57 protein-coding genes and 4 pseudogenes (1 of these 61 running past the window's edge) are annotated in these 55,752 nt (G+C 60.8%); 39 read left to right on the top strand and 22 right to left on the bottom strand.

Features of this window, described 5'->3' with window-relative positions:
* Together addA and trxA are read left to right on the top strand one after the other, a co-directional pair.
* On the top strand, positions 1 to 1,128 hold the 3' end of the coding sequence (gene addA / locus GKR99_17775) for a double-strand break repair helicase AddA (GenBank protein NKB29298.1). 2,235 nt of this gene lie to the left of the window's left edge; 1,128 of the gene's 3,363 nt are visible here — the last part of the coding sequence; its start codon lies off the left edge, out of view; the stop codon is at positions 1,126 to 1,128.
* Between the two features lie 66 nt (positions 1,129 to 1,194).
* Complete coding sequence (gene trxA / locus GKR99_17770) at positions 1,195 to 1,515, top strand: thioredoxin (GenBank protein ID NKB29297.1); 321 nt, start codon at positions 1,195 to 1,197, stop codon at positions 1,513 to 1,515.
* Between the two features lie 48 nt (positions 1,516 to 1,563).
* On the opposite strand, the gene GKR99_17765 is transcribed toward trxA, so the two are convergent.
* Positions 1,564 to 2,532 carry a phosphotransferase gene (locus tag GKR99_17765; protein ID NKB29296.1) on the bottom strand — a complete coding sequence of 323 codons (969 nt, stop codon included), beginning with the start codon at positions 2,530 to 2,532 and terminating at the stop codon, positions 1,564 to 1,566.
* 82 nt (positions 2,533 to 2,614) lie between these two features.
* Here GKR99_17765 and hslV point away from each other — a divergent pair, with 82 nt between their 5' ends.
* From hslV to GKR99_17750, 3 genes and pseudogenes are all read left to right on the top strand, one after another.
* Positions 2,615 to 3,172: an ATP-dependent protease subunit HslV gene (gene hslV / locus GKR99_17760; GenBank protein NKB29295.1), complete on the top strand. Its 558-nt coding sequence runs from the start codon at positions 2,615 to 2,617 to the stop codon at positions 3,170 to 3,172.
* Positions 3,169 to 4,469, top strand: a pseudogene (hslU, locus tag GKR99_17755) (ATP-dependent protease ATPase subunit HslU). Before hslV ends, hslU begins: the two are co-directional and overlap by 4 nt.
* A 205-nt stretch (positions 4,470 to 4,674) precedes the next feature.
* Positions 4,675 to 5,919: an MFS transporter gene (locus GKR99_17750; GenBank protein ID NKB29294.1), complete on the top strand. Its 1,245-nt coding sequence runs from the start codon at positions 4,675 to 4,677 to the stop codon at positions 5,917 to 5,919.
* Here GKR99_17750 and GKR99_17745 read toward each other — a convergent pair.
* The 3 genes from GKR99_17745 to GKR99_17735 are packed head-to-tail and all read right to left on the bottom strand — an operon-like array spanning position 5,887 to position 8,183.
* Positions 5,887 to 6,480, bottom strand: coding sequence for a DNA mismatch repair protein MutS (locus tag GKR99_17745; GenBank protein ID NKB29293.1), 594 nt, complete (start codon positions 6,478 to 6,480; stop codon positions 5,887 to 5,889). The genes GKR99_17750 and GKR99_17745 overlap by 33 nt on opposite strands.
* 6 nt (positions 6,481 to 6,486) lie before the next feature.
* Positions 6,487 to 7,515 carry a murein transglycosylase gene (locus GKR99_17740; GenBank protein ID NKB29292.1) on the bottom strand — a complete coding sequence of 343 codons (1,029 nt, stop codon included), beginning with the start codon at positions 7,513 to 7,515 and terminating at the stop codon, positions 6,487 to 6,489.
* Positions 7,515 to 8,183, bottom strand: coding sequence for a Tim44/TimA family putative adaptor protein (locus tag GKR99_17735; protein NKB29291.1), 669 nt, complete (start codon positions 8,181 to 8,183; stop codon positions 7,515 to 7,517). The genes GKR99_17740 and GKR99_17735 overlap by 1 nt, the downstream gene beginning before the upstream one ends.
* Before the next feature lie 106 nt (positions 8,184 to 8,289).
* Here GKR99_17735 and GKR99_17730 point away from each other — a divergent pair, with 106 nt between their 5' ends.
* Complete coding sequence (locus GKR99_17730) at positions 8,290 to 8,784, top strand: FxsA family protein (protein NKB29290.1); 495 nt, start codon at positions 8,290 to 8,292, stop codon at positions 8,782 to 8,784.
* A 61-nt stretch (positions 8,785 to 8,845) separates the two neighbouring features.
* The gene (gene secB, locus GKR99_17725; GenBank protein ID NKB29289.1) at positions 8,846 to 9,358 is read left to right on the top strand and encodes a protein-export chaperone SecB; all 513 of its coding nucleotides are present in this window, start codon (positions 8,846 to 8,848) and stop codon (positions 9,356 to 9,358) included.
* Here the strand turns inward: secB and dnaQ are convergent.
* The 4 genes from dnaQ to maf are packed head-to-tail and all read right to left on the bottom strand — an operon-like array spanning position 9,351 to position 12,067.
* Positions 9,351 to 10,040: a DNA polymerase III subunit epsilon gene (gene dnaQ, locus GKR99_17720; GenBank protein ID NKB29288.1), complete on the bottom strand. Its 690-nt coding sequence runs from the start codon at positions 10,038 to 10,040 to the stop codon at positions 9,351 to 9,353. The two genes, secB and dnaQ, sit on opposite strands and share 8 nt — an antisense overlap.
* Positions 10,033 to 10,647, bottom strand: coding sequence for a dephospho-CoA kinase (gene coaE, locus GKR99_17715; GenBank protein NKB29287.1), 615 nt, complete (start codon positions 10,645 to 10,647; stop codon positions 10,033 to 10,035). The genes dnaQ and coaE overlap by 8 nt, the downstream gene beginning before the upstream one ends.
* The gene (locus GKR99_17710) at positions 10,644 to 11,477 is read right to left on the bottom strand and encodes a shikimate dehydrogenase (protein NKB29286.1); all 834 of its coding nucleotides are present in this window, start codon (positions 11,475 to 11,477) and stop codon (positions 10,644 to 10,646) included. The genes coaE and GKR99_17710 overlap by 4 nt, the downstream gene beginning before the upstream one ends.
* Positions 11,474 to 12,067 (bottom strand): septum formation protein Maf, encoded by a 594-nt coding sequence (gene maf / locus GKR99_17705; protein ID NKB29285.1) that lies wholly within the window; start codon positions 12,065 to 12,067, stop codon positions 11,474 to 11,476. Before maf ends, GKR99_17710 begins: the two co-directional genes overlap by 4 nt.
* Before the next feature lie 408 nt (positions 12,068 to 12,475).
* On the opposite strand from maf, the gene GKR99_17700 reads away from it, so the two are divergent.
* From GKR99_17700 to GKR99_17670, 7 genes are all read left to right on the top strand, one after another.
* On the top strand, positions 12,476 to 12,922 hold the full coding sequence (locus tag GKR99_17700; GenBank protein NKB29284.1) for a hypothetical protein: 447 nt from the start codon (positions 12,476 to 12,478) through the stop codon (positions 12,920 to 12,922).
* Positions 12,923 to 13,055: 133 nt separating this feature from the next.
* Positions 13,056 to 14,327 (top strand): transcription termination factor Rho, encoded by a 1,272-nt coding sequence (locus GKR99_17695; protein ID NKB29283.1) that lies wholly within the window; start codon positions 13,056 to 13,058, stop codon positions 14,325 to 14,327.
* Between the two features lie 28 nt (positions 14,328 to 14,355).
* Entirely contained in the window at positions 14,356 to 15,648 is a 1,293-nt protein-coding gene (gene mnmE / locus GKR99_17690) for a tRNA uridine-5-carboxymethylaminomethyl(34) synthesis GTPase MnmE (protein ID NKB29282.1), read from the top strand.
* Positions 15,649 to 15,651: 3 nt separating this feature from the next.
* Positions 15,652 to 17,526: a tRNA uridine-5-carboxymethylaminomethyl(34) synthesis enzyme MnmG gene (gene mnmG / locus GKR99_17685; protein ID NKB29281.1), complete on the top strand. Its 1,875-nt coding sequence runs from the start codon at positions 15,652 to 15,654 to the stop codon at positions 17,524 to 17,526.
* Positions 17,501 to 18,118 carry a 16S rRNA (guanine(527)-N(7))-methyltransferase RsmG gene (gene rsmG, locus GKR99_17680; protein ID NKB29280.1) on the top strand — a complete coding sequence of 206 codons (618 nt, stop codon included), beginning with the start codon at positions 17,501 to 17,503 and terminating at the stop codon, positions 18,116 to 18,118. The genes mnmG and rsmG overlap by 26 nt, the downstream gene beginning before the upstream one ends.
* Complete coding sequence (locus tag GKR99_17675) at positions 18,021 to 18,908, top strand: AAA family ATPase (GenBank protein ID NKB29279.1); 888 nt, start codon at positions 18,021 to 18,023, stop codon at positions 18,906 to 18,908. The genes rsmG and GKR99_17675 overlap by 98 nt, the downstream gene beginning before the upstream one ends.
* The gene (locus tag GKR99_17670) at positions 18,905 to 19,774 is read left to right on the top strand and encodes a ParB/RepB/Spo0J family partition protein (protein NKB29278.1); all 870 of its coding nucleotides are present in this window, start codon (positions 18,905 to 18,907) and stop codon (positions 19,772 to 19,774) included. The genes GKR99_17675 and GKR99_17670 overlap by 4 nt, the downstream gene beginning before the upstream one ends.
* A 201-nt stretch (positions 19,775 to 19,975) precedes the next feature.
* Here GKR99_17670 and GKR99_17665 read toward each other — a convergent pair whose 3' ends face one another.
* Genes GKR99_17665 through GKR99_17655 form a run of 3 tightly spaced genes read right to left on the bottom strand, consistent with a single transcriptional unit; the run spans position 19,976 to position 22,438 of the window.
* A complete protein-coding gene (locus tag GKR99_17665) occupies positions 19,976 to 21,136 on the bottom strand; it encodes a coproporphyrinogen III oxidase (GenBank protein ID NKB29277.1) in 1,161 nt (386 codons plus the stop codon).
* Positions 21,120 to 21,728: an RdgB/HAM1 family non-canonical purine NTP pyrophosphatase gene (rdgB, locus tag GKR99_17660; protein NKB29276.1), complete on the bottom strand. Its 609-nt coding sequence runs from the start codon at positions 21,726 to 21,728 to the stop codon at positions 21,120 to 21,122. The genes GKR99_17665 and rdgB overlap by 17 nt, the downstream gene beginning before the upstream one ends.
* Positions 21,728 to 22,438, bottom strand: coding sequence for a ribonuclease PH (locus GKR99_17655; GenBank protein NKB29275.1), 711 nt, complete (start codon positions 22,436 to 22,438; stop codon positions 21,728 to 21,730). Before GKR99_17655 ends, rdgB begins: the two co-directional genes overlap by 1 nt.
* Positions 22,439 to 22,560: 122 nt before the next feature.
* Between GKR99_17655 and hrcA the strand changes: the two are divergent.
* Positions 22,561 to 23,588: pseudogene (gene hrcA / locus GKR99_17650) on the top strand (heat-inducible transcriptional repressor HrcA).
* Positions 23,589 to 23,686: 98 nt separating this feature from the next.
* On the top strand, positions 23,687 to 24,334 hold the full coding sequence (gene grpE, locus GKR99_17645) for a nucleotide exchange factor GrpE (protein NKB29274.1): 648 nt from the start codon (positions 23,687 to 23,689) through the stop codon (positions 24,332 to 24,334).
* 195 nt (positions 24,335 to 24,529) lie between these two features.
* Here grpE and mutS read toward each other — a convergent pair whose 3' ends face one another.
* On the bottom strand, positions 24,530 to 27,154 hold the full coding sequence (gene mutS, locus GKR99_17640; GenBank protein NKB29273.1) for a DNA mismatch repair protein MutS: 2,625 nt from the start codon (positions 27,152 to 27,154) through the stop codon (positions 24,530 to 24,532).
* A gap of 109 nt (positions 27,155 to 27,263) precedes the next feature.
* Here mutS and GKR99_17635 point away from each other — a divergent pair, with 109 nt between their 5' ends.
* Positions 27,264 to 27,881 carry a hypothetical protein gene (locus GKR99_17635; GenBank protein ID NKB29272.1) on the top strand — a complete coding sequence of 206 codons (618 nt, stop codon included), beginning with the start codon at positions 27,264 to 27,266 and terminating at the stop codon, positions 27,879 to 27,881.
* 15 nt (positions 27,882 to 27,896) lie between these two features.
* Here GKR99_17635 and msrA read toward each other — a convergent pair whose 3' ends face one another.
* Complete coding sequence (gene msrA / locus GKR99_17630; protein ID NKB29271.1) at positions 27,897 to 28,550, bottom strand: peptide-methionine (S)-S-oxide reductase MsrA; 654 nt, start codon at positions 28,548 to 28,550, stop codon at positions 27,897 to 27,899.
* 189 nt (positions 28,551 to 28,739) lie between these two features.
* On the opposite strand from msrA, the gene GKR99_17625 reads away from it, so the two are divergent.
* Positions 28,740 to 29,162: a hypothetical protein gene (locus tag GKR99_17625; GenBank protein NKB29270.1), complete on the top strand. Its 423-nt coding sequence runs from the start codon at positions 28,740 to 28,742 to the stop codon at positions 29,160 to 29,162.
* Between the two features lie 89 nt (positions 29,163 to 29,251).
* Here GKR99_17625 and GKR99_17620 read toward each other — a convergent pair whose 3' ends face one another.
* On the bottom strand, positions 29,252 to 30,472 hold the full coding sequence (locus tag GKR99_17620; GenBank protein NKB29269.1) for an argininosuccinate synthase: 1,221 nt from the start codon (positions 30,470 to 30,472) through the stop codon (positions 29,252 to 29,254).
* Between the two features lie 67 nt (positions 30,473 to 30,539).
* Complete coding sequence (locus GKR99_17615; protein ID NKB29268.1) at positions 30,540 to 30,983, bottom strand: NUDIX domain-containing protein; 444 nt, start codon at positions 30,981 to 30,983, stop codon at positions 30,540 to 30,542.
* An 84-nt stretch (positions 30,984 to 31,067) separates the two neighbouring features.
* Here GKR99_17615 and GKR99_17610 point away from each other — a divergent pair, with 84 nt between their 5' ends.
* The 9 genes and pseudogenes from GKR99_17610 to GKR99_17570 all read left to right on the top strand — a co-directional run bounded on the left by GKR99_17610 (position 31,068) and on the right by GKR99_17570 (position 40,198).
* On the top strand, positions 31,068 to 32,063 hold the full coding sequence (locus tag GKR99_17610; GenBank protein ID NKB29267.1) for an Hsp33 family molecular chaperone HslO: 996 nt from the start codon (positions 31,068 to 31,070) through the stop codon (positions 32,061 to 32,063).
* A complete protein-coding gene (locus GKR99_17605; protein NKB29266.1) occupies positions 32,005 to 32,631 on the top strand; it encodes an NUDIX domain-containing protein in 627 nt (208 codons plus the stop codon). Before GKR99_17610 ends, GKR99_17605 begins: the two co-directional genes overlap by 59 nt.
* Entirely contained in the window at positions 32,628 to 33,776 is a 1,149-nt protein-coding gene (locus tag GKR99_17600) for a CCA tRNA nucleotidyltransferase (GenBank protein NKB29265.1), read from the top strand. Before GKR99_17605 ends, GKR99_17600 begins: the two co-directional genes overlap by 4 nt.
* Before the next feature lie 55 nt (positions 33,777 to 33,831).
* Positions 33,832 to 34,428 carry a LysE family translocator gene (locus GKR99_17595; protein NKB29264.1) on the top strand — a complete coding sequence of 199 codons (597 nt, stop codon included), beginning with the start codon at positions 33,832 to 33,834 and terminating at the stop codon, positions 34,426 to 34,428.
* Between the two features lies 1 nt (position 34,429).
* The gene (locus GKR99_17590) at positions 34,430 to 35,008 is read left to right on the top strand and encodes a LysE family translocator (GenBank protein ID NKB29263.1); all 579 of its coding nucleotides are present in this window, start codon (positions 34,430 to 34,432) and stop codon (positions 35,006 to 35,008) included.
* 44 nt (positions 35,009 to 35,052) lie between these two features.
* Complete coding sequence (locus tag GKR99_17585) at positions 35,053 to 36,897, top strand: ATP-binding cassette domain-containing protein (protein NKB29262.1); 1,845 nt, start codon at positions 35,053 to 35,055, stop codon at positions 36,895 to 36,897.
* A gap of 71 nt (positions 36,898 to 36,968) precedes the next feature.
* Positions 36,969 to 38,722, top strand: a pseudogene (locus GKR99_17580) (ATP-binding cassette domain-containing protein).
* Positions 38,719 to 39,222 (top strand): annotated as a pseudogene (locus GKR99_17575) (DNA topology modulation protein FlaR). The pseudogenes GKR99_17580 and GKR99_17575 overlap by 4 nt, the downstream one beginning before the upstream one ends.
* Positions 39,215 to 40,198, top strand: coding sequence for a class I SAM-dependent RNA methyltransferase (locus GKR99_17570; GenBank protein NKB29261.1), 984 nt, complete (start codon positions 39,215 to 39,217; stop codon positions 40,196 to 40,198). The pseudogene GKR99_17575 and the gene GKR99_17570 overlap by 8 nt, the downstream one beginning before the upstream one ends.
* 65 nt (positions 40,199 to 40,263) lie before the next feature.
* Here GKR99_17570 and GKR99_17565 read toward each other — a convergent pair whose 3' ends face one another.
* A complete protein-coding gene (locus tag GKR99_17565) occupies positions 40,264 to 40,455 on the bottom strand; it encodes a hypothetical protein (protein NKB29260.1) in 192 nt (63 codons plus the stop codon).
* Between GKR99_17565 and GKR99_17560 the strand changes: the two genes are divergently transcribed.
* Entirely contained in the window at positions 40,391 to 40,669 is a 279-nt protein-coding gene (locus tag GKR99_17560; GenBank protein ID NKB29259.1) for a hypothetical protein, read from the top strand. The genes GKR99_17565 and GKR99_17560 overlap by 65 nt on opposite strands.
* Before the next feature lie 125 nt (positions 40,670 to 40,794).
* Positions 40,795 to 41,304 carry a L,D-transpeptidase family protein gene (locus GKR99_17555; GenBank protein ID NKB29258.1) on the top strand — a complete coding sequence of 170 codons (510 nt, stop codon included), beginning with the start codon at positions 40,795 to 40,797 and terminating at the stop codon, positions 41,302 to 41,304.
* A 3-nt stretch (positions 41,305 to 41,307) separates the two neighbouring features.
* Here GKR99_17555 and GKR99_17550 read toward each other — a convergent pair whose 3' ends face one another.
* Positions 41,308 to 41,934, bottom strand: coding sequence for a CAP domain-containing protein (locus GKR99_17550; GenBank protein ID NKB29257.1), 627 nt, complete (start codon positions 41,932 to 41,934; stop codon positions 41,308 to 41,310).
* A gap of 179 nt (positions 41,935 to 42,113) precedes the next feature.
* Here GKR99_17550 and GKR99_17545 point away from each other — a divergent pair, with 179 nt between their 5' ends.
* Positions 42,114 to 42,716: a L,D-transpeptidase family protein gene (locus GKR99_17545; protein NKB29256.1), complete on the top strand. Its 603-nt coding sequence runs from the start codon at positions 42,114 to 42,116 to the stop codon at positions 42,714 to 42,716.
* A gap of 39 nt (positions 42,717 to 42,755) precedes the next feature.
* Here the strand turns inward: GKR99_17545 and GKR99_17540 are convergent, their stop codons facing one another.
* Both GKR99_17540 and GKR99_17535 read right to left on the bottom strand, forming a co-directional pair.
* On the bottom strand, positions 42,756 to 43,808 hold the full coding sequence (locus tag GKR99_17540) for a ferrochelatase (protein NKB29255.1): 1,053 nt from the start codon (positions 43,806 to 43,808) through the stop codon (positions 42,756 to 42,758).
* A gap of 51 nt (positions 43,809 to 43,859) precedes the next feature.
* The gene (locus GKR99_17535) at positions 43,860 to 44,675 is read right to left on the bottom strand and encodes a methyltransferase domain-containing protein (protein ID NKB29254.1); all 816 of its coding nucleotides are present in this window, start codon (positions 44,673 to 44,675) and stop codon (positions 43,860 to 43,862) included.
* A 30-nt stretch (positions 44,676 to 44,705) separates the two neighbouring features.
* Between GKR99_17535 and GKR99_17530 the strand changes: the two genes are divergently transcribed.
* The 4 genes from GKR99_17530 to GKR99_17515 are packed head-to-tail and all read left to right on the top strand — an operon-like array spanning position 44,706 to position 46,980.
* Entirely contained in the window at positions 44,706 to 45,419 is a 714-nt protein-coding gene (locus GKR99_17530) for a ComF family protein (protein ID NKB29253.1), read from the top strand.
* Between the two features lie 36 nt (positions 45,420 to 45,455).
* Complete coding sequence (grxC, locus tag GKR99_17525; GenBank protein ID NKB29252.1) at positions 45,456 to 45,713, top strand: glutaredoxin 3; 258 nt, start codon at positions 45,456 to 45,458, stop codon at positions 45,711 to 45,713.
* Positions 45,713 to 46,540 (top strand): carbon-nitrogen hydrolase family protein, encoded by an 828-nt coding sequence (locus GKR99_17520; GenBank protein NKB29251.1) that lies wholly within the window; start codon positions 45,713 to 45,715, stop codon positions 46,538 to 46,540. The genes grxC and GKR99_17520 overlap by 1 nt, the downstream gene beginning before the upstream one ends.
* Positions 46,537 to 46,980, top strand: coding sequence for a MarR family transcriptional regulator (locus GKR99_17515; protein NKB29250.1), 444 nt, complete (start codon positions 46,537 to 46,539; stop codon positions 46,978 to 46,980). The genes GKR99_17520 and GKR99_17515 overlap by 4 nt, the downstream gene beginning before the upstream one ends.
* Positions 46,981 to 47,092: 112 nt before the next feature.
* On the opposite strand, the gene ubiG is transcribed toward GKR99_17515, so the two are convergent.
* Entirely contained in the window at positions 47,093 to 47,830 is a 738-nt protein-coding gene (gene ubiG / locus GKR99_17510) for a bifunctional 2-polyprenyl-6-hydroxyphenol methylase/3-demethylubiquinol 3-O-methyltransferase UbiG (GenBank protein ID NKB29249.1), read from the bottom strand.
* Between the two features lie 68 nt (positions 47,831 to 47,898).
* Here ubiG and pip point away from each other — a divergent pair, with 68 nt between their 5' ends.
* From pip to GKR99_17485, 5 genes are all read left to right on the top strand, one after another.
* Positions 47,899 to 48,867, top strand: a complete 969-nt coding sequence (gene pip / locus GKR99_17505) for a prolyl aminopeptidase (protein ID NKB29248.1) — start codon at positions 47,899 to 47,901, stop codon at positions 48,865 to 48,867.
* Between the two features lie 89 nt (positions 48,868 to 48,956).
* On the top strand, positions 48,957 to 49,955 hold the full coding sequence (locus GKR99_17500; protein NKB29247.1) for an ABC transporter permease subunit: 999 nt from the start codon (positions 48,957 to 48,959) through the stop codon (positions 49,953 to 49,955).
* A complete protein-coding gene (locus GKR99_17495; protein ID NKB29246.1) occupies positions 49,952 to 51,277 on the top strand; it encodes an ABC transporter permease subunit in 1,326 nt (441 codons plus the stop codon). Before GKR99_17500 ends, GKR99_17495 begins: the two co-directional genes overlap by 4 nt.
* A gap of 12 nt (positions 51,278 to 51,289) precedes the next feature.
* Entirely contained in the window at positions 51,290 to 52,945 is a 1,656-nt protein-coding gene (locus GKR99_17490) for an ATP-binding cassette domain-containing protein (protein NKB29245.1), read from the top strand.
* 74 nt (positions 52,946 to 53,019) lie between these two features.
* Positions 53,020 to 54,564, top strand: a complete 1,545-nt coding sequence (locus GKR99_17485; protein ID NKB29244.1) for a peptide ABC transporter substrate-binding protein — start codon at positions 53,020 to 53,022, stop codon at positions 54,562 to 54,564.
* Positions 54,565 to 54,637: 73 nt separating this feature from the next.
* Here the strand turns inward: GKR99_17485 and GKR99_17480 are convergent, their stop codons facing one another.
* Complete coding sequence (locus tag GKR99_17480; protein NKB29243.1) at positions 54,638 to 55,372, bottom strand: RES domain-containing protein; 735 nt, start codon at positions 55,370 to 55,372, stop codon at positions 54,638 to 54,640.
* On the bottom strand, positions 55,350 to 55,724 hold the full coding sequence (locus GKR99_17475; GenBank protein NKB29242.1) for a DUF2384 domain-containing protein: 375 nt from the start codon (positions 55,722 to 55,724) through the stop codon (positions 55,350 to 55,352). The genes GKR99_17480 and GKR99_17475 overlap by 23 nt, the downstream gene beginning before the upstream one ends.
* Between the last annotated feature and the right edge of the window lie 28 nt (positions 55,725 to 55,752).

Below are 55,752 nucleotides of genomic sequence, written 5' to 3'. Positions count from 1 at the left end.
GGCGATGTCGAGGTGAAACGCGAACTGGCGGGAAAAGGGCGTGCCATTCGGGTGATGACGGTTCATGGCGCGAAGGGGCTGGAAGCGCCGGTTGTCATTTTGCCGGACACCCTGCGGGATCAGCGCGCCGGCGCGGATGAGCTGTTGGTTCCGCCGGGAGAAGCCCCCCTGTGGAAGCAGCCAAGGGACGAAAGGCCCCCCATACTTGCTCGTGCGGTGGATGCGCAGACGGCGGCGGACGCAGCTGAACGCCGCCGGTTGCTTTATGTTGCGATGACCCGCGCGGAAAACTGGCTGATCGTCTGTGGCGCAGGCCAACGCCCGGCAGGGTCGACAAGCTGGTACGATCTGGTCGAAACCGGAATGACGGCGGTCGCACCCGCTGAACTCGGAACCCCGGCAGGCGCTGGCCAACGGTTTGAGACGGGCCTCTGGGCCGATCCGATTGCCGAGATGGGTGATGAACCGGCGTCAGATCCTGCCGGATTGCCGACATGGATCGGTGAACCGGCACCCAGGCCGGATAGTTCGCTGCCGACGCTGTCGCCCTCGGACCTCGGCGGTGCCAAGGCGCTGGCTGGGGAGCATTCCGGTGAAGCAGATGAAGCGGCCAGCCTGCGGCGCGGTCGTCTGATCCATCTGGCGCTGGAGCATCTGCCAGAACTGGCGAGGTTGGCGTGGGAAACCGATGGGGCCGCGATCCTGCGGCAAAGCCCCGACCGGCCCGACGCCGATGAAATTGCTGAATGTCTGGCCCATGCCATTGCCGCATTGGACAGCCCAGCAATGGCCGATGCACTTTTGCCCGGCGCGCTGGCCGAGGTTGGGGTGACGGCGACGCTTGAGGAACTGGGCGGGCAACGCATTCACGGCACAATCGACCGGCTGATCGTGTCAGACGACCGCGTTCTGGCCATCGACTACAAATCGAACCGGATTATTCCTGCGAACCCTGATGCGGTGCCCGACGGGCTGTTGCGTCAGATGGGCGCATATGCCGCCGCGTTGGCGCAGATCTATCCGGATCGCCGGAACGACACCGCGATTCTGTGGACCGGCGGGCCGGTTCTGATGCCACTTCCGCACGACATCGTGAGGATGGCACTGCGCCGCACCACACTCCCTTGACCCGGGCGTGCTGCATTCCTAGGTTCGATCCCTGACACGAATTCACACCTTGCAGGAGATTCCGCCATGGCCACCGTTGCCGTAACCGATGATACTTTTGATGCCGAAGTGCGCCAGTCCGACGTGCCGGTCGTCGTCGATTTCTGGGCTGAATGGTGCGGCCCCTGCAAGCAGATCGGCCCGGCCCTGGAAGAACTGTCGGACGAATACGACGGCAAGGTGAAGATCGTCAAAGTCAACGTTGACGAGAATCCGAATTCGCCCGGTCAGCTTGGCGTTCGCGGCATTCCCGCGCTGTTCATGTTCAAGGGCGGCGAGGTTGTATCCAACAAGGTCGGCGCCGCGCCAAAGGCGGCGCTGCAAAGCTGGATCGACGAAGTCGTCTGATCCGCTGTCTGTCCGGTAAGAATCAAGGCGCCCCGCGGGCGCCTTTTTTCATCCGAAGGCAACCTCGGCCAGTTTGCGGATCCGCTGAAACCGGATGTGGTGAAGCATTGACGACCCCTTGTCTTCTGGCGGCACCCGCACCCAGTCAATCAACAATTGAAGTTTCAACATGAAGGCCACCGATGCGTCGGCCGGGCCAACAATGTCATAGCCTTCAAAGAATGCTGCCAGCGCGGCCGGTGCAACGGCGCTTCCCGTTTTCAGATGATCGAGGTCACCATAAACCTCGGCATGGTTCAGCAGGAACCTTGCGATATCAAAGCCCACAGGTGTCGGACCCTGCCCCGAAAAATCTATGCCGGTCGCACAGCCGTGATCATCCAGCAGGATGTTTCGCATGTTCATGTCGCCATGTTTGACGGCGCTGACTGTAGGGCCCTGATCAAAAGACCGCGCCCAACCGGGCACATGCCGCGCATGCGACAGGAACACCGCCGGGGCGCGAATTTTCAAGGTGCCATCCCCGACCTGTCGACCCAGATCTGCGATGTGATCAACCATGTATCCGGGCTGGAATCGACGCTGTTCCTGCGCAGCACTTTTGTGAAATGCGGCCAACCAGGCACCCGCCCGGCGCAATGCCGGCATCGGATCGGATGTATCCGCACAGAGTGCGTCAACCGTTTCGCCCGGCGCGCAGTCCATAAGACAGATACAGGCCTCCGGATCCGTTGCCAGAATGCGCGGCGCATTGGCTGTCGGGTGTCCGCGCAACGCCGCCTCGGCCCGGCGCTGGGCAGACGTTGCGGCGCGAAACCTGTCCTGATCAACCGGTGCGAATATGCGTTTCACAATGACCGAGCGTTGCGGGCCGTCCAGCCGCAGCACAAGATGCGCACGCCGGGCGTCCCTGCGATGCCAGCTGTCATTGGGTTGAAAGGCATCAGGCGTCAGCCCCGCCCGCAGCGCAAGCGGCACCCAGTCGTCAAGCAGCTGACTGATCCATTTGTCGCGCATTCGTCTTTGGCCTTCTGCCTTTCAGGCGGGGTTGCAACCCCGGACTCTGCCACTCATATAGCCCAGGAACAAAGGGGGCGAGATGCAGGACGATAGTTTTCCCGGCTGGCACGGAACGACCATCATCGGTGTACGCAAGGGTGGCAAAGCGGTTGTTGCCGGCGACGGCCAGGTCAGCCTGGGCCAGACCGTCATCAAGGGCACGGCGCGCAAGGTGCGGCGCCTGTCGCCCGGCGGTCAGGACGTAGTCGCCGGATTTGCCGGGTCGACGGCAGATGCGTTTACCCTGCTGGAACGACTGGAAACCAAGCTGGAGGCAACCCCCGGCCAGCTTCAGCGCGCCGCGGTCGAATTGGCGAAAGACTGGCGCACCGACAAATACCTGCAAAAGCTTGAGGCGATGCTGATCGTCACCGACGGGTCCGCTCTTTATGTGATCACAGGCGCCGGGGACGTTCTTGAACCCGAACATGACGTGGCCGCGATCGGGTCTGGCGGCAACTATGCGCTGGCCGCGGCACGGGCGCTGATGGATGGTGATCTTGACGCTGAAACCGTGGCCCGCAAGGCGATGGCGATTGCATCGGATATCTGCGTCTACACAAACGGATCGCTGACTGTTGAGGTGATTGATCAATGACCGACCTGACCCCGCGCGAAATCGTCAGCGAACTTGACCGGTTCATCATCGGCCAGAAGGATGCAAAACGCGCCGTGGCCGTTGCCTTGCGCAATCGCTGGCGTCGCAAACAGCTCGCCGATGATCTTCGTGATGAGGTTTATCCAAAGAACATCCTGATGATCGGCCCGACCGGCGTCGGCAAAACCGAAATCTCGCGCCGTTTGGCAAAGCTAGCGCATGCGCCATTCCTGAAGATCGAAGCAACAAAGTTTACCGAAGTTGGCTATGTCGGGCGCGATGTCGAACAGATCGTGCGCGATCTGGTCGAAGCAGCAATCACCATGACCCGCGACCGGATGCGCGAAGACGTGACCGCGCGCGCCAGGCTGCCGAAGACCGGGTGATCGACGCGCTGACCGGGGAAGGGGCGCGCGACCGCACCCGCGAAATGTTCCGCGAAAAGCTGAAACGCGGAGAGCTGGACGAGACCGAGATCACGCTGGAACTGGCCGATACCTCGAACCCGATGGGAAATATTGACCTTGGCGGGCAGGGCGGCCAGATGGGCATGATGAATATCAGCGATCTGTTCGGAAAGGCGTTTCCGGGCAGAACAGTGACGAAAACCATGACAGTCTCGCAGTCTTATGACGCGCTGATCGGGGAAGAGGCTGACAAGCTGCTGGATGATGAAACGGTGACGAAAACCGCACTGGACGCGGTCGAGCAGAACGGCATCGTTTTCCTGGACGAGATTGACAAGGTCTGCGCCCGCGCCGATGCGCGGGGCGCGGACGTCAGCCGCGAAGGCGTGCAGCGCGATCTGCTGCCGCTAATCGAAGGCACAACCGTTTCGACCAAACACGGACCAGTCAAAACCGACCATATCCTGTTCATTGCCTCGGGTGCGTTCCACATCGCCAAACCCTCGGATCTACTGCCCGAACTTCAGGGCCGCCTGCCGATCCGGGTCGAGTTGCGCGCCCTGACTGAACAGGACTTCGTGCGGATACTGACCGAAACCGACAACGCGCTGACCCTGCAATACACCGCGCTGATGGGGACCGAACAGGTCACCGTTGATTTCACCGAAGACGGCATCAAGGCCCTGGCCCATATCGCGTCCGAGGTGAACCAATCAGTGGAAAACATCGGCGCGCGCCGCCTCTACACGGTGATGGAGCGGGTATTCGAAGATCTGTCCTTCAACGCCCCCGATCGCGGTGGAGACAGCGTCACGGTCAATGCCGCTTTTGTTGAAGAGCATCTGGGCGAGTTGATGAAATCCGCCGACCTGGGCCGTTACGTGCTGTAATCTGAAAGACCGGCCATTCGCCCACAACGCGAAAGTCTGCCCTGCCCGCACCCGTCTTTTCGCCAAAAATACTCCGGGGAGGTCTGGAGGGGCTGGCCCCTCCAGCCATCGCCAAGTTGCTGAGATTACGGAATAATCTTTCTCTGCACCCTGCAAGCAAATCTATTCACTTCCCTTTTCGGCCAAAGCGGCACAGATGTTGCCCATGGGTTTCCTGACATTTCTGCGCGCAAACGCGCCATTCCTTGGTGCAGGGGCGCTTCTGGCGTTTACGTCAAGCTATGGGCAGACATATTTCATCTCGCTCTTTGCAGGTGAAATTCGGGGCGCGTTCGGGCTGAGCCACGGCGCCTGGGGCGGGATCTATACGGTTGGAACGATGATATCGGCGGTGGTCATGATCTGGGCCGGGGTGCTGACCGACCGTTTTCGCGTCCGCCATCTTGGGGCGATTGTCGCGGTTGTTCTGGCGCTGGCCTGCCTGCTGATGGCCGGGGCGCAGAATGGCGCGATGTTGATCCTGGCGGTGTTTCTTCTGCGCTTTGCGGGGCAGGGCATGATGAGCCACCTCAGCGTCGTTGCCATGGCCCGTTGGTTTGTCGCCACGCGGGGGCGGGCACTATCGATTGCAGCTATGGGGTTTTCGTTCGGGCAGGCGATACTGCCGATTCTGTTCGTCGCACTTCTGGTCCGGTTTGACTGGCGTTGGCTTTGGCTGCTTGCCGCTGTGATGGTGCTTTTGACCATGCCGGTTCTGGCGCGGTTGCCGCGTGCGGAACGCACACCGCAATCCATCGCCAGGCAAACCCAGTCCGTTGGGATGCAGGGTCGTCACTGGACCCGCCGCGATGTTCTGCATCATTGGCTGTTCTGGATGATGGTGCCGGTGCTGCTGGGCCCGCCTGCCTGGGGCACGGCGCTGTTCTTTCAACAGGTGCATCTGACCGAGGTGAAAGGCTGGGCGCTGGTTGACTATGTGGCCCTGATGCCGCTGTTCACCGCTGCCGCTCTGGGCGCAACACTTGTCGCCGGAGCATTGATTGACCGCTTCGGGTCTGCGGTGCTGGCGATGGCCTATATGGTCCCTTATGTTGTGTCCTTCGTTATCATGGCCGCCGCCGAAACCCTGTTCGGCGCAGCGATCAGCCTGGTGGTATTTGCCCTTGGTTCAGGCATCCAGGCGACCGTGCCAGCAGCCCTCTGGGCCGAATTCTTTGGCACCAGACATCTGGGATCCATCAAGGCGCTGTCCGCGGCGCTGATGGTCTTCGGCTCCGCCATTGGCCCGGGCATCAGCGGTGTCCTGATCGACTGGGGCCTTAGTTTTCCACAGCAGATGTGGGGCTATGCGGTCTATTTCGCGGTGGCCGGAGTCATCATCACGCTGGGATTGCTGCCGGCGCGGAAATTGTTGCCATCAGCGCCTGAGGTAGACATACAACGCACCTGAGCCTCCATGGCGCGGATGCGCTGGCGTGACTTGCTGGACCATCGCAGCCAGCGCAGGCCCATTCAACCAGCGCGGCACTTGATGACGCAACACACCCATGCGTTCGGGAATCGGGCCGCCACCGTCGCGGTTGCGCCCTTTACCAGTGATGACCAGCACAAGGCGGCAACCGCGTGCGCGGGTCGAAGGGATGAAACCGAACAGCGCGCCCTGAGCCTGGTCCAGGGTCATCCCATGCAGGTCAAGTCGCGCTTCGGGCCGGGATTTGCCGCGCTTCAACCGCGCGAAGGTCTTCTTGTCCATGCGCAACGGGACGGCGTCCAATTGCTCGGCCACGCTTGGTGCCAGATCGTGTCGCGGCGCTTCGGATGCCTGGCTGCCCAATCGAAACGGGGCAGGGGCAAAGGCGGGTTTGACAGGTTTTGGCGGTTTCTTGACTGCGGCGGGTGGCGGCTGAATCAAAGGTTGCCGGACATCCGGCCGCAGAGGGGTTGTGGTTTTGGCAACCCGCCGCCACAGGTCTTCGTCTTCGGGCGACAAAGGCCGCCGTTTGCGCGCCACGTCGCCCTAGCCTTCGGGCACCAGCGCAAAGGCGCGCTGGATCGGCATCAGCACCACGATCCGGCCCGGATCCTTGATCCGGCCAGCCTCGCGCCCGGCCTCGGATCCCGTGCCATAGAATATGTCGGCCCTTTGCGCACCCTTGATCGCCGAACCGGTATCCTGCGCAATCATCAGGCGGCGAATCGGGGATTTTCCGTGTTTTTCCAGCCAGACAGGCGCACCCAGCGGCACATAATCGGGGTCCACCGCAACAGTGCGGTTTGGCGTGATCGACCGGTTCATCGCACCAAGCGGTCCCTTGTCGGCGGCCACGCGATTCACCTCGCGAAAGAAGACGAAGCTGGGATTGTGGCGCAGCAACCGGGCCCCTTCATCGGGGAACTTCTTGACCCAGTTGCGGATCACCTGCGCCGAAACCTTATGGGCCGGCAACAGCCCGCGGCGCACCATCTCGGCCCCGACCGAGCGATAGGGGTGCCCGTTGTTGCCGCCGTAACCGACGCGGATCACCCCACCATCGGCCAGACGCACGCGCCCGGAGCCTTGCACCTGAAGAAAGAACACATCAACCGGGCTTTCGACCCAGGCAATTTCCAGATTGCGCCCGTCCATCAGGTTCTGTTCTTCAATCTCGCCGCGGGTGTACCAGGCGGTGCCGGGCGGGATCGTGCTGGGTTTGCGATACAGCGGATAGCGGAAGCGTTCGGTCGGGCGGCGGCTGCCCAGAAGCTCGGGCTCGAAATAGCCGGTGTAGAGGCCGGGATTGCCGTCTTCGATCAGGACCGGACGGAAGAACGCTTCGAAGAATGTGCGTGCGTTGGATTGCCGGCGTGCCAGAATACAGACCGGATCCCAATCGGCATCGTCCATATCGGTACAGGTCGACAGAAAGACGTCCAGCGCGGCGCGGTGATCGTCGCTTTCCCAGCCATCCAATTCATCGAAATCGAGAATTGTGTAACGGGCCTCGGCCATGTCAGCCCCCCAGAACAGCGCCAGTGCTGCCGCCCAGATTGCCAGCAGGCGAACCATCACTCGCCAGTAGCGACCAGTTGCCAGTTCGGATCGTCCGAGCCCATTTTGCGCGCAAAGGTCCAGATATCGCGCTGGCGCTTGATCTCGGTCGGGTTGCCTTCAACGATGTCACCGGCGTTGTCGCGCACGACCGAGGTCAGTTCGCCGACGAATTTGACCACCAGTTCACCCTCGGACGATTTCTTGGTGAAGCGGGCGTCTTGCAGGGCAACCTCGCGCAGGCCGACGAAATTGGCGTCGACTGTCAGGCCTTCTTTCTTGCGGTTCGCGATCACCTGATCGAAGGCTTCGGCCACATCTTCGGACAGGAACGCGCGGATACTGTCGATGTCGCCACCCTCAAAGGCCATCAAGATCATCTCATAAGCGCCTTTGGCCCCGCCGAGGAATTCCGTGAAATTAAAACCCGGTTCGGCGGTTTTCATCGCCGCCAGCGCTTTGGCGGCGGTCGAATCTTCATCTACGTGATCGGTGATGTCGCGGTCCGGGCCACCATCGATGACCTCAAGATCGGGACGGCCGCTTTTTGCGCCATCGCTGCGACCGGGCAGCGGTGCGGGCGGTTTTTCAAATCCTTCGCGCGTGCCGAGGACGTTTTTCAGTTTCACGACCAGGAATACCGCGACCCCGGCGAGCACCAGAAGCTGGATGACAGCAGACGACATGTGACCTCAATCTTGACCAATGGGCTTGGAAATCCCGCGCCCCGATCACTATGTATGGTGCGCGGGTGGACCTGTCCACCGTCGCCCCCTGGGTTCGGAGGATCACATGTACTTGTTTTTGGCCTTTCTGGCCGTTCCGCTGATCGAAATTGCGCTGTTCATTCAGGTGGGCGGGGCAATCGGCCTGTGGCCAACACTGGGAATCGTTGTTCTGACGGCGATTCTGGGCACTTGGCTGGTCCGTCAGCAGGGGGCGCTGGCCATCGCGCAGCTGCGCGGGTCGATCAACGAGCTTCGCGATCCAACCGAACCGCTGGCCCATGGCGCGATGATCCTGATCTCTGGCGCATTGTTGCTGACGCCAGGGTTCTTCACCGACGCCGTTGGCTTTGCCCTGTTGATCCCTGCGTTCCGCGCCGCGGCTTATCGCTGGCTACGCAGCAAGGTTACAGTGCAGCAGTTTTCCTATGGCGACCAGCAACCGCAGCGCCCCATGCGCGACGATATCATTGACGGTGACTTCAGCGATGTAACACCTTCGGATGGCAAACCGCTGCCCGGGGCACCCCAGGGTCCGCCATCAGGCTGGACCCGGCATTGAGGCCCGCGCGCACCCCTGATAAGGACGCGCCAACATTCATTCCCATCGCCAGGAGAGATTGATGGCCGAAACCGACAACGGTGCCGCAACCCCAGCGCCCGAGACCAAGCCGCAAGTTAAAATGAACGTGATGGCACAGTTCATCCGTGACCTGAGCTTCGAAAACATCGTCGCCCAGAAGGGCATTCAGGGTGAAGTGAACCCCGATATTCAGGTGCAGGTTTCGCTGGAACCGAAAAAACGTGCCGCCGAGGGCCAGTATGAGGTTGTGACGCGATTCAACGTCACCTCAAAAAATAAAGGCACCGAGGACACTCTGTTTCTGCTGGAATTGCAGTACGGCGGAATCTTCCAGATCGAAGGCGTGCCAGAGGAACAATTGCACCCGTTCCTGTCGATCGAATGCCCGCGGATGCTGTTTCCCTATATCCGTCGTCTGGTCGCCGACATCACCCGCGAAGGTGGCTTCCCGCCGCTTAATCTGGACAACATCGACTTTATGCAGGTCTATCGGAACTCGCTGGCCCAGCGCGCCAAGGCGGAAGGCAGCGCCGAGGAACCGCGCCCTAGTTGAATTTGCGCCACAGCGCATCATCGCCCATGCCGTCCACAAAGGCGGCATGGGCTTTTTTTTCGGCCGCACTCAGCCGGGTCGGCAGCGGGCTTGGCCGGGGCGTGGGCCGCCAGTCGTCCGAGATTCCCGCAACCGTCGTCGTCTGGTTCGAGGCGAGCGCAAAATCCGGCTGCCGCCCGCCAATCAGCTCCAGATAGACCTCTGCCAATATTTCGCTGTCGAGTAGCGCGCCGTGCAGGGTGCGTGAACTGTTGTCGATGTTGAACCGACGGCAAAGCGCGTCAAGCGACGCCGGAGAGCCCGGAAACTTCCGGCGTGCTATTTCCAGCGTATCAATTGCCTGATCCCAGGGGATCGGCGGCAGTTTCATCCAGCCTAGTTCCGCATTCAGGAACTTGATGTCGAAGGCGGCATTATGGATCACCAGTTTCGCATCACCAATGAAGTCCAGAAATGCCTGTCCGATTGCGGCGAACTTCGGTTTGTCGCGCAGGAAGTCGTCGCCAAGCCCGTGAACCTGAAACGCCTCATCCGGCATGGCGCGTTCGGGGTTGATATATTGGTGATAGGTCCGCCCCGTCGGGATGTGGCCATTCAGCTCTACCGCGCCGATTTCGACAATCCGGTCGCCGGTGCCGGGGTCAAATCCTGTGGTTTCGGTGTCCAGAACAATCTCACGCATCGGGCTGCCTTTGGTGGATTTTGTCCATGACGTTCTGAACGCACGCACGCGCGGCTTCAAGGCTGCTGGTGTCGATAATGTGATCAGCGCGGGCGCGTTTTTCGGCGTCCGGCATCTGACGGGCAAGGATCGTTGCAAGCTTTTCGGGCGTCATCCCGGGGCGGGCAAGGACGCGGGCGCGCTGTACCGCTTCGGGCGCCGAGACCACGACGGTCAGGTTCACGTCAGCGTCCGCGCCGGTTTCAAACAACAGTGGTATGTCGAGCAGGATAACCGGGGCATCTGATGTTGCAATGAACTGCGCCCGGTCTTCGGCAACCAACGGGTGCACGATCAGTTCGAGGCGCTTCAACCGCGCCGGATCACCCGAGATCCAATTGCTGAGCGCGGCGCGATCCACCGTTTCGTTTTTCGCCGCCTCAGGGCAGAGCCTTTCAAGCGGGGCGACAGCCGCGCCGCCCGGGCCATAAAGGCGATGAACAGCTGCATCCGCATCCCAGACCGCAACACCGTGGTCCGCAAACATGGCCGCGGTCGTGGTTTTTCCCATGCCGATGGAGCCGGTCAGGCCGATAAGGAAGGGCGGATGTCCGGTCTGGCGGTTCATGCGCGCAAGACGGCGCGGCGCAATTCGTCATCAACTTCGGGGGCGCGACCGAACCAGGCCTCGAACCCTGGCGCCGCCTGATGGAGCAACATTCCAAGGCCATCGACGACCGCGCAGCCATGCGCGCGCGCCGATTTCAGAAGCGGTGTTTCAAGCGGCGCATAGACGATATCGGTCACGGTGCAGGATGTCGGTAGGTCGGACAGGTCAAGGGTTAACGGTGCCTGCCCATCCATGCCCAGCGCCGTGGTGTTCACCAAAAGGGTGGTATCGGGCAGCGCGGCCTCCACAGTGTCCCAATCGATGACCTGAACCGAAGAACCAAGATCATCGGCCAGACGCTGCGATTTTTCGCGCGTTCGATTGGCAAGCAGGATGTCGCTGTGACCCGCTTCCACCAAGGCATGCAGAATGCCCCGCGCCGCGCCACCTGCGCCAAGCACCAGCGCTGTCCCGGATTCGGGCCGCCAATTTGGCGCACCTGCGGTCAGATTCGCAAGGAAACCGTAACCGTCGGTGTTATCGGCGTGAATCGCGCCATCTTCACCGAAGGTCAGGGTGTTTGCCGCGCCGATGGCTTTCGCCCGGTCTGTCGCCGTGGTTGCCAGGGCCAATGCAGCCTCTTTATGCGGAATCGTGACGTTTGCGCCGACGAAGCCGAGGCTCGGTAACTGGCGCAGGGCCTGGCCTAGGTCATCTGGCCCCACGTCGATCGGGATGTAGTGTCCGGGGATGTCATAGCGGGCCAACCAGTGACCTTGCAACGCGGGCGAACGGGAATGCGCAACCGGATGGCCAAGGACAGCGGCCAGGGGAATACGATGTATCATCTGGCAATATCTCCGCGCGTGGTGAGCCAGCCGAGCAATTCCAACAGCGGCAGGCCCAGAACGGTGAAATAGTCGCCTTCGATCCGGGTGAACAGGCGTGCGCCTTCTTCTTCCAGTTTATAGGCTCCGACCGAGTGGCGAATCGATTCCCAGTTTCGCGCGACGTAATCGGATATATACCCCTCTGAAGCGGTCCGCATTGTCAGGCGCACCTGCCCGACATGCCGCCAGAGCGGGCCCTGCGCACCGACCGCCACGACAGCGGAATGCAATTGATGGGTCTGGCCGGACAGCATAGTGAGTTGTTCGACAGCTTGTTCAGGCGTTTCCGGTTTGGCGAACACCTGACCTTTCAGCGACAGGATCTGATCGCACCCGAGAACCGTTGCCTCCGGGTGGCTGCGCGCCACTTTTCGGGCTTTCATATCCGCCAGAGCGTCGGCCATATCATGCGGGTTGGTGTCATCTGCCGCAAGACTGGCGCGCAGAGCATCCTCATCAATGCGGGCCGGATTGACCGTGACGGGAACGCCTGCGTTTTCCAACAGACTGCGCCGGATGGCAGAGGATGAGGCGAGGATCAACGGCATGATCTTTGTGTAACCATGTGGACAAGTCGGGTGCATAGGGACCCAAAAGCGCGCAGACGTCCAGTGCCCCGCCATATTTGGGTCGACGGGCCGGACACGGGGATCAGATGCCCAGAACTATCCACGGTGAAAAAACGTCGTTCATGCGGTGATGCGGTTTGTGGGGAAGACTGTTGTTAGTGCGTTCAAAGAAAACAATGCACAAGGGTATATCTTATATTCCCGTTTTATAACAGATAGTTATGTATTTTTTGGGATAACTGCGTGCTGGCGTATCCCCAAGGCCGGAAGTGTTGACATCCTTGTGGATCAGCAAAGTATCCCGGTTCTGCACAACCCCTACATCATCATCATCTTTTCTTTCTTCTTATATTATTATTAGAAGGAAGGCCGAAGAAGGATGTCTGAATGACCGAGGTTCTTTTCGCGATTTATCCCTGGGTCAAGGCGGCTCATGTAATCTCGGTCATCGCATGGATGGCAGGGCTGTTCTATCTGCCTCGACTGTTTGTTCACAATGCCGAGCAGGGGGAAAAGGGGCATGCAGCACTTCTGACCATGATGCAGGGCAAGCTGCTGAAGGTGATCATGCGTCCGGCGATGGTTGCGGCTTGGGTGTTCGGGCTGACCCTGGTGTTCACGCCCGGCATCGTCGATTGGGCCTCCTGGTGGCCCTGGTCCAAGGCGGCGGCAGTACTGGCGATGACCTGGTTTCATCATTGGTGTCTGGCGCGGCAGCACGAATTTGTGGCGGGGAAGAACACGCGGACCGGAAAGCACTATCGGTTGATGAATGAGGTGCCGACCGTGCTGGTTGTGGTCATCGTCATCTCGGTCATCGTTCGCCCGTTCTGAACAGCTTTTGTTGACAGGTCGCGGTGACGGCCTTATCTGCCTTGGTCAAGCGGCCCGTTCTGGTGCCGTGGTGATTTCCCAACCCAAACAGAACCGCGCGGCCCAAATGGCCCGGTTCAGGTGATATTTCAAAATGAGCCAAGATCGACTGACGCTTTCCGAGTTGAAAGCCCAAAGCCCCAAAGACCTGCTGTCCTACGCTGAAGAACTTGAGATCGAGAATGCCTCGACCATGCGCAAGGGCGACATGATGTTCGCGATCCTGAAAGAGCAGGCCGAGGATGGATGGGAGATCTCGGGCGATGGGGTGTTGGAAGTATTGCAGGACGGATTCGGCTTCCTGCGTTCGCCCGAGGCGAACTATCTGCCGGGTCCGGATGATATCTATGTGTCGCCTGAAGTTATCCGCAAATTCTCACTCAGGACCGGGGATACGGTCGAAGGGGTGATCAATGCGCCCAACGAGACTGAGCGGTATTTCGCGCTGGCCAGTGTCGAGAAGATCAACTTCGATGACCCGGAAAAGGCGCGTCACAAGGTGGCGTTCGAAAACCTGACACCGCTTTATCCGGATGAGCGGATGCAGATGGAGATCGAGGATCCGACAATCAAAGACCGTTCGGCCCGGATTATTGATCTGGTGGCGCCGATCGGAAAGGGCCAGCGGAGCCTGATTGTTGCGCCCCCGCGGACTGGTAAGACGGTGCTGTTGCAGAACATCGCCCATTCGATCGAGCAGAACCATCCGGAATGCTATCTGATCGTCCTTCTGATCGACGAGCGCCCCGAAGAAGTGACCGACATGCAGCGGTCCGTGAAGGGAGAGGTTGTATCGTCGACTTTTGACGAGCCGGCGACACGGCACGTGGCGGTTTCGGAAATGGTGATCGAGAAAGCCAAGCGGTTGGTGGAACATAAACGGAATGTTGTCATCCTGCTCGATTCGATCACACGGCTGGGCCGGGCGTTCAACACGGTTGTGCCAAGCTCGGGCAAGGTTCTGACCGGCGGTGTGGACGCCAACGCCCTGCAGCGGCCCAAGCGGTTTTTTGGCGCGGCGCGGAATATCGAAGAAGGTGGCAGCCTGACGATCATCGCGACGGCCCTGATCGATACCGGCAGCCGCATGGACGAGGTGATCTTTGAAGAATTCAAAGGCACGGGTAACTCGGAAATCGTGCTGGATCGTAAGGTTGCGGACAAACGGGTGTATCCGGCGATGGATGTGCTGAAGTCCGGGACACGCAAAGAAGAGCTGCTGACCGACAAGGCGAACCTTCAGAAGACCTATGTCTTGCGGCGCATCCTGAATCCGATGGGCACCACGGATGCGATTGAATTCCTGATCTCGAAACTGAAACAGACCAAGACGAATTCCGAGTTATTCGATTCCATGAATGCGTAACTTATTGTTCTAAAACAATGTGTTAAATATGTCTGACACGATCTTTGCAGAGGCGACAGCGCGCGGCAAAGCGGGTGTGGCTGTGGTGCGGCTGTCTGGGCCAGGTGCGCATGTGGCGGTTCAGGCGTTAGCCGGGGATTTGCCGCCAGCTCGGCAAGCACGCCTGCGGGTTTTGCGTGCCGATACGGACATTCTGGATGAGGCGCTGGTACTGACGTTTGACGCCGGGGCCAGCTTTACTGGTGAAGCGGTGGCAGAACTGCATCTGCATGGCAGTCGGGCCGTCGTGGCGGCGACCCTGGCGGCGCTTGGGCAGATGCCCGGACTTCGCCCCGCTGAGCCGGGAGAGTTCACACGCAGGGCGCTGGTAAACGGGCGTCTGGATCTGACCGAGATCGATGGCCTGGGCGATCTTATTGACGCCGAAACCGCAGCGCAGCGGAAACAGGCGCAGACCGTGATGGCCGGGGCATTAAGAGAGGCTGCGGAAGACCTGCGCAGGGATCTGATTCGCGCAGCGGCGTTGCTGGAAGCGTCGATTGATTTCGCCGATGAAGACGTGCCGGAAGATGTCGTACCCGAAGTCACCGCATTGCTGGGCCGGGCAGAGGAATGTATGCGCCAGCTGGTTGCCGGGTCTTACGCGGCAGAGCGGATCCGGGATGGGTTCGAAGTTGCGATTGTTGGTGCGCCAAATGTGGGCAAGTCGACATTGCTCAACCGGTTGGCGGGGCGTGAGGCAGCGATCACTTCAGATGTGGCGGGGACGACGCGGGACGTGATTGAGGTTCAGATGGATCTGCAAGGTCTGCCGGTCACCATTCTGGATACAGCTGGGTTGCGCGACTCCGAAGATACGGTCGAACAATTGGGCGTCGCGCGGGCGCGTGACCGTGCAGAAGCCGCCGACCTGCGCGTTTTTCTGACCGATGCGGATGAAATGCCCGAGGCGGCGTTGGTTCGGCCGGATGATATTGTGCTACGCTCCAAGGCAGATCAACGGGCTGCGATGTCGGAGGGCGCGGTGTCAGGCCTGACCGGGGCGGGCGTGAACTGCTTGATTGAGCGGATTGTCGAAATCCTGTCCGGGCGGGCGCAACAAGCTTCTGTGGCGACCCGCGATCGGCACCGCGTTGCGTTTCAGGATGCGCTGGCCTATCTGGACGCGGCGCGCGTGAAATTGGCGAATGGCCCGATCGGGCTCGACCTGGCGGCGGCTGAGCTGCGGATGGCAACGGCGGCAATCGACCAGGTGATCGGGCGCGTGGATGTGGAATCGCTGCTGGACGAGATTTTTTCTTCGTTCTGCATTGGAAAATGAGGAATGTTTCACGTGAAACATTTTGACGTTTTGGTGGTTGGCGGCGGGCATGCCGGGACCGAGGCGGCCCATGCGGCCGCGCGGCGCGGCGCGCGCGTGGCGCTGGTCACGCTGAAAGCCAGCGCGATTGGTGTCATGTCCTGCAATCCGGCGATTGGCGGGCTGGGTAAGGGCCATCTGGTTCGGGAAATTGATGCGCTTGACGGTCTTATGGGCAAAGCGGCGGATCGGGCTGGTATCCAGTTCCGGTTGCTCAATCGCTCGAAAGGGCCGGCGGTGCAGGGCCCGAGGGCGCAAATGGACCGTGGCCTGTATCGCGCGGCCATTCAGTCGATGATTTCGGATCACCCATGGATCACCGTGATCGAGGGCGAGGTTGTGGATTTTGTGCTTCAGGGACACCGCGTTGGCGGCGTGCTGCTGGCAAGTGGCGACCGCCTGACTGCAAGCGCAACCGTTCTGACGACGGGTACATTTCTGCGTGGTACGATCCATATCGGGACCGAACGCCGATCGGGTGGGCGTATGGGCGAAGACAGTGCCGGCCGCTTGTCAGCCCGTTTTGCTGACTTCGGTGTATCTTTGGGCCGCCTGAAAACCGGCACGCCGCCGCGGCTGGATAGTGCAAGTATTGACTGGACGGTTCTTGATATGCAGGCGGGCGACTATCAGCCCGAGATGCTATCGTTCTTGTCAGACGCGCCTTCGGCGCGACAGATATCATGTGGCATCACCCATACCAATGAGCGAACGCATCAGATTATTCGCGATAATCTGGCCAGGTCTGCCATGTATGGTGGCGAAATTGATGGGGTCGGCCCACGCTATTGCCCATCAATCGAAGACAAAGTTGTGCGTTTCGCCGACCGGGACGCGCATCAGGTGTTTCTGGAACCCGAAGGCCTGGACGTGCCGAGCGTTTATCCCAACGGAATCTCGACATCATTGCCGCAGGATGTGCAGGTGGATTATGTCCGCTCGATCAAAGGTCTTGAATCTGCAGAGATTTTGCAGCCCGGTTATGCCATCGAATATGATTATGTCGATCCGCGCAATCTGGCACCTTCGCTGGAACTTCCGGCGGCTGAGAACCTGTTTCTTGCTGGGCAGATCAACGGCACCACTGGATATGAAGAGGCGGGCGCGCAGGGGCTTGTCGCCGGGCTGAACGCTGCGGCGCGGGCCTATGGCCGTGATCTTGCGATACTGGACCGAACGACATCCTATACGGGCGTGATGCTGGACGATCTGACGACCCGAGGTGTCAGTGAGCCATATCGCATGTTCACATCCCGCGCCGAATTCCGCTTGTCCTTGCGGGCTGACAATGCGGACCAGAGGCTGACACCACTGGGCCAGCAGTTGGGCTGCGTTAGCGATACCCGCGCCAGGTTTTTTGAGGCCAAGCAGTCCGCGCTGGACAGTGCGCGTGCGTTGCTTGAATCGCAGATGATCAGTGCACCGGACCTGAAAACCACTGGAATCAATGTTAATTCAGACGGTCCAAAGCGATCTTTGTTCGACGCTCTGTCCATTCCCGGTGCGTCGGTGGCGGCTTTGGCTCAGGCCGTCCCGGATCTGGCGGCGATGGATCCCGAAATCGCCCGCCAACTGCATCGTGACGCGACATATGCACCCTATGTGAAACGCCAGATGGCGGATGTGGCCGAGCTGACACGGGACTCCATGACGCTGATTCCAGGCGATTTTTCCTATGTTTCCCTTGATGGCCTGTCCGGAGAGCTGCGTGAAAAGCTTGCCGCGATCCGCCCTGCCAACCTGGCACAGGCCGCCCGTATCGAAGGGATGACTCCGGCCGCTCTGACGCTGCTGCTGGCGCGTCTGCGGCAAGATGAGAAATCTGTTCGCAGTGCCTGATCTGGAAAATGTTTCACGTGAAACAATGGCGCGCCTGACCACATACGTCGCACTGTTGGAGAAATGGAACTGCCGGATCAATCTCATCGCGCCTGCGACGACCGAAGATATCTGGAACCGGCATATCCGCGACGCGCTACAGCTGTATCCGATGGCGAAAACCGCGCAAAAATGGGCAGATCTTGGCAGCGGCGGCGGGCTGCCCGGCCTTGTGGTGGCGATTCAGGCGGTCGAACTGGGTGGGCCAGACATGGTTCTTATCGAAAGCGATCAGCGCAAAGCCGCATTTCTGCGCCAGGTCATACAACAGCTGGATCTAAAGGCGCGCGTGGCAATCGACCGAATCGAATCCCTTGAACCACTGAACACTCAGGTTGTTTCCGCCCGCGCCCTGGCACCGCTGCCGAAACTCCTCGGGTATGTTGCGCGCCACCTTGCCAGTGACGGCAAAGCATTGCTGCCAAAGGGGCGTTCCTGGAAATCCGAGCTGTCAAATGCACAACAACGGTGGACCTTCGACTACAAGGTCTGGCAAAGTCGCACCGACCCCGAGGCCGCAATTCTGGAGATCACCTACCTTGAGCCAGCCTAGGTGGACGCAGCCACGCATAATTGCCATCGTCAATCAGAAGGGCGGCGTTGGAAAGACCACAACGACGATCAACCTGGGTGCCGCGCTGGCGGAATCCGGGCGCCGGGTGCTGATTGTCGATCTTGATCCGCAAGGCAATGCCTCAACCGGTCTGGCGATCGAAGATCGCAGCAAGACGACCTATGATCTGCTGCTGGAAGGCGCGCCGCTGGCTGAGATTGTTCAGACCACAGCGATTGAAAATCTGGCCATTGCGCCGGCCACCACTGACCTCAGCTCGGCAGACATGGAAATGATGGCCAATGAAAGCCGGAGTTTCCTGCTACGCAATGCGCTAACCCAGGGCGGCGTTTCTGATGATTTTGATGTGGTTCTGATTGACTGCCCGCCGTCGCTGTCGCTGCTGACTGTCAATGCAATGGTGGCCGCAACGTCGGTTCTGGTGCCGCTGCAATCTGAGTTCTTTGCACTCGAAGGGTTATCGCAACTCCTTCTGACTGTTCGACAAATCCGCAGCGCCGCCAATCCGGGCCTGCGTATCGAAGGCGTTGTGCTGACCATGTTTGATGGTCGCAACAACCTGGCGCAGCAAGTTGAAGCGGACGCACGCGAAACGCTTGGTGAACTTGTTTTTCACACAATCGTCCCACGCAATGTTCGGGTCAGCGAGGCACCGTCCTTCGGTCAACCCGTTCTGACATATGATTCCGGGTCCAAAGGCAGCCAGGCCTATCGCGCATTGGCCGCCGAACTGACCGGAGACACAACAGAGGGCGCAACCCCGTCATGACAGATAAGAAAATTCGAACCGGACTTGGCCGCGGCCTGTCCGCGCTGATGGCAGATGTTCCCGAAGGCTCTGCCAATGATCTGTTGCAGATCGACATTGATCAGATCCACCCCAACCCGGATCAGCCTCGCCGCAGCTTTCCCAAACACGAAATGGGAGAACTCGCCACCTCGATCCGTGAAAAAGGCGTGATCCAGCCGCTGATCCTGCGCCCGCACCCCAGTCGCACGGGCGAGTACGAGATTGTCGCCGGCGAACGCCGCTGGCGGGCGGCGCAGATTGCGCGCCTGCATCAGGTTCCCGCCGTGGTGCGGAATTTTGACGATACCGAAACGCTGGAAGTGGCGATCATTGAAAACATTCAGCGCGCCGACCTGAACCCGGTGGACGAAGCGCAGGCTTTTGACCACCTGATGAAGAAGTTCGGACACACGCAGGAACAGCTGTCCGAGGTATTGGGGAAAAGCCGCAGCCACATCGCCAACCAAACACGCCTTCTGTCGCTGCCCGCCGATGTTATCGAAATGTTGCAGGATGGCCGCCTGTCTGCCGGGCACGCCCGTGTGCTGGTGCCGCTGGAACATGCCTCGGATCTTGCCCGGCGTGTCGTCGCCCAAGGCCTGTCAGTGCGCCAGACAGAAGAGCTGGCGCGCAAAGCACCACCCAGCCCGAAAGCGGCAACCAAGCGGATCACCAAGGACGCCGATACCCGCGCACTCGAATCGGATCTTGCAGCCGCCATCGGCATGAACGTGACCATCAATCACAAACGCGGCGGTGCCGGCTCGCTTACGGTCAGCTATGCGGATCTGGAGGGGTTGGACGCGATCTGCCGTATGCTGTCGTCTGGGTCAGTCGGCCAATAGCTGTCGAAGAACCGCATTCAGCAGATTGTGTTGAAAAACTCCGAAATCAGAGCGTCGCGGATTTCTTGCGAAAACCTATGAAGCGAAATAGTCGGAAAGCTTTGACCACGAGACAGCGCATGGCTGCGCGTGAGCGCATGTAGGCGATTTGGGCCGACCCCCGCGCCAAAAATTTAGGATCGGGCTGCATGGAAAGAAAAATCATCGTTCAGGCCCTAAAACGGAGTTTTTCAACACAATCAGCAATGGGCGTCCCTTCGCGGTCAGTTTCAGGGTTTCATTTGCAGTGGAGAGCAATCCTTCCGATGATAACGCACTGATATTATTAGACAAAACATATTTGTTGCCATTCCAGGGAATGCCATCCCGTAACCGCAAACCCATCAACAAACGCTCATCCTGCGCTTGATGTGCGGTCAATTCCTGACGTTGCTCAACAATAGCTTCATCGGCTTCAACCGCCGCAAGCCACGCCCCCGGAGCACGCGGAGCTTCCGTCGACCAACGCGCGCCATCCAGCGTCAGCCGCCCATGGGCACCCGGCCCGATCCCGAACCAGTCGCCAGACCGCCAATACATCAGGTTGTGTCGCGCCTCAGCACCAGGCGCGGCGTGGTTCGAAATCTCGTATCCCGGCAGCCCTGCTGCATCCGTCATGCTCTGGGTCACCTCCCACAAATCGGCGCCCAGATCTTCGTCCGGCAATCCGCGCAGCCGTCCCCGCGCATACCGATCCCCGAACGCGGTGCCGTCCTCGATCGTCAATTGATACAGCGACAGAAGTGACGGCTTCATCGACAGCGCGCGCCCCAGTTCCTGGCGCCAGTCCGACAGGGATTGATCCTGGCGCGCATAGATCAGATCGAAACTGACACGTTCGAAGCTGGTGCGCGCCAGATCCAGCGCGCGCAGCGCCTCATCAACCGAATGCAATCGGCCCAGCGCCTTCAGATCCGCATCATTCAGCGCCTGAACACCCAGCGACAGGCGGTTTACACCGGCCGTGGCATATCCGGCAAAACGCTCCGCTTCGGACGAGGTCGGGTTCGCTTCGATTGTGACTTCCAAATCATTCGCACAGCGCCAGTTTCGATGCACACGCTCCAATATCGCGTCAACCAGTGATGCCGGCATCAGGCTTGGCGTGCCACCGCCAAGAAATACGGTGCTCAGAACTCGGTCCGGAGTTTCCACCGCAACCCGATCCAATTCCGCCAGATATGCGCTGCGCCAGCGGTCGTGGTCGATCCTGGCGGTTACATGACTGTTGAAATCGCAGTAGGGGCATTTCGCCTGACAAAACGGCCAATGCAGATAGAGGCCGAAACCATTCGTTTGCCAGTTTTCAGGTGAAACAGGCACGAACCATCGTTCCAAATGCGTCCGTCCGATGCGTCAGGGGCGCTTTCTGCGCGGGTGTCATTTCACCAAAGGTTTTGCTGTGGCCATCGGGCATGAACATCGGATCGAAGCCAAAGCCCTGGCTGCCGCGCACCGGCCAGACCAACTGCCCGGCAACCTCACCCGCGAAAATCTGATCCGACCCGTCCGGCCAGGCCAGGCAGAGCGTACAGCAAAACCGGGCCGACCATGGCTGCGCAGCATCAAGATGCGCCAGCCGATTCTGCACCTTGGTCATCGCGATCATAAAGTCCCGCCCATCGGGCGTTTCGGCCCAATCCGCCGTGTAAACCCCCGGCGCGCCGTCCAATGCATCCACCATCAAGCCGCTGTCATCGGACAGGGCAATCAACCCGCTGGCCTTTGCCGCCGCATGCGCCTTGATCCGGGCGTTGCCTTCGAAACTGTCCTCCGTTTCCTCCGGCTCATCCAGGCCCAGCGCCCCGGCCGATGTTACATCGACGCCATAGGGCGACAGCAGCGCCGAAATCTCGCGCAGTTTACCATCGTTATGCGTCGCAACGACCAGCCGCTCACTGCGCAAATCCGGCATCAGGCGACGGCTGCGTTCTGCGCCGCGGCAAGCTGATCGACGCCCAATTCGGCAAGATCGAGCAATTCGCTCATCTGGTCCCGGCTGAAGGTTGAACCTTCTGCGGACATCTGCACCTCGATCAGCCGCTTTTTGCCGGTCAGCACGAAATTGCCATCCACCCCGGCCTCGCTGTCTTCGGGGTAGTCCAGATCCAGAACCGCCTGCCCGGCATAGATCCCACAGCTTACGGCCGCGACATTGTCGAGTAGTGGGTCGCTGATCACATCGCCCGCCTTCATAAGCCGGTTCACCGCCAGCCGCAGCGCCACCCAACCCCCGGTGATTGCGGCGCATCGCGTTCCACCATCGGCCTGAATGACATCGCAATCGACAACAATCTGCCGCTCGCCCAGCGCCACACGGTCCAGTCCTGCGCGCAGCGATCGCCCGATAAGCCGTTGAATATCCTGCGTTCTTCCGGATTGCCCATTCTTCGCTTCGCGCCGCATCCGGGTGTGCGTTGCGCGCGGCAACATCCCGTATTCTGCAGTCACCCACCCCAATCCGGAATTCTTCAGGAACGATGGCACCCGTTCGTCCACGCTGGCAGTGCACAGCACATGGGTGTCGCCCATACGGATCAGGCATGACCCTTCGGCGTGGCGGGTCACATCGGTGTCGATCGACACATCGCGCATGACATTAGTTTCACGTCCCGATGGGCGCATGGGGTATCTCCTCAGATTTCGGTCGGGGCGTGATAGGCCCACGCCTGCGCGCATTGCAAGTCTGATTGACGCCAGCGCCGCGGCTGGCTTAATGATCTGCGCCCCATTGCAATCGGAACCCCATGTCTGACCGCCCCGGCCTGATCGACGAAATGAACGACCGTTCGCGCGAAGTGTTTCGCCGCGTCGTCGAAAGCTATCTAAGTTCGGGAGAGCCTGTCGGTTCACGCACCCTGACCCGCGCAATGTCCGAACAGGTTTCGGCCGCGACGATCCGGAATGTGATGCAGGATCTTGAGCATCTTGGCTTGTTGAACAGCCCCCATGTCTCGGCCGGTCGCATTCCGACGGAAACTGGCCTCAGAATGTTCGTGGATGGCTTGCTGGAGGTGCAGGACCTCGACGCGGATGATCGCCAGGCGATCGATGCGACGATGTCCAGCAATCAATCGGATGTCAGCGATCTGATGACCCGCGTTGGATCGGCGCTGTCGGGTCTGACCCACGGGGCCAGTCTGGTGTTGACCCCGAAACATGAAGCGCCCGTGCGCTTGTGGTGCTTGTCTTCGCGGATGGCCATGTGGAAAACTGCGTCTTCACACCGCCGCCGGGCCAGACCCCGTCATCCATGCGCGAGGCTGCGAATTTCCTGAATGCCCTGGCCGAAGGGCGCACCCTGTCCGAACTGCAACAGGTCGTCGCCCACGAAGTTACAGCCCGGCGCCGGGAACTCGACGTTCTGGCCCGTGATCTGGTTGAAAACGGCCTGGCCCAGTGGATCAACGAGGGCGAAGATCATGAGCGTCTGATCGTTCGCGGCCGCGCAAATCTTCTGGATGATGAAACCGACGGCCCCGATCTGGAACGCATCCGCAGCCTGTTCGACGATCTGGAACGCAAACGCGATATCGCCAGCTTTCTGGACCTGACGGATCGCGGCGATGGTGTGCGCATTTTTATCGGCTCCGAGAACAAGTTATTCTCACTTTCGGGTTCCTCTTTGGTGGTGTCTCCCTATATGAACGCTGATCGTAGAATCATTGGTGCGGTCGGCGTTATTGGACCGACCAGACTGAATTACGGGCGCATTGTGCCCATCGTGGACTATACCGCTCAGCTGATCGGTCGGATGCTGAGCGATCGCGGATAAGAAGGCGAAGAATGGCGAAGGCAAAGAAAAAGTCGGCGGACAGTAAATCCGAAACCAGGATCGAAGATGCGGCGCCCGAGGTGATGTCGCTGGATGAGATGCTGGCCGAAGCGATCGAGGCTGAGGCAGCGAATGATGCACCCTCAGATGACGAGGCGGAGTCAGAGGTCGCCGCATCCGAAGACAAGACCGTATCACTGGCACCTGATCCAGCTGATGCATCTGACGACCCCGAAGAAGCCGCCGCCGATGCTGCTGAAATCGCGGAAGAGATCGAGACGCTGCGCAATGAACGCGACGACATGCGCGACCGCTTCATGCGTGCCCTGGCTGATGCTGAAAACGCCCGCAAACGGGGTGAGCGGGATCGCCGCGAGGCGGAACAATACGGCGGCTCCAAACTGTCGCGCGATATGCTGCCGGTCCATGACAATCTGAAAAGAGCGCTGGATGCGGCACGCGACGCAGCAGGTGAAAAGCCCGAGGGCGACACAAAGGCCCTGATCGAAGGGGTTGAACTGACGATGCGCGAACTGCTGTCGGTTTTCGGCAAGCATGGCGTGCGCCCCGTCTCGCCCGATGTTGGCGGCAAGTTTGACCCGCAAATTCATCAGGCCATGTTCGAGGCCCCGGTGCCGGGAACGAAAGCCGGAGAGATCATCCAGGTCATGGCCGACGGCTTCATGCTGCATGATCGCCTGCTGCGCCCGGCGCAGGTCGGCGTTAGCTCGACACCGAAAAGCTAACATCTGCTTGCCCGGTGCCGTGTGACCGGGAACCCGGCCTGCGATGGGGCGCCGGGGCTAGGGCAAAGGCCGGGGGCCAGCCCCCAGACACGAGACACCTGGGGGCCAGCCCCCAGGCCCCCGGGATATTTTCAACAAGAAGAGGGGGAAAGAAAGTTGTTCTTGGCGTTGTGCGCTGGACAAGGTGTTGCTGTTTTAGCCCTTGGAATTTGACAGCATTTTCAATTCATAGATCAAATCAAGTGCTTCTTTTGGGCTCAATTCATCGGGCAGAATGTCGTCCAACCGATCATTTAGTGCATTCGGTGCCGTCGATGCCACTGCGGGTGCCGGTGTTGCGGCGAACAGCGGCAGGTCGTCGATCAGCGCTTTTGGCTTTGCGGCGCCCTCACGTTCGCCGGCTTCCAGCGCGGTCAGAACCTCGCGCGCGCGGCTGACCACGGCGTCCGGCAATCCGGCGAGTTTTGCAACCTGAACACCATAGGATCGGTCAGCCGCGCCTTTTCTGACCTCGTGCAGGAAGATGACCTCGCCCTCCCATTCGCGGACCGCGACAGTGGCGTTTTCAACACCCGTCAGCCGATCCGCCAGGGCGGTCATTTCGTGATAATGCGTGGCAAACAGCGCGCGGCAGCGGTTCACCTCGTGCAGATGCTCAAGCGTTGCCCAGGCAATCGACAGCCCGTCATAGGTAGCGGTGCCGCGCCCAATCTCGTCAAGGATCACCAGCGCGCGTTCATCGGCCTGGTTCAGGATCGCTGCGGTTTCCACCATCTCGACCATAAAGGTCGAACGGCCCCGCGCCAGATCGTCCGAGGCCCCGACCCGGCTGAAAATCTGGCTGACCAGTCCGATATGGGCCGACGACGCGGGCACATAACACCCGGCCTGCGCCAGCAGGGCGATCAGCGCGTTCTGGCGCAGCCACGTCGACTTGCCCGCCATATTCGGACCGGTCAGCAGACGGATCGCTGCACCGCCATCGGCGGTCAGGTCACAATCATTGGCGATGAAAGCCGCCCCTGATTGGCGGCGCAGGGCGCGTTCCACAACCGGGTGCCGCCCTGCCGTGATTTCGAACGCGCGGCTGTCGTCCACCACCGGGCGGCACCAGTTTTCCGCAATCGCCAGATCGCCAAGGGCAGTGGCCACGTCAAATTCGGCAAGCGCGGCAGACAGATCGCCCAGCACTTCCGAGTGCTCCAGAACCGATGCCGCCAACATTACGTAAATACGCTTTTCAATCTCCAGGGCGCGGCCCCCGGCGTTAAGGATCCGGGTTTCCAGTTCCGACAGGTCCAGCGTCGTGAACCGCACCGCATTGGCGGTGGTCTGGCGATGAATGAACCGGTCGCTCAGTGGCGGGGTGAGCATCTTTTCGGCATGGGTGGCGGTGGTTTCGATAAAATATCCCAGCACGTTGTTGTGCTTGATCTTCAGCGAGGCAACGCCGGTTTCGGCGGCATAATCCGATTGCATCCCGGCAATCACACCGCGCCCTTCGTCACGCAGTTTGCGCGCCTCGTCCAATTCTCCGCCATACCCTGCGGCGACAAAGCCGCCGTCGCGCGCGAGCAAAGGCGGTTCCGCAATCAGCGCAATGTCGAGGAGATCCTGCAATTCGTCATGCCCGATCAAGGCGGCGCGCGCCCGGTCCAACAGGTCCGGCAGTGCGATATCTCCAATCAGCACAGCAATTTCCGAGGCGACCCGCGCGGTATCGCGCACCGCAGCCAGATCGCGTGGTCCGCCCCTGTCCAGGGCCAGGCGTGACAGCGACCGATCAAGGTCTGAAACCTGTTTCAATGCGCTGCGCAGATTTGCCGAAAGGGCCGGGTTTTCAACCCAACATGCGATGGCATCATGTCTGGCCCGGATCACGTCAAGATCGCGCGATGGGCCAGACAGACGCCTATCCAGCAGCCGTGCGCCTCCTGCCGTTACTGTCCGGTCGATGGCGGCGACCAGTGAACCGTCGCGCCCGCCCGACAGGCTTCGGGTCAGTTCCAGATTTGCGCGGGTGGCCGCATCAATCTGAACGGCGCTATCTGCGGCCTCGCGCTTTGGGGGTAGCAGGCGGGGATGTTTGCCTTTCTGGGTCAGCAGAAGATATTCGGCAATCGCGCCCATTGCCGCGACCTCGGCCCGTTCAAATGCGCCGAATGCGTCGAGTGTATCGACGCTGTAGAGATCCTGCAGCCGGTCCCTGGCCCCGGTGCTGTCAAAACTCGCCCGTGCCAGCGGGGTCAGTGCCACCCCCTGTTCTTCTGCCACTTCGGCCAGATCGGGATATTGCGCGTCCGAGGTTAGCAATTCGCGCGGACGAAGCCTTGCCAGATCAGCCCCCAGGCGGACCTGCGGGCAGGGGCAGACGGAAAGCTCTCCGGTGGACATATCGCACCAGGCCAGGGCCGCCGATCCGCGCACCTCGGTCCAGGCGGCCAGCAGATTGGCGCTTCGGGCGTCCAACAGGGAGTCTTCGGTGAGTGTTCCCGGTGTAACCAATCGCACGACTTCGCGGCGCACAACGGATTTGGAACCACGTTTCTTGGCCTCGGCCGGATCTTCCATCTGTTCGCACACCGCGACGCGAAATCCCTTGCGGATCAGGGTCAGGAAATAGCCCTCGGCGGCGTGGTGCGGCACGCCGCACATCGGAATGTCTTCGCCACCATGTTTGCCGCGTTTGGTCAGGGCAATGTCCAATGCGCCTGCTGCCGCCACGGCATCGTCAAAGAACATCTCGTAAAAGTCGCCCATGCGATAAAACAGCAGCGCATCGGCGTGATCCGCCTTGATGGTCAGGTATTGCGCCATCATCGGCGTCGTGGCTTGGGCGGTTTGGGTCATGCGGGGACATTAGGCCTGCGCCACAGCGGCGAAAAGGTGGAATTGCATACCATAGGGCGCGCAACTATACGCCATCGCCATGACAGCAGACCAGATCATTCATCTATCGGACACGCCGCCCATCGGCGCCGGGTCGTCGCATTTTGTTTTTGAACATCCGGATGACCCAGATGGGCTGATCAAACTGCCGCAGCCGATCATTTCAACACTCAAGTTCCGATTCTATGAACGGCGCCATCGGGTGACCGCGCAGCGCGCGCTGGATCGCCAGAACCTGATCAGTGGCCGGGTTCCCGTCGCGCTCTACCGGGGTCGGGTCGAAACCGATCTTGGACCGGGATATGTGGTCGAGCGGATTAATGACGGCGTCGGCAATCTGGCCCAAACCTGCGAACAATACCGGCATGCGGGCAAGCTGGAGCCTGCCATTCTTGCCGCCCTGAACACCTATGTTGAAAAGATGCTGACCCTTGGCATCGTCTGCGGTGATATCACGCTCAAGAACCTGGCAATCCGGACCGAGGCGGATGGTTACGAGATTATTCAGGTCGACGGTCTGGGGGATCGCGTCATTCCGTTGCGCGCTTGGGTTCCATCTGTAAACCGGTTGCGCACGCATCGCCGATTTGACCGCATCGCCAAGAACATCGGGCTGGTCTGGAACGGGCGCATGTTTTCGCAGCGCCCGACCCAATGATATTGCGTCATTCCATCACGATGCGAAGGGCGCGGCGCTGCCCCAAAGCTGCCTGACGCGTGCATCGCGACCACAGGCCTTGCGATAGAACTTATAGGCGTTGGCTTTTGATTTCGGGCCACGGCGCGTCACGACGATACCTTTGCCGCGGTAATAATTCTGGTGGTATTCCTCGGCCGGATAAAACGGCTTTGCGCCAATAATCGGGGTAACGATCTTGCGGCCCAGGTCTTTCGCGGCCTGTGCTTTGGCTGCCTGCGCAATCGCCTTTTCCGCGCCGTTGGCGACATATATCGCTGTGGAATAGCTTTTGCCCCGGTCACAGAACTGACCCCCGGCATCGGTCGGATCGACGCTGCGGAAGAACATGTGCAACAGCCGTTCCAGGCTGACCTGATCCGGGTCATAAGTCACGCGCACGACCTCTCGGTGGCCGGTTCCGCCGCGCACGACTTGTTTGTAGGTCGGGTTTGCGACGCCGCCGCCGGAATAGCCCGATACGACGCCTTTGACGCCGCGCACTTTCTCAAAATCAGCCTCGATACACCAGAAGCAACCGCCGGCAAGGACGATGCTGCGCCGTTCGGCGGCCTCGGCGGGTGTGGCAAGGATTGGGCCTGCAAGCAAGGCAAGCGCGAACAGAATCGGTTTCAGTAACGCGTGGGTCATGGGGATGTCTCCTTTGTTGGCGGCAGGATGACGGCCCGAAACTGCGCGGTCGAATAAAGCGCCCGTGATCTCACGAAGGCGTGACAATCGAAAAAGAATCTGAATGCCGTGAAACTTTGCCGATCCGGTCTGCGTGACTTGACCATCGCCGGACGCAATGTTGCCCCGGTTCTGAGTGGAGAAACAAGTATGACACGTTTTCTGACAATCGCCGCCGCCTTTTGTTTGAGTGCTGGCACCGCCTTCGCCGCCGCCCACGCCCCAGCCCCTGCAATTGAGGGGTCTGACCAGGATGTCTCGGCAGGGACCGTGGCCGCCTCGATGGTTGTGGCGCCGCAGAATGGCTGGCTGGTGGTGCACCGCACCGATGCTGATATGAAACCTGGCGTCGTCGTCGCCCACGCCCCGCTGCGCATGGGTGAGAATACGGACGTTGCCGCGATCCTGACCGATGAGGTCAAGCCGGGCGAGATGCTGATGCTGATGCTGATGGTCCATGGCGAAGACGGTGGCATGGCAAAGGGTCAGTTCGAATACACCCTTGGCGCCAAGGAAGACGGCCCGATCAAGGTCGACGGCAATCTGGTGATGACCGTCATCACCGCCCAGTAGCATCAGAACAGGTTCGGCGGGGCGCGTCCTTTATGCCCCGCCCGGGTGCGTGTTTGCCCGGCCCCGGTGCGCGAAAGCGTGCCGGGGTTTTATTTGCCGACCCGCCGGTTCCGCGTCGCGATCAGTTTCAGGCGCAGCGCGTTCAGCTTGATGAACCCGGCGGCGTCTTTCTGGTCATAAGCGCCGGCGTCATCTTCAAATGTCACATGCGCTTCGGAATACAGCGAGTGATCTGACCAGCGGCCAATTGTCCGAACCGACCCTTTATAAAGCTTCAGGCGGACGGTTCCGGTGACATGGTCCTGGCTTGCGTCGATGGCGGCCTGCAACATTTCACGCTCGGGGCTGAACCAGAAGCCGTTGTAGATCAGCTCGGCATAGCGCGGCATCAGTTCGTCCTTCAGATGCGCCGCACCGCGATCCAGTGTGATTTGCTCGATCCCGCGATGTGCCTCCAACAGGACGGTGCCGCCCGGGGTTTCATAGATGCCGCGTGATTTCATTCCGACAAAGCGGCCCTCAACCAGGTCGAGCCGTCCGACGCCGTTGCGCCCGCCAATCTCATTCAGGCGGGTCAGCAGAGTGGCGGGGGACAGCGCCTCGCCGTTGATCGACACCGCGTCGCCCTTTTCAAATCCAACTTCGATCACCTCAGGGGTGTCCGGGGCGTCTTGGGGTGAAACGGTGCGCTGATACACATGTTCCGGCGCGTCCACCGCCGGGTCTTCCAGCGCCTTGCCTTCTGAGGATGTGTGCAACAGGTTCGCATCGACCGAAAACGGGGCCTCGCCACGTTTGTCCTTGGCGATCGGAATCTGATGCGCCTCGGCAAATTCGATAAGCTTGGTGCGGCTGGACAGATCCCATTCGCGCCAGGGTGCAATCACCTGAATTTCCGGGTTCAGCGCATAGGCGGCCAGTTCGAACCGGACCTGATCGTTGCCCTTGCCAGTGGCCCCATGGGCAATGGCGTCGGCGCCTTCGGCCGCTGCAATCTCGACCAGGCGTTTGGAGATCAGCGGCCGCGCGATCGAGGTTCCCAGCAGATACAACCCCTCATAAACCGCATTGGCACGGAACATCGGGAAGACGAAATCGCGGACGAATTCCTCGCGCAGATCTTCGACATAGATCGCCGCCGCGCCCATCATCTCGGCCTTTTTGCGGGCCGGTTCCAATTCTTCGCCCTGCCCCAGATCGGCGGTGAAGGTCACAACCTCGCACCCATACACGGTCTTCAGCCATTTCAGGATGATCGAGGTATCCAGCCCGCCGGAATAGGCCAGGACGACTTTCTTGGGGGCAGACATGGGGCGCGCTCCGATGTTTGAATAAGCCGCTGCCTCGTATTGGGTTTTCAGCGCGTGGGCAAGGGCGTCAGCGGCGGGTCAGCCAGTCGCGCACCATCATGCGATCGCCGGGGTTCGCCAGAACCTCGATTACGTCGTCCGGTGGCAGGAACAGCGGTGTGTGGCCTTCTTCGGACGGGGGCCCATGGGGTCGGGCCGGGGTGGCGATATAGACGGTGCAGATCTTCTCGGCCCAGAAGTCATATTCGGGCATCCATGTGAAGCGGCGGAACGCGCCAAAGCGGCGCGGGGCGCCGATGCGCCAGCCGGTTTCCTCAAACACCTCACGGTGGAGCGCGGCAATCGGGTGCTCGCCGGGGTCGATCCCGCCGCCGGGCAGTTGGAAATCGTGATCGGGTTCCTGCTGATGGGTCAAAAGCAGCTCACCCGCCAGCGGCAGTAACGCATAGACGCCAGGGCGCAGGCGATAGCGCACGTCGGCGCGGGGCGGCTCACCCACTCGTTTCAGCATGTGTCAGACCCCTTGGACGCCGATGCCTGCCGCCTATATAGTCAGCCTACCAATGAAAGGCACACCCCCCAAATGACCCGCGATATCCCCCTGGGCGCGCAGATTGCCTGGGACGACACCGTCCTGCCATTTCAACTTGACCGGTCCGACATTCGGGGCCGCGTGGCGCGTCTGGACGGCGTGTTGAACCAGGTGTTGGAACAGCACGACTATCCGGCCCCGATCGAGGCACTGGTGGCCGAGGCTGTGATGCTGACCGCGATGATCGGGCAGACGATTGACCTGCGCTGGAAGCTGTCGCTGCAAATTCGCGGTGACGGCCCGGCACGGCTGATTGCGACCGATTTTCTGGCCCCGGCGGAACCCGGCGGTCCGGCGCGGATGCGTGGCTATGCCAGTTATGACGGCGAACGGTTGGATTCGGATGCACCTGCGTTTGGTCAGATCGGCAAGGGTTATTTCGCGGTGCTGATTGATCAGGGCGACGGGACGACCCCCTATCAGGGGATCACGCCAATTGCCGGCGGGACGCTGGCGGCCTGTGTCGAGACTTACTTTGCGCAGTCCGAGCAATTGCCGACGCGATTTTCCCTGTCGATGGGACGGTCGCGGCTGCCGGGTCAGCCGGAACATTGGCGCGGTGGCGGCATCATGTTGCAGCATATGCCCAAAGCCTCGCCCTTGATGCAGGGCGGTGGCTCGGGCGAAGGGGGTTTGTTGGCCGCCGGTGACGTGCTGCATGACGACGATGCAGATGCCTGGAACCGGGCAAACACGCTGCTGGATACGGTTGAGGAGATCGAGCTGATCGGGCCAAAGGTCCAGCCGACCGACCTGTTGGTGCGGTTGTTCCATGAAGAAGCGCCGCGCGTCTATGACAGCCAGCCGGTCAGTTTTGGCTGTACCTGTTCTGACGATAAGGTACGCCAGAGCCTGTCGATCTATTCCGCAAAGGACATCGCCCATATGACGACCGACGCGGGTATTGTAACCGCCGATTGCCAGTTTTGCGGGGCGCATTATGAATTCGACCCCGCAACCCTGGGATTCGAGGCGACCGGGGCCACAGGTGACGCCTGAACGACTGCGCAAGGCTTTGGCGGCCGTGGGGCCGCCATCGTCGGATTATGATCTGAACAGCGATGTCACCCTGCCGCCTGAACGAAAACTGCGCGGGGCGGCGGTGCTGGTCGGGCTTACGCCCGAGGCCGAAGTTATCCTGACGGTTCGGTCGTCGGCGCTGAAACACCATCCGGGTCAGATCGCCTTTCCTGGCGGCAAGATGGAACCGGGCGAGACCGCGCAAGACGCCGCATTGCGCGAGGCGGAGGAGGAGATCGGCCTGCGCCCGGACGCGGTCGAAGTTCTGGGCGTGATGCCAACCCATGAGACCGTGACCAGCTTTACCGTGACACCGGTTCTGGGTTGGGTCGACACGGGGTTTCAGCCGGTTCCCGAAGCCGGTGAAGTGGCCGAAGTGTTCCGTGCACCCCTGTCTCATTTGACCGATCCGCGCAGTTTCAGGGTCGAATCCCGGCGCTGGCGCGGCCAGCGGCGATATTATTATGCGGTGCCCTATGGTCCCTATTACATATGGGGCGCAACGGCGCGGATCTTGCGGGCGCTGGTTGACAGGGTCGCGACATGAAGCTACGCGGAAACTGGTTGACCCGGCCTGCGACACAAGCGGTCTTCGAGGCGATTGAAAGCGGCGGCCACCAAATTTGGGCTGTGGGCGGCTGTGTGCGTGATGACCTTCTGGGCGTACCAGTGCGCGACATTGATCTGGCAACGAATGCCATGCCCGATCAGGTCACCGCGCTGGCCGAGGTTGCCGGTGTGAAAGCCATTCCCACCGGGATCGACCACGGCACGATGACCCTGGTATCTGCGGGCACACCCTATGAGGTGACGACATTCCGCAGCGATGTGGACACTCATGGGCGGCGCGCCACCGTCGCGTTCGGCGCGTCCTTGGAAGAGGACGCGAAACGACGGGATTTCACGATGAACGCCCTTTATGCGGATCGCACCGGTGCAGTGCTTGATCCCGTCCATGGGTTGCCCGACCTTCGGGCGCGCAGGGTGCGGTTTGTCGGCGACGCCGATGCGCGGGTGCTCGAAGACTATCTGCGTATCCTGCGGTTTTTTCGGTTCACGGCGCTCTATGGTGATCCGGCAAACGGGATCGACGCGGACGGACTTGCGGCTTGCGCGGCAGGGGCCGAGGGGCTGGAGGCTGTGTCGCGCGAACGCATCGGGGCCGAGATGAAGAAACTGTTGGGTGCGGCTGATCCGGCACCGGCAGCTGCGTCCATGCAGATGTCCGGCGTTCTGATGCGTGTGTTGCCGGGGGCAGACGGCGCGCCCCTTGCGGTATTGGTGCATCATGAGAGAGCAGTCGGCGCAGAGCCAGACCCGTTGCGGCGTCTTGCGGCATTGGGTGGGGCAGAGCCTGTGACCGCCCTTCGCCTGTCACGGGCCGAGGCGAAGCAGCTGGAATTGCTGCGCACGCTGATTGCGGACAGCGCCGGATTGGCCGAAACCGCCTGGCGGCATGGCGAGGGTACGGCGCGGGACGTTGCATTGCTGCGCGTGGCGATGCTGGGTGGCGACATCGCGCCCGATCATGAAGCACAAATCGCTGCCGGGGCCACCGCGACATGTCCGGTGACAGCGAAAGACCTGATGCCTGCGTTTTCGGGCCCCGCGTTGGGCGCAAAGCTGGCCGAGGTGGAGGCGCGTTGGATCGCTTCGGGTTTCGCGCTGGACAAGGCGGCGCTGCTGGGTTGACCCGGATTGCCCCGGCGCGCAGGGTCGCGCCGATCACGAACATCGGACATACCGCATGACACTCGATATTTTTCTTGGGCTGGTCGCCCTGGCGTTCGCCGGGGCGTGGACGCCGGGGCCAAACAACGCGCTGGTGGCCAGTTCGGGTGCGACTTTTGGGTATATGCGAACGCTCCCCCATGTTCTGGGAATTGCGCTGGGCTTTCCACTGATGATGTTTCTGGTCGGAGTGTTTTTGGGTGAGCTTTTTCAGCAAAGCTCCATGCTGCGCGAAACACTGCGTTGGGGCGGGGCGCTGATCCTGCTATGGATGGCGTGGAAACTGGCGAATACCGGCAGCATAGGGTCGAAACAGGGCAAATCCCGCCCATTCACGTTCTTCGAATCGGCTGCGTTTCAGTGGATCAACCCAAAGGGCTGGGCGATGGGTATCGCGATCTCCAGCCAGTTCATTCTGCCTGCCGATCCGTTTCGCAGCGCGCTGGTCATTGCGGGCGTTTTCTTCGTGGCGGGGCTGACCAGTGCATCGGCCTGGGCTTTGGCGGGACAGACGCTGATGCGTTGGGCCGAGGCGCCGGGGCGGCTGACCTGGTTCAACCGGGCGATGGCCGGGTTGATCGTGCTGACGGTCATCCTGTTGTTTCTGGGCTGAGATGGGCGCGCTGATCGCCTTCGTTTTCGTGGGGTTGTTTTCGCCGGGACCGAATATCGTCCTTTTGACGGCGTCAGGCGCGCGCTTTGGCTTTCGCCGTACGATCCCGCATCTGGCCGGAATCTCACTGAGTGTCGGGTCGGTTGCCGCGCTTACCGCGCTGGGCATCGCCGCCGCACTGGCGGCGCGGCCGACGCTTGAATTCGCTCTGAAATGTGCCGCTGCGGTCTGGATACTCTGGCTGGCCTGGCGGTTGCTGCAAACCGCTGCAAGACCACAGGCAGAAGACGCTGGCCGCCCGTTCACCTTTGCTGAGGCGGTGATTTTTCAGGCCGCCAACCCCAAGGTTTGGGCCGTCGCATTGGCGGCGGCTGCGGGATATCCGGGGGGTGGCACACTCACCGCAGAGGTGTTGCGTCTGGCGCTGGTGTTCATGGGCATCAACATCTGCGTCTGCACCTTCTGGACCGCCGCCGGGAATGTCCTGGGAAAGCTTTTGTCGTCAGCCACCGTATGGGCGAATTTTGTTCGAATCCTTGCCGCTTTGCTGGCCTTGTCAGCAGCCCTCGTTTTCATCTGAGAATTCCTGCGTTATACGACGCATCCATACATCAGGTTTCATCGTTGTTCCGCTTCTTCGAATCCCTCGTCGACCCCTATGTCGACCACGAGGCGACGGATCGTCCGCCCAATCGGCTTTGGCCGTTCCTGTGGAACTATGCCCAGCCATTCAAGAAAATCTTCGCCATCTCGGCGATGATGTCGGTGATTACGGCGACGATCGAGGTGGGATTGCTGTGGTATCTGGGGCGGGTGATCGACCTGCTGTCGGGTGGCGAACCTGCCACCGTCTGGCAGGACAACAAAGTTGAACTGATCTTAGTTGCGCTGTTCATCCTGTTGGTGCGCCCGATCGTCCAAGGCCTCGATGTGGCACTGCTGAACAATACGATCCTGCCGAACTTCGGCACGCTCATCCGTTGGCGCGCGCATGGCCATGTGTTGCGACAGTCTGTCGGCTGGTTCGAGGATGATTTCGCCGGACGCATCGCCAACCGCGTGACGCAAACCCCACCTGCGGCGGGCGAGGCTGTGTTTCAGATTTTCGACGCGATCACCTTTTCGCTGGCCTATGCGGTCGGGGCCTTCGTGCTGCTGGCCGATGCGGACATTCGCCTGACGATCCCGCTGCTGATCTGGCTGGGGCTTTATGCGCTGCTGATCCGCTGGACGGTGCGCCGGGTCGGACCAGCCTCCAAGGCGGCGTCGGGCGCGCGCAGCGCGGTCACCGGCAATATTGTGGATGCCTATACCAACATTCATTCGGTGAAACTGTTCGCCCAATCGGCCGAGGAGCTTCAGGGCGCTAAAAGCGTAATCGAGAATACGCGCCAGACCTTCGCGCGTGAGATGCGGATCTTCACGGTCATGGATGTCACGCTGGTGACGCTGAACGGCGTGTTGATCGTCGGCGTCGTCGGTTGGGCCATCTACCTGATGCTGGGCGGGTCCGCGACCGCCGGGGTGATCGCAGCTGCAACGGCCCTTGTGCTACGCCTCAGCGCGATGACCGGCTGGATCATGTGGGCGCTGACAAGTTTCTTTCGGGAACTTGGCGTCGTTTCTGAAGGGATGGAGACGATTGCCCAGCCAATCACGCTGGTCGATGCGCCGGATGCGCAGCCGTTGCGCGTGACGGACGGGCGGATCGAAATACAGGCCCTGACGCATCACTATGGCCGCCAGTCTGGCGGGCTTGAGCGTATAGATCTGAATATCGCCCCGGGTGAGAAGGTCGGGATCGTCGGACGCTCGGGCGCGGGCAAGTCGACCCTGGTGAAACTGTTGTTGCGGTTTTACGACGCAGAGGGCGGGGTGATCCGGATCGATGGGCAGGACATCCGCGCGGTGACGCAGGACAGCCTGCGCCGCGCGATTGGAATGGTACAGCAGGAAAGCAGCCTGCTTCATCGCTCGGTCAGGGCAAATATCCTTTATGGCAACGCCGATGCCAGCGACGTGCAGATGATCGCTGCTGCCCGCCGGGCAGAGGCGTTGGAATTTATTGCCGATCTGTCTGACCCCGAAGGCAACACCGGTTTTGACGCCCGCGTCGGGGAACGCGGCGTGAAACTTTCGGGAGGTCAACGCCAGCGCATCGCGCTTGCCCGGGTTATCCTGAAGGACGCGCCAATCCTGGTGCTGGACGAAGCGACAAGCGCATTGGATAGCGAGGTTGAGGCGGCGATTCAGGACACGCTGTACGGTATGATGGAAGGTAAGACGGTGATCGCCATCGCGCACCGGCTGTCCACCATCGCGCGGTTGGATCGGATCGTGGTTATCAACGACGGGCGGATCGTGGAAAACGGCACTCATTCTCAGCTTTTGGCCCAGAAAGGGCTGTATTCGCGGTTCTGGGATCGCCAGTCAGGCGGCTTCATCGGTGTCGAAGAGGCCGCGGAATGAGGCGTTTCGCAGCCCTGATCGACGCGTTCCAACACGCCAGCGGCCCGCCGCCGCGCGCGCTGATGCCCTTTATGCGCTGGGCACTGGCGGGCTCGTGGAAATGGCTGTGGATGGCGGGAATATTCTCGGCCATCGCAGGCGCGATGGAGGTCGTTTCGGCCTTCATGCTGGGGCGTGTCATCGACGCAGCACTGAGCAGCGAGTTGGAGGTGTTCTGGGCTGAAAATATGACCCAGCTTCTGCTGGTTGCCGCATTCTTTCTGATCGTGCGCCCGGTTACCTTCGGTTTATCCGCGGGCAGCAATGCGATCATCGAGGGACCGAACATCAATCCGCTGGTTCTGACACGTCTGCACCGCTGGACCCTTGGGCAGGCGGTGACCTTCTTTGATGATGATTTCGCCGGACGCATCGCGCAAAAACAGATGCAGACGGCGCGCGCGATCACGGATGTTGCGACCGAAGTTATCAACGTTGTGTTTTTCGCGCTGGCGACCCTGATCGGCGCGGTGTTCCTGTTGACCACAATCAACGGCAGTGTTGCCATCGCTCTGGCCGCCTGGCTGGTCGCCTATTTTCTGCTGATCCGGTTGTTCATGCCGATGGTGCGCAGCCGGTCCAAGAACCGGGCTGCCGCGCGCGCGATGGTCACCGGCCAGATCGTCGACACGATCACCAACGTCAACACCGTCAAACTGTTCGCCCATGCCGAACACGAAGATCGTGCGGCCATCGGGGCGATCAGCACGTTCCGCGAACGGGCATTGGATTTCGGTGTGCTTGCGGCCGTTTTTCGGGTCACCCTGATGACACTGGCCGGGACGTTGCCGGTGCTTCTGGTCGGCGCAACGCTGTACCTATGGAGCCGTGGTGCCGCCAGTGCGGGCGATATTGCAGCAGCAGGGACCATCGCGATCCGCATCTCGCAGATGACCGGCTGGGTCAGCTTCACGCTGATGGGGATCTATTCCAACATCGGAGAGATCGAGGATGGCATCAACACCCTGACCCCGCCGCATACGCTGGTCGATGCGCCGGATGCCGGCACGCTGAAACATGCCGGAGGGGTCAATTTGACGGCGTTTCCTTTGCTTATGGGCGTTCAATCGGTGGCGTCGACAGCCTTGACCTGACAATCCGAGAGGGTGAGAAACTGGGCATTGTCGGGGCGTCAGGGGCGGGGAAATCGACCCTCGTGGCGTTATTGCTGCGGCTATATGATCCCGAAGACGGGGAAATCCGCGTCGGTGGCCGGGATATTCGCGGAGTGACGCAGGAAAGCCTGCGCCGACAGATCGCGATGGTCACGCAGGATACGGCGATGTTCAACCGCTCGGCCCGCGAGAATATCCTCTACGGGCGCCCTGACGCGTCCGAGGCGGATATGATCAACGCCGCAAAACGGGCCGAAGCGCATGAGTTTATCCTGGACCTGAAGGATTTCGCGGGGCGCCGCGGCTATGACGCGCATCTGGGGGAGCGGGGCGTGAAACTGTCCGGCGGTCAGCGTCAGCGGATCGCGCTGGCGCGCGCCATCCTGAAGGACGCGCCAGTGCTGGTTCTGGACGAAGCGACCAGCGTGCTGGACAGTGAGATTGAGGCGGCGATCCAAACAGCGCTTGAACGTGTGATGGATGGCAAAACGGTGCTGGCCATCGCACACCGCCTGTCGACCCTGTCGCATATGGATCGCCTGATCGTGCTGGATCAGGGTCGCATTGTCGAAGAAGGCACACATAGTGACCTGCTTGCCCGGAACGGGCTTTATGCCCGGTTCTGGGCGCGCCAATCGGGCGGCTTCATCCGTACCGAAGCAGCCGAATGAAGCGGGTCATGGTGGTTGGCGGGCCGGGGTCGGGCAAATCGACCTTTGCCCGGGCGCTGGGTGCCCGGACCGGCCTGCCGGTGTTTCACATGGATCTGATCCATTGGCTACCTGGATGGGTGGAACGACCCCATGACACGAAATCGCACATGACCGAGTAGGTTCATGCCAGGGATCTCTGGATCTTCGAAGGCGGCCATTCCGCGACCTATCCTCAACGGATTGCCCGGGCCGATACACTGATCTGGCTGGACCTTCCGCTGGCTTTGCGATTGTGGCGCGTTTTGAAGCGCTGGGCGCAGTATCGGGGCCAGTCGCGGCCTGATCTGCCGGAAAACTGCCCTGAACAGCTGAACCTTGCGTTTTATTGGTTCATCATTCGGACCAGCAGAAAGCTGCGGCGGCGCCATATGGCGATCTTGACCGATCCGCCGCCGCATCTGACCTGTCACCATCTGCACAATCGGGCCAAAGTAGCGGAGTTTCTGACCCATGTCTGAGCTGGAAATCTCCATCGACCGCCTGGGCCGTCAGGGGGATGGGATCGGAACGCTTGAAGGTCGCGCGATCTATGCGGCGCGTACCCTGCCGGGCGAAGTGGTGACCGGCGTGCTGACCGGCGACAGGATCGTGCAACAGAAGATTCTGTCGCCCTCGTCAGATCGGGTGGCGGCGGCGTGCCGACATTACAAAACCTGCGGCGGCTGTGCCGTTCAGCACGCCAGCGACGGTTTTGTGGCGGGCTGGAAGGCAGAACAGGTGCGTCGCGCGCTTTCGGCGCAGGGGTTGGAGGGCCCGATCCGCGATGTCAAAACCTCGTCCGCGCGGTCACGACGCCGCGCCGTGTTCACCGGGCGGCGCACCAAGACCGGGGCGATTGTGGGGTTTCACGGGCGCGCTTCGGAAGTTCTGGTTGATGTTCTGGATTGTCACATTCTGGATCCGCAGATCATGGCGTCCTTGCCGGTATTGCGGGATCTGGTGGTCGCCACGGCCAGCAGAAAGGGAACGCTGACACTGGCCGTGACGCAGTCGACCGAAGGGTTGGATGTTGCCGTTTCAGGGGGAAAACCGCTGGATCAGAGCCTGATCTCGGTTCTGACATCCCTGACTGCCAGCGCCGGTATTGCGCGGCTGTCCTGGGGGGATGACCTTGTGTTTCTGGATCGGCCACCCCGTCAGGCGTTCGGGCCAGCGATGGTTGCCCCGCCACCCGGCGCCTTCCTTCAGGCAACCGAGATGGGTGAGGCGGCGCTGGTTGCCGGTGTGAGTGAAGCGCTGGTCGGCGCGAAACATGTCGTCGATCTGTTCGCGGGCTGCGGCACTTTCACTCTGCCGCTGGCCGCGACCGCCTCTTTTCACGCGGTTGAGGGTGACGCCGCGATGCTGGAGGCCCTCTCCGCCGGGTGGCGCAGTGCGACAGGTGTAAAGCCGGTTTCGACCGATTGTGTTGAAAAACTCCGTTTTAGGGCCTGAACGATGATTTTTCTTTCCATGCAGCCCGATCCTAAATTTTTGGCGCGGGGGTCGGCCCAAATCGCCTACATGCGCTCACGCGCAGCCATGCGCTGTCTCGTGGTCAAAGCTTTCCGACTATTTCGCTTCATAGGTTTTCGCAAGAAATCCGCGACGCTCTGATTTCGGAGTTTTTCAACACAATCGACCGAGGTGCGCGATCTGTTCCGCCGCCCGCTGTTGGCGGATGAACTGGCCCGGTTTGACGGCGTGGTCATCGATCCGCCGCGTGCGGGTGCGCAGGCGCAGTCACAGGTGCTGGCCGGTCATGGTCCCAAACGCCTGGCGATGGTCAGTTGCGATCCGGCCAGTTTTGCGCGTGATTCGGCAATTCTGGCAGAGGGCGGGTATCGCATTGACTGGATCGACGTGGTTGATCAGTTCCGCTGGTCGACCCATGTCGAACTGGTCGCGGCGTTGCGGCGGGATTGAGCCGTGCGCGCCGCCCCCCCCTCGCGCAGGCGTGACAGATCCGTGATGAAAACGGATTCCCGCAACGCCTACGATCGGTTATGAACGAATCGCCCCTTGCAGGGCGTGGCAGGATTGACAGGCGAATGGTTAAAACACTTCTCACTCTGATTGGCGCGGCGGTATTGCTGTTCGGCTGCACGGTGCCCGAGGTCGAGGTTACCGGCCCGGTCTATACCGGACCCGAAGTGACACGCATCGTCGTCGACAAGAGCGCGCGGAAAATGTACCTGATGCATGACCGCCGCACGCTGAAATCCTATGATGTGGAGCTTGGTTTCAATCCATCGGGTGACAAGGTGCGCCAGGGTGATGGCCGCACGCCCGAGGGCGAATACTTCATCAACCGGCGCAACAACCGCAGCATCTTCCACCTGTCACTGGGCATCAATTATCCCAATGCGCGGGACCGCGCAGAGGCACGCGCCCTTGGTGTCAGCCCTGGCGGAGACATCTTCATCCACGGCGCGCGCCGCAAGACCAGTCCGATCGGACCGGACTGGACGGCGGGCTGTATCAGTGTCGAAAATCACGAGATCGAAGAGATCTGGAAAATGGTTCCGCGCAACGGCGTTCCAGTGACGATCAACCCCTAGGGGTTACTGATTCAGGAATTGTTCGGCCGAAAATCCACCTTCGGGAATGCCGTCACCGGTCTGGGTCTCCGGCACGGTCGTCACTGTGGCCACTTGCGCCACAACCTGTCGCGGCGCGGCGGTGGTGCCGGTGATCAGCGTCCACCAGATCTTGCCATTGGTGTCCTGCGCCCAGGCAAAGCCGACATCGCGCGCGGCACGATCCAGGATGACATCACGGGTTTCGGCCGCTTCCATCCAGGCGTTCAAGGTCTGCAACTCGGTCTCGAAACTTTCCGAGATATTCTCGCCCAGAAGCGCGCCGGTGTATCCGGCACGTTTGATCCGCTCCAGCGGCGATGACCCGTCCGAGCCGAAGTGCCAGGGCCGGTTCTGGCGCAGCATGTCGCGCGAATGAGTTTCGGCGGCGGCATTCAACTGTGCGTTCAACTTCACCGGCGGGGCCGCCTGACGGCGGCGCAGGGCGTTCATCGAATCCACCATCCGGAACTGCACCGCAGCCGGATCCATCTGGTCGATCCGGTACACTTGCGTCGTTCCCGGCGTGCCGGTTCCGACGCGTTCAACCGGAATGGCGCAGGCGGCCAGGGCTAATATGCCTGCAAACAAGGTAAGGGTCGCGCGGTTCATTCGCTGAATCCTGTTATTTTCGCCTCGGCGCCGTGCTTACAGGGTAAATCCGGCCCCGACAAACCCTACCGGCGGATTTCAGCATATCTGTGGCGTTCTGACGGGGGTTTGATTTGCCCGACATGAATAACCACATTATGAGCAGTCGCAAAACACCTGTTGAGGACGGAGTGACAGATATGACCCAAGCGAAGAACGCGACCCAATCGCGCCGCATGTTCCTTGCCGGGGCCGCCGCAAGCGGCCTGATCGGCGCACCGGCGCTGGCCCAGACGACGCATGGCCCGACGACTGAATTTCGCAATCAGATTTCTGGCCGGGTGAAACGAAACGCCTCCAGCTTTCGGATGCTGGACTGGCGGCCCTATTTCGAAAACCTCGCCAATGGGGCGATCCTGGTCGACATCAACAGCCGTGCGCTGCACTTCTGGAACGAGCGGGAAGAATACCGCCTGTATCCGACATCCGTGCCGATGACAGACGACCTGACGCGCCGTGGCCGGACCGAGATCACCCGCAAGGTTGATGGCCCGACATGGTCCCCGACACCGGCCATGAAAATCCGCAACCCTGAGTGGCCCGATTTCCTGCCTGCCGGGCCGGATAATCCGCTGGGAACGCACGCGCTGTACCTCAGCTGGAAGTTCTATCGCATCCACGGAACGCAGGACACACGCAAGATCGGTCGGCGGTCGTCGAACGGCTGCATTGGCCTTTATAACGAGCACATTGCCGAGCTGTATCAGCTGACCAAGGTCAAGACTCAGGTTTTGTTGATCTGAGGCGAGACGAAGCCGATTTTGACGGGGCGGTGGGGAAACCTACCGCCCTTTTTCGATCCAGCCGCCCAGGTTTTCCGCCACAATCTGCGCCAGCGCGTCGATATGCGCGGGGGTGTCGTTCAGGCAGGGGATATAGGTGAAGCCCTGACCGCCGGCGTGCTCGAAACTTTCGCGGATCTCCTCGTTAATCTCTTCCAGCGTCTCGATGCAATCGGCTGAAAACGCTGGGGCGATCACGGCGATGTTTGTCTTTCCGGCTTTGGCCAAGCGAGCGACTTCCTCGACGGTGTAGGGTTGCAGCCATTCCTCTGGGCCGAATTTGGACTGGAAGGTCGTGATGATCTGATCCACATCCCAGCCCAGCCGTTCCCGCAGCAGGCGCGTCGTTTTCTGGCACTGGCAATGATACGGGTCACCCTGCGTCAGATAGCGCAGCGGCATCCCGTGATAGGACGCCACCAACACGTCTGGCTTGGTGGCCGCGGCGGACCAGGCGGTTTCCACGGATTGCGCAAGCGCATCAATATAGGCGGGATGCTCAAAATACGCAGGCACCGTGCGCGCCGGTGGTTGCCAGGTTTCGGCCATCAGGGCACGAAAGAACTGATCGTTCGCAGTCGCCGTCGTGGCCCCGGCGTAATGTGGGTAGAGCGGGAAGAACAGGATCTTGCGGCAGCCATCCTCAACCATTTGACGCACGACCGAGGGCGTGGACGGGTTGCCATAGCGCATGCAGAATTCCACCTGAACGCCGTCGCCAAAGTCCGCCATCAGCCGGTCACGCAATGCGCTTGTCTGCGCCTTGGTGATTGTCATCAGCGGGCTTTCATCCGCCTCAGTGTTCCAGATCGACCGATAGGCCGCGCCCGAGGTAAATGGCCGTTTGCCCAGGATCACCGTTTGCAGGATCGGCTGCCACTTCCACGCCGGATAGTCGATGACGCGCTTGTCGGACAGGAACTCGTTCAAATAGCGGCGCATCGACCAATAGTCCGTACCGTCGGGAGTCCCGAGGTTGGCAATCAGCACACCGATTTTTTCGGGTGCAACCGCCGGGTGATCGGCTGGAGCGTGGTCAGGTCTGTTGGCCATCGGGCCCTCCTTGCGCGTCTGCAGCGCCATCTAACGGGCGTTGCGGTCTGGTCAATGCCCGGGGCCGAATTCTTCGGTTCCCAAGGCCTGCGCCAGGCGCGTTTGCGCACTTCCGGGACGCAGCGGTTGGGGTTGGTCGGCAGAAGGTGCCCATCCGGTCAGAGTGATGGCTTCAAACGTCGCCGGAATGCGCCCATCCGCCTGGGCAAAATTCACGGCATAGTCTCGGTTCAGGCGCGAAAATATATCGCGCGCCGGTGTTGATCTGTTTCTGTCGGCAAGGGCGTTCGCCTCGCCCATGGCGCGCAGATCATGCATCAGGGCCGTGGCATCCGTATAGCTGACGGTCGTGGTCGATGCATCTGCAACAGGCAACGCAAAGCCCGCGCGCCCCAGCAGCGCCCCCAGATCACGGATCTCGCCCATCGGCAGAACCCGCGGCGACAACCCGCCTGTGGCGGCCACCTCGGCTTCAGCCAAGGCGCTGCGCAATTCGTTCAGCGTCTGCCCGCCCAGCAGGGTTCCGATAAAAAGACCGTCAGGCCTTAGCGCGCGGCGGCATTGCACCAGTTGGCCAACCGGATCGTCTGCCCAATGCAGGCAAAGCGCATGGATGACCAGATCGTGCTGGCAGGGCTCAAGATCCAGAACCTCTGCCTCATCCACGATCCTGGCGCCGAAACCGTCCCAGATGTGCGCAAATGGGGAAATGATCGCAACGTCATCGAACCGGCGCGTAATTTCGCCCAGGCGATCTTCGATATCGGCGCGCGCGGCCCGATGCAGAAACAACGCCTCATCACGGGCCCGACGACGGTGGTGGTCAAGCGCGACCCGATCGGCCAAGGTTGGGCGGGGCGTTGTCATGAACGCCGAGATGTCCGAGGTGACACCGAAATGCAAGCCGCGTTGACCCTGCTATACCCGCATCAATGCATCGCCTGTGCCACGATGGTTGCAGATCGGGATGCCTTGTGCGGCGCGTGCTGGGCCACAACGCGGTTCGTTTCCGGCCTGGTCTGCGATGCCTGCGGTGCGCCGCTGCCAGGTGAAGATACCGCAGAGGTTCTGTGTGACGATTGCATCAACATGGCCAGGCCTTGGGACACCGGACGAACGGCGCTGATTTATGCCGATACCGGTCGCAAACTGGTTCTGGCGCTGAAACACGGTGACCGGACCGAACTTGCCCGCGCCGGTGCGCGTTGGATGCGGCGCGCGGCCGCAGATGTCCTGTCGCCGGATGCCGTCATCGTGCCAATCCCGGTCCACTGGCTGCGGCTGTTGAAGCGGCGTTACAATCAGGCAGCCCTGCTGGCACAGACTCTGTCCCGTGCGTGCGGGGCGACATATCTGCCCGATGCGCTGATCCGGACCCGTCAAACCAAGGTGCAGGACGGGATGAGCGTTCCGGCGCGGTTCGCGAATATGCAGGATGCCATCCGCCCGCACCCCAGGCGCGGCGCGCAACTTGCCGGGCAAAAGGTGGTCCTGATTGATGACGTCATGACCTCGGGCGCGACCCTTGCGGCCGCGACCGAGGCTTGCCGCGCCGCTGATGCCGCATCCGTGTCTGTTCTGACACTGGCGCGGGTGGTCAAGGACGCCTAGATAGGCGTGACGCGAACAAATCCGGACCCCACCATAATGGCCATGATCGAGATTTATACGACTCCCTTCTGCGGCTATTGCCACGCCGCCAAGCGCCTGTTGCAGGCCAAGGGTCAGAGTTTTGCCGAAACAGATGTCTCTGCCGCGCCCGACAAGCGGGCCGAGATGATGCAGCGCGCCAGTGGTCGCAGGACCGTGCCGCAGATCTTCATCGACGGCAGACATGTCGGCGGATTTGACGATATCAACGCGCTGGACCGGTCCGGGAAGCTGGACCCGCTGCTGGCCGCCTGATGCGGGTTGCACTGGTTCAGCTGAATTCCAGCGACGATCCGGTGCGCAATCTGTCCGAAACGCTTGGCCTGCTGGAACAGGCCGCTGAGGCTGGGGCGGAACTGATCGCCACGCCCGAGGTGACGAACTGCGTGTCACTCAGCCGGGCGCATCAGCGTGACGTGCTTCAGGCCGAGGCTGACGACATGACGCTCGCCGCCTGCCGTGCGTTCGCCCGGGAACGACGGGTCTGGCTGCTTCTTGGATCATTGGCGCTGAAGGGTGGGGCCGATGGACGGTTCGTCAACCGGTCGTTCCTGATTGCAGGCGACGGCGGGATCAGGGCGCGCTATGACAAGATCCATATGTTCGATGTCGCCGTCACCCCGAGTGAGACGTTCCGCGAATCCGATGGCTATGCGCCGGGCGATGACGCGGTGCTGGCCGAAACTACCTGGGGCAAACTCGGGATGACAATCTGCTATGACATGCGTTTTCCGGGTCAGTTCCGTGATCTGGCCAAAGCTGGCGCAGATATCCTTGGCTGCCCGTCGGCATTTTCCCCGGTCACCGGCGCCGCCCATTGGGAGGTTTTGCTGCGCGCCCGCGCCATCGAAACCGGATGTTACGTTCTGGCCCCGGCCCAATGCGGGACCCATGCCGCGACAAAGGGCAAGCCGCGCCAGACCTACGGGCATTCATTGGCTGTCGATCCCTGGGGACAGGTTTTGGCAGATGGCGGAACCGAACCGGGCGTGACGATTGTGACGCTCGATCTGGCTGCAGTCAAAGCGGCGCGCGCGCGTATCCCATCCCTGACCAACGATCGACCCTATGGTGCCCCATGAGCGATGCTGACGACACCCTTGCCGTTGCCCTGTTCAGCGAGATTCTGATGACCGAGCAACTGGCCCGAACCCGGATCGGGCGCGCCCTGCCCAAGGGCATGGAGCTTAGCCAGTTTTCGACCCTGAATCACCTGTCCCACGCGGGCGAGGAACGCACACCCGCACAGCTTGCGCGCGCTTTCCATGTCACCAAAGGCGCGATGACCAATACGTTGGCCAAACTGGAACGCGCAGGTTTCGTGCATATCCGCCCCGATTGGAACGACGCGCGCAAAAAGCGTGTTGCGATCAGCCCGGCAGGCCGCGCCGCCCGGGATGCCGCCATCGCAGCGGTCGTTCCATTGATTCGCGATGTTGCAAATCGCGTCGGCATGGACCGCGTGCGCGCCGCCCTGCCTGTCCTGCGGGACCTGCGCGAAGACCTCGATAAAAACGACTGATCTTGCCCATCATTGACCCAAAAATATCCCGGGGAGGTCTGGAGGGGCTGGCCCATCCAGCCATCGCCCGCGGCCAAGACCCGAGGGATTTTACATCCCGAGGCCCCCACCCTCAGGCCGGGCTCAGGCTGGTTGTGACATAATTCACCGACAGATCGCGATCAGATATCCGCCATGACCATGTAACCGGGTTGAACACGAAACCGCGTTTGTCCACGGGCAGCAGCCCGGCGTTGCTTAGCAGATCATACAACTCATCCGGCGTAATGAATTTCGCCCAGTCATGGGTGCCCTTGGGCAGCCAGCGCATGACCCATTCCGCACCGATGATTGCGACGCCGAAGCTTTTGGCGTTGCGGTTGATGGTTGAACAAATCATCAGCCCACCGGGTTTCAGCAGACCCCGGCAGGCCGTCAGATAGGCCAGCGGGTTTGCGACATGCTCGACAACCTCCATGTTCAGCACCGCGTCGAACTGCTCGCCCGCGCTGGCGAGCGCCTCGGCCGTGGTGTGGCGATAGTCGATGGTCAGACCGGACTGCCTGGCGTGGATTTCAGCGACAGGGATGTTGCGCTCGGCGGCGTCAGCGCCGACCACGTCGGCACCCAGCCGGGCCATCGGCTCGCTCAGCAAACCACCGCCGCATCCGATGTCGAGAATGCGCAGCCCCGCGAAGGGCATATCTGTGGTCAGATCACGGTCGAACTCGGCAGCGATCTGGCTGGTGATATAGTCCAGCCGCACCGGGTTCATCATATGCAAAGGCTTGAACTTGCCCTCGGCGTCCCACCACTCAGCCGCCATCGCCTGAAACTTTGCAATTTCGGCGTCATCAACTGTGCTGTTCATCGGACCCTCCGGCAAAAATATCTGCGTGACCCCGTGCGAGCCGCGGCTGATCGGTTATATAGGCCGTTATGGACAAGTCGACACATGCACACACTGCGGCACAACACCTCTATCCGCATCTGGAACCCTTCGCGCATCAGATGCTTGCGGTGGGCGATGATCACAAGGTGTATGTCGAACAATGCGGCAATCCCGATGGTCGCCCGGTGGTGGTTCTGCATGGCGGGCCGGGTGGCGGATGCAGCCCTGCGATGCGGCGGTATTTCGACCCGGACAAATGGCGCGTGGTGCTGTTCGATCAGCGCGGCTGTGGCCGTTCGCGTCCGCACGCAAGCGTGGATAACAACACGACCTGGCATCTGATCCGGGATATCGAGCTTATCCGTCAGACCCTTGGGATTGACAGCTGGGCGGTGTTTGGCGGCAGCTGGGGGGCGACGCTGTCGTTGCTCTATGCCCAAAGCCATCCTGACCGCGTCACCAATCTGATCCTGCGCGGCGTGTTCCTGATGACGCAGGGTGAGTTGGATTGGTTCTATGGCGGTGGCGCCGGCAATTTCTGGCCAGACCTCTGGGAACAATTCACCGATCTTGTTCCGAAAGACGAGCGTGACGACCTGATCGCGGCCTATTCCAGAAGGCTGTTTTCGGGCGACCATGCGACCGAGGTGCGCTTTGCCCGGATGTGGGCGAAATGGGAAAACACGCTGGCCTCGATGGCCAATACCGGGCCGGGCGGCGACAGCCCGGCGGAATATGCCCGCGCGTTTGCACGGCTGGAGAACCATTATTTCGTCAATCGCGGCTTCCTGCCCGGTGATAACCACATCATTCGCAACATGGACAAGATCGCCCATATCCCCGGTGTCATTGTTCAGGGACGCTATGACATGATCTGCCCGCCGGTGTCGGCAAAGCGTCTGCATAACGTATGGCAAGCGTCGGCGCTGCACATTGTCCCGCGCGCGGGACACGCCCTGTCGGAACCCGGCATAAGCGCGGAACTTGTCCGCGCAACCGATGTACTGGTGCAATAGATTCCAAGCTTATCGCTAGGGAAGGGCGCTGCAGGGTTTACTTGCTGTCAGGTGTCGCTAACCTGTTCGGCGATGCGGAGACTGCTGACATGAGTTCTGTCGGAGGGATTATCCTTCAGCGCCTTGCATTGGGCTTGCTGACATTATTCGTGGTCTCGATCGTCATTTTTGCGGCTGTGAACATGCTACCTGGCGACTTTGCCGAGGCGATCCTGGGTCAAGGCGCCACGCCCGAAGCCGTGGCGTCGATCCGCAAGGACCTGGGCCTCGACCAGTCGCCGGTCACACGGTATTTTCAATGGCTTGGTGGGGCCGTGACCGGGGATCTGGGCAATAGTTTTGCGCAGGCGAATTTTGCCTCTTTCGTCGGAACGGAAGCGGGATCGGGCATGAACTCGGTCGCCGCGCAGATCGCGCCGCGGTTTGCCAACACGATGTTCCTGGCGACGGTGACGGCGGCGATTGCGGTACCGATTTCGCTGATCCTTGGCATTCTGGCGGCGCTCTACCGAAATTCGGCGTTTGACCGGGCAACCAACATCTTCACGCTCAGCTCGATCTCCAGCCCGGAATTCTTCCTGGCCTATATCCTGATCCTGTTCCTGGCGGTGCTGAATCCGATCTTGCCGTCCCTGTCCAATATCTTCGAGGGGATGAGCTTCTCCGAACGGCTTGAGCGCACGGTGTTGCCGGCCCTGACCCTGACGCTGATCGTCATGGCACATATGATGCGGATGACGCGGGCGGCGATCATCAACCTGCTTGCCAGTCCGTATATCGAGATGGCGCGCCTGAAAGGCATCGGTCCGATGCGGGTCATCGTGCGCCACGCATTGCCCAACGCGCTGGCCCCGATCATCAATGTTGTGGCGCTGAACCTGGCGTATCTGATCACCGGCGTCGTCGTTGTCGAGGTGGTCTTTGTTTATCCCGGCATCGGCCAGCTGTTCGTGGATGCGGTCAAGATCCGTGACATTCCGGTCGTACAGGCCTGCTGCCTGATCTTTGCAGCGGCCTATATCCTGTTGAACTTGACGGCAGATATTCTGTCGATCCTGTCGAACCCGCGTCTGAGGCATCCGAAATGAGCGTTTGGCAATTCCTGCTTCTGGCGCTGGTCGTCATCGGCGCGCTTGGCTGGGCATTCCGCGCGGTAGGGCAGGCGGCCACGGGCAACGCACCGTTTTTTCGCGACATGCCCTATGGTGTCGCCTTTGGATATGTACTGGCGGCTGCGGCGCTGATTGGGAGTGTCTGGCTGTACACTCAGGACGGCGCCGTCTTCTTCCGCTGGGCGGTGCAGGGGCTGATCGGTTTTGCCGTCGCTGCCTATCTGTTTCGCCTTCTGGGCCAGACCGTCGGCCCGCCGGCCAGTCGCAAGCTGTTCCGGCAGATGCCCCTGACCGCGTCCTTCGGTATCCTGGTCATCATCATCTATGCGATCTTGTCGATTTTCGCCGGTCCGATCTCGGTCGTGTTTATTGCCGGATTGGGTATCGCCGCTGTCGTGGTGGTGGAGCTATCGCGCCGGTCCAGCACCAATGACACGCATCAGGTTGTCGTCATGATTGCGCTGCTGACCGTGGCGCTGTTCATCCTCATGTATTTCATTGGCCCGCTTGCGCCGCACGGCCAGGAAGAGGTCTTCCCCATCGCGAATATCACGCCGGGTGGCGATCCGGCGATGAACGGCGACCCGGCGTTCCCGCTGGGCACTGATCAGATTGGTCGCGATATCCTGAGCCGTCTGATCTATGGGGCGCAGAACACGGTCGGCATTGCTTTTGCAACCACTTGTCTGGCGTTCTTCCTCGGCGGCACGTTCGGGTTCCTTGCCGCAACGCTGGGCGGATGGCTGGATCAGGTTCTCAGCCGCGCGGTGGACGTTCTGATGGCGATCCCGGCACTGATCTTTGCGTTGTTGCTGATGACCATCGCCAGTGTCTGGGCGCCGCGCCTTGGGATCCCGCTGACCTTCTTCATGGTGATCATCATCGCAGTGATCGACAGCACCCGGGTGTTCCGTCTGGCCCGCGCGGTCGGCACCCAGATCGTGGTGATGGATTATATTGAGGCGGCGAAACTGCGCGGCGAAGGCCTGCCCTATCTGATCTTCCGCGAGATCCTGCCAAACGCCACCGCGCCGCTGCTGGCTGAATTCGGTCTGCGCTTCTGCTTTGTCTTCCTGACCATCGCATCGCTTTCGTTCCTGGGTCTTGGCATCCAGCCACCGCTGGCCGACTGGGGGACGATGGTGAAAGACTTGTCCCAGTTCATCAATTTTGCCCAATTTGCCCCGAATGTCGCGGCCGCGCCGCTGCTGGCCGCAGGGGCGATTGCCTTGTTGACGGTGGCGGTGAACTTCGTGGTCGACTGGATGCTGCACAGATCATCTGGCCTGAAAGAATGAGGGGCCGATCACATGAGCGATGACAAACCCCTTCTGCTGAAAATCCGCGATCTTGAGATTGAAGGTCGCAGCGATGAAACTTGGAACCCGATCATCAACGGGGCCGGTTTCGATCTGCACAAGGGTGAGGTTCTGGGCCTTATCGGTGAATCGGGGGCCGGGAAGTCAACGATTGGCCTTGCCGCGATGGGGTTTACCCGTGACGGCGTGCGCATTTCGGGCGGATCGGTCGAATTTGACGGGATCAACCTGCTGAAGGCATCGGCTGCGGAAAAACGCGCCTTGCTGGGAAGCCGGATCGCCTATGTCGCGCAATCGGCGGCGGCCAGTTTCAACCCGGCGCATAAGATCATCGACCAGCATACCGAGGCGCCGATTCAACATGGTTTGATGGCCAGGAAGGACAGCGAAGAAGACGCGATGGCGCTTTATGCCCGGTTGCGTCTGCCGAACCCGGAAGAGATCGGGTTCCGCTATCCGCACCAGGTGTCGGGCGGGCAGTTGCAGCGGGCGATGACGGCGATGGCCATGTCTTGCCGGCCAGACCTGATCATCTTTGACGAACCCACAACGGCGCTGGACGTGACCACCCAGATCGAGGTTCTGGCCGCGATCCGCGACATCGTCGAACAGTTTGATACCGCAGCAATTTACATCACGCATGATCTGGCCGTCGTGTCGCAGATGGCAGACCGGATCAAAGTGTTGCTGAAGGGCGATGAAGTTGAAGAGGCGGACACCGCCACCATGCTCAGCGCGCCGCAAGAAGATTATACCAAATCCCTCTGGGCGGTTCGGTCGTTCGAGCGGCCTGAAAAACCGGCCCCGGCGGCGGATGCGGTGCCGATTGTGCGGGTGAAAAACGTCAGCGCCGCCTATGGTCCAATCCCGGTTTTGTTTGATGTCAGCTTCGATATTCATGCCGGGCGAACCGTGGCTGTTGTCGGGGAAAGTGGTTCGGGCAAATCAACGGCGGCGCGGTGCATCACGGGGTTGTTGCCGCCGACGAAGGGCGTGATTGAATTTGATGGCGTTGAAATGCCGCTCGACTATCGCAAGCGGTCCAAGGATCAGCTGCGTCAGGCTCAGATGATCTATCAGATGGCCGATACGGCGCTAAATCCACGCAAGTCGATTGGTGAGATCATTGGCCGCCCGGTGGAGTTCTATGGTGGGCTGAAAGGCCAGAAGAAACGCGCGCGGGTTGAAGAATTGCTTCATGAGATCGAGTTGGAGCCATCGCAATACATTGACCGGCTGCCCTCGGAATTGTCGGGCGGTCAGAAGCAGCGGATCGGGATTGCACGGGCGTTGGCCGCCGAGCCGCGTTTCATCATCTGCGATGAAGTGACCAGCGCGCTGGATCAGCTGGTGGCCGAGGGGATTTTGCGGCTTCTTGCACGATTGCAGGATGAGCTGGGTCTTTCTTACATGTTCATTACACATGATCTGGCCACCGTGCGCGCGATTGCGGACGAGGTCGTGGTGATGAAAGATGGCCGCGTTGTTGAACAGGGGCCCAAGGCCGAAATGTTCACCCCGCCACATCATGCCTATACGGATTTGCTACTGTCGTCGGTCCCCGAGATGGACCCCGAATGGCTGACCAAACTGCTGGAAGCACGCGGTGTTGATAACATCGGTGACGCCGCAGTTGATAAGATGTAACCGAATCACCTAGTAATGCATATCAACTGCGCCGCGGGCCAACCCGGCGTTTCAAACGACAACGGGAGAACGTAATGTCGAATTTCAGCAGACGTGGATTGCTCAAATCGGGCGCCGCATTGGGTGTGCTTGCAGCCACCGGCTTGCCAGTGGCCGCACAGGCCAAACGTGGCGGTCGGTTGCGGATGGGCCTGAACGGGGCCAACACTTCGGACAATTGGGACAGCCGCACCCATTCCGATATCTTCATGATCAGCTCGGCACAGGGTGCTGTGTTTGATTCACTGACCGAAGTGGCCGCTGATGGAGAGCTTAAGGGTGAGCTGGCCACAGATTGGGAGGTCAGCGCAGACGCCAAGATCTGGACATTCAACCTGCGCAAGGGCGTGACGTTCCACAACGGCAAAGAATTCGGCGCCGATGACGTGATTGCGTCGTTGCAGCTGCATGTCGCGGAAGGATCGAAATCGGCGGCCGAGCCGATCGTTTCGGCGATCTCCGAAATGAAGAAGATGTCGGATCATCAGGTTCAGTTTACCCTGGCGACGGGCAACGCAGACCTGCCGTTCCTGCTGGCCGATTATCACCTGCTGATGTATCCGGCGGGCCAGATTGAAGAAGCCATCGCCAATGGCATCGGCACCGGCCTTTACAAGGTCGAAAGCTTTGAGCCCGGCGTGCGTTTCGTCGGCAAGCGCGTCGACAGCCACTACAAGGATGGTGAGGCCGGCTGGTTCGACGAGATCGAATATGTCGCCGTCAACGACATCAACGCGCGGATGAACGCCCTGCTGACCGGTCAGGTCGACGTCATCAATGACATCGACTTCAAGACCGAATCGCTGCTGGATGCCAATCCTGCGACGTCGGTATTCGAGGTGACGGGCAACCAGCAGTTCACCTTCCCGATGCACACCGATACGGCGCCCTTCTCGGACAACAATGTGCGCAAGGCGCTCAAGTTCTCGATCAAGCGGCAAGAAATGGTGGACAAGATCCTGCAAGGACATGGACGGGTCGGCAATGACAGCCCGATCGGCCCGGCGAACACCTATTTCAACGCCGACATGCCGCAGACTGAGTTTGATCCCGATCAGGCGAAGTTCCATCTGAAAGAGGCGGGCATGGAAGGGCTGACCGTCGATCTGTCAGTTTCCAATGCGGCCTTCACAGGCGCGACTGATGCGGCACAGCTGATGCAGGCTTCGGCGCGTGAGGCCGGGATCACCATCAACCTTATCCAGGAAGCCGCCGATGGATATTGGTCAAATGTCTGGCTCAAGAAGCCGTGGGCTGTCAGCTATTGGTCGGGTCGCGCGACCGAAGATCTGATGTTCTCGACCGCCTATGAAGCGAGCGCACCATGGAATGACACCAACTGGGATCACCCGCGGTTCCAGGAACTGTTGCTGATTGGCCGGGCCGAGTTCGATGCCGAAAAGCGGCGCGAGATCTATAATGAAATGCAGCTGATCCTGCATGATGAAGGTGGCGTCATTCTGCCAATGTTTGCCAACTTTGTCGGCGCGAAGACCAACAAGGTCGCCAACTCTGGCACCATCGGTAACGTCTACAAAGTGGACAACGGCCGGATTGCCGAACGCTGGTGGATGGCCTGATTCAGGCAGCCTGACGGCAACTGACACTGGAAATGCCCCGCTGGTTCAGCGGGGCATTTTCGTTCTGGCGGTATCAATCTGCCGGATTGCGCAGCAACTGCGTCTTTCCCAACAGAAACTCGTATCTTGCGCGCGGCGCGTCGACGAAGATCTGCGCCGAATCCCGGCGCAGGTGAATACGGATGGACCGGCGCAGCCTTGGGTGGGCGTCTGCAAATGCGGCGCAGGTCAGCAACGCGACATTGGGCCAGCCCTCCGGGTGCCGGGCCGAGGCGTATCGGATAACCGCCACCCCTGCATCGCGGGCCTGATCGGCCAGATCCAGACAGGCGGAATAATCGTCGGGATCGCGCCAGTCGCTGCGCGCCGCCAGCGGCGGTTCCGTCAGATCAATCGCCTGATCTGTTGCCACACGACAGGCAATCGCCGTGTAATCCGCCGCGGTCACGGGAAGCGGCGTGTCCGGCGATTCGCGGTAAAACCGCAGGCGATACCAGACAACCTCGGCCACGGCCGTTTCTGGCCGTTCCGAGGCGTAATAGACACCAGGCGTGCGCCCTTTGCGGCGAAACCGACTGTCTGTCGGATAGCAGCCATATCGGAATGGCGCCGCCAGAAGATAATCCAGATGGGCGCAATCTGCGGGCACCGGGGGCTTGGTCTGTTCCAGGATATTTTCCAGCACCCGCTGTTCATCCAGATTATCGACCAGCCGCGTCGTCGAAACGACATGCTGAGCCTCGACCAGGCGCCAGACCTGCCCGCGATAGGGTCTGCAGGGAAGGTCAGATTGGCGCGCGGCGGGCATCAAGGTAATTCACAACATCAATCAACCCGCCGACCGTCCGGATCAGCACCGCAGGCACCCCGCCCAGGGCCAGATTCTCGGCCTGCATCCAGCCGCGCATCGCGGCTTCATCACCGCCGACGATCGCATCCAATGACCGGAATACACGGACCAGATGGGCGGCCAGCTCATAAGGTTTGCCGGTCAGCGGCATCGTGCCTGCCTTCATGCGCGAAATGCTTGCCGGGCTGACGCCGATCACCTGCGCCAGATCCTGCTGGGACAGGCCCAGAAGGTCACCGCTGCGCAAAACCGCCTTTGCCAGAACGAAATGCGGATCGGGCGAAGAGAGGGATTTGGTTTGAAGCTGCATGGGCATTGCCTTTCTGATGAAAGAAATA

This window comes from Paracoccaceae bacterium, assembly GCA_012103375.1.
In the GTDB taxonomy this organism is placed as follows: domain Bacteria; phylum Pseudomonadota; class Alphaproteobacteria; order Rhodobacterales; family Rhodobacteraceae; genus WLWX01.
This window is presented reverse-complemented; position numbering and strand designations above follow the sequence as displayed.

Coding starts and splice junctions, on each gene's coding strand:
- GKR99_17710 (NKB29286.1), bottom strand. CDS start 11,477: ATGATACATCGTATTCCCCTGGCCGCTGTCCTTGGCCATCCGGTTGCG.
- GKR99_17750 (NKB29294.1), top strand. CDS start 4,675: ATGGGTTTCCTGACATTTCTGCGCGCAAACGCGCCATTCCTTGGTGCA.
- ubiG (NKB29249.1), bottom strand. CDS start 47,830: ATGAACAGCACAGTTGATGACGCCGAAATTGCAAAGTTTCAGGCGATG.
- GKR99_17735 (NKB29291.1), bottom strand. CDS start 8,183: ATGTCGTCTGCTGTCATCCAGCTTCTGGTGCTCGCCGGGGTCGCGGTA.
- GKR99_17495 (NKB29246.1), top strand. CDS start 49,952: ATGAGCGTTTGGCAATTCCTGCTTCTGGCGCTGGTCGTCATCGGCGCG.
- GKR99_17570 (NKB29261.1), top strand. CDS start 39,215: ATGTCTGAGCTGGAAATCTCCATCGACCGCCTGGGCCGTCAGGGGGAT.
- GKR99_17765 (NKB29296.1), bottom strand. CDS start 2,532: ATGCGCGACAAATGGATCAGTCAGCTGCTTGACGACTGGGTGCCGCTT.
- trxA (NKB29297.1), top strand. CDS start 1,195: ATGGCCACCGTTGCCGTAACCGATGATACTTTTGATGCCGAAGTGCGC.
- GKR99_17595 (NKB29264.1), top strand. CDS start 33,832: ATGACACTCGATATTTTTCTTGGGCTGGTCGCCCTGGCGTTCGCCGGG.
- rsmG (NKB29280.1), top strand. CDS start 17,501: ATGAGAAATCTGTTCGCAGTGCCTGATCTGGAAAATGTTTCACGTGAA.
- GKR99_17600 (NKB29265.1), top strand. CDS start 32,628: ATGAAGCTACGCGGAAACTGGTTGACCCGGCCTGCGACACAAGCGGTC.
- grxC (NKB29252.1), top strand. CDS start 45,456: ATGGCCATGATCGAGATTTATACGACTCCCTTCTGCGGCTATTGCCAC.
- GKR99_17620 (NKB29269.1), bottom strand. CDS start 30,472: ATGTCTGCCCCCAAGAAAGTCGTCCTGGCCTATTCCGGCGGGCTGGAT.
- GKR99_17590 (NKB29263.1), top strand. CDS start 34,430: ATGGGCGCGCTGATCGCCTTCGTTTTCGTGGGGTTGTTTTCGCCGGGA.
- GKR99_17635 (NKB29272.1), top strand. CDS start 27,264: ATGACAGCAGACCAGATCATTCATCTATCGGACACGCCGCCCATCGGC.
- GKR99_17695 (NKB29283.1), top strand. CDS start 13,056: ATGAGCCAAGATCGACTGACGCTTTCCGAGTTGAAAGCCCAAAGCCCC.
- grpE (NKB29274.1), top strand. CDS start 23,687: ATGCTGGCCGAAGCGATCGAGGCTGAGGCAGCGAATGATGCACCCTCA.
- GKR99_17565 (NKB29260.1), bottom strand. CDS start 40,455: ATGACCACGCCGTCAAACCGGGCCAGTTCATCCGCCAACAGCGGGCGG.
- GKR99_17530 (NKB29253.1), top strand. CDS start 44,706: ATGCAAGCCGCGTTGACCCTGCTATACCCGCATCAATGCATCGCCTGT.
- GKR99_17545 (NKB29256.1), top strand. CDS start 42,114: ATGACCCAAGCGAAGAACGCGACCCAATCGCGCCGCATGTTCCTTGCC.
- mnmG (NKB29281.1), top strand. CDS start 15,652: ATGTTTCACGTGAAACATTTTGACGTTTTGGTGGTTGGCGGCGGGCAT.
- msrA (NKB29271.1), bottom strand. CDS start 28,550: ATGACCCACGCGTTACTGAAACCGATTCTGTTCGCGCTTGCCTTGCTT.
- GKR99_17515 (NKB29250.1), top strand. CDS start 46,537: ATGAGCGATGCTGACGACACCCTTGCCGTTGCCCTGTTCAGCGAGATT.
- GKR99_17490 (NKB29245.1), top strand. CDS start 51,290: ATGAGCGATGACAAACCCCTTCTGCTGAAAATCCGCGATCTTGAGATT.
- GKR99_17655 (NKB29275.1), bottom strand. CDS start 22,438: ATGCGCCCATCGGGACGTGAAACTAATGTCATGCGCGATGTGTCGATC.
- hslV (NKB29295.1), top strand. CDS start 2,615: ATGCAGGACGATAGTTTTCCCGGCTGGCACGGAACGACCATCATCGGT.
- GKR99_17740 (NKB29292.1), bottom strand. CDS start 7,515: ATGGTTCGCCTGCTGGCAATCTGGGCGGCAGCACTGGCGCTGTTCTGG.
- dnaQ (NKB29288.1), bottom strand. CDS start 10,040: ATGCGTGAGATTGTTCTGGACACCGAAACCACAGGATTTGACCCCGGC.
- rdgB (NKB29276.1), bottom strand. CDS start 21,728: ATGCCGGATTTGCGCAGTGAGCGGCTGGTCGTTGCGACGCATAACGAT.
- maf (NKB29285.1), bottom strand. CDS start 12,067: ATGCCGTTGATCCTCGCCTCATCCTCTGCCATCCGGCGCAGTCTGTTG.
- GKR99_17555 (NKB29258.1), top strand. CDS start 40,795: ATGGTTAAAACACTTCTCACTCTGATTGGCGCGGCGGTATTGCTGTTC.
- GKR99_17485 (NKB29244.1), top strand. CDS start 53,020: ATGTCGAATTTCAGCAGACGTGGATTGCTCAAATCGGGCGCCGCATTG.
- mutS (NKB29273.1), bottom strand. CDS start 27,154: ATGATGGCGCAATACCTGACCATCAAGGCGGATCACGCCGATGCGCTG.
- GKR99_17540 (NKB29255.1), bottom strand. CDS start 43,808: ATGGCCAACAGACCTGACCACGCTCCAGCCGATCACCCGGCGGTTGCA.
- mnmE (NKB29282.1), top strand. CDS start 14,356: ATGTCTGACACGATCTTTGCAGAGGCGACAGCGCGCGGCAAAGCGGGT.
- GKR99_17475 (NKB29242.1), bottom strand. CDS start 55,724: ATGCAGCTTCAAACCAAATCCCTCTCTTCGCCCGATCCGCATTTCGTT.
- GKR99_17730 (NKB29290.1), top strand. CDS start 8,290: ATGTACTTGTTTTTGGCCTTTCTGGCCGTTCCGCTGATCGAAATTGCG.
- GKR99_17670 (NKB29278.1), top strand. CDS start 18,905: ATGACAGATAAGAAAATTCGAACCGGACTTGGCCGCGGCCTGTCCGCG.
- coaE (NKB29287.1), bottom strand. CDS start 10,647: ATGAACCGCCAGACCGGACATCCGCCCTTCCTTATCGGCCTGACCGGC.
- GKR99_17480 (NKB29243.1), bottom strand. CDS start 55,372: ATGCCCGCCGCGCGCCAATCTGACCTTCCCTGCAGACCCTATCGCGGG.
- GKR99_17675 (NKB29279.1), top strand. CDS start 18,021: ATGCACAACAACGGTGGACCTTCGACTACAAGGTCTGGCAAAGTCGCA.
- secB (NKB29289.1), top strand. CDS start 8,846: ATGGCCGAAACCGACAACGGTGCCGCAACCCCAGCGCCCGAGACCAAG.
- GKR99_17615 (NKB29268.1), bottom strand. CDS start 30,983: ATGCTGAAACGAGTGGGTGAGCCGCCCCGCGCCGACGTGCGCTATCGC.
- GKR99_17605 (NKB29266.1), top strand. CDS start 32,005: ATGAATTCGACCCCGCAACCCTGGGATTCGAGGCGACCGGGGCCACAG.
- GKR99_17520 (NKB29251.1), top strand. CDS start 45,713: ATGCGGGTTGCACTGGTTCAGCTGAATTCCAGCGACGATCCGGTGCGC.
- pip (NKB29248.1), top strand. CDS start 47,899: ATGGACAAGTCGACACATGCACACACTGCGGCACAACACCTCTATCCG.
- GKR99_17550 (NKB29257.1), bottom strand. CDS start 41,934: ATGAACCGCGCGACCCTTACCTTGTTTGCAGGCATATTAGCCCTGGCC.
- GKR99_17500 (NKB29247.1), top strand. CDS start 48,957: ATGAGTTCTGTCGGAGGGATTATCCTTCAGCGCCTTGCATTGGGCTTG.
- GKR99_17700 (NKB29284.1), top strand. CDS start 12,476: ATGACCGAGGTTCTTTTCGCGATTTATCCCTGGGTCAAGGCGGCTCAT.
- GKR99_17625 (NKB29270.1), top strand. CDS start 28,740: ATGACACGTTTTCTGACAATCGCCGCCGCCTTTTGTTTGAGTGCTGGC.
- GKR99_17535 (NKB29254.1), bottom strand. CDS start 44,675: ATGACAACGCCCCGCCCAACCTTGGCCGATCGGGTCGCGCTTGACCAC.